This is a genomic window from Endozoicomonas numazuensis, from assembly GCF_000722635.1.
In the GTDB taxonomy this organism is placed as follows: Bacteria; Pseudomonadota; Gammaproteobacteria; order Pseudomonadales; family Endozoicomonadaceae; genus Endozoicomonas_A; species Endozoicomonas_A numazuensis.
In genome coordinates, this window is record NZ_JOKH01000002.1 from 1 (window position 1) to 57,671 (window position 57,671).

The window sequence follows — 57,671 nt, forward strand, 5'->3', positions numbered from 1 at the left end:
TACAATTAAACGTCACATTTATTTAACTCTCTGTGAGAGAGCTGAATTAACGAGTATGTTCACTTGCTTGATCAGCATTTTAAATCATTCAAAAGCGCTCTCTATTGAGAACAACTTTTGTTGACTGATGCCATTCGCACAAGCGCCCACACGAATTGTCTGATAATTTGTTAAAGAACTGGATTAGAACCGGAAGGTTTTAATCGGCTGAATCAGCACTCGCTCAATGTGAGTCGCCGTTCAGTGAGGCGCTCATCTTACCGTGGCGCCGGTCGTTGTCAAGTGCTTGTTTTTCCGGAGAAAGTTAAGCGACCGTTCAACTCGCTGCGACCGCATCCGTTCATTCAATGAAGCGTTACGTTTCTGTCTCAGCGGCGGTGCATTCTACCTTGTCAGCTGATGTTGTCAACCTGACATTTTGTCAGGCGATTCAGTTCGGCTGCTGTGGCGAGTTGCTCCGTTAGCGGAGGCGAACTATACAGGTTTTCAGGCTGTATTCAACACCCATAAAAACACTTTCGTACTACCACTTAATACTTAACAAGTTTAATTCATACTCTATATATAGTGAGTAGGCAGAACCAAAACGACTGTTTGCTCTTAATGCAGGAGACTGGATAGAATCTAAGCCCGTGAGCCGAACCATCAGTAACGACACCACTCTTCACTCTTCACTCTTCACTCTTCACTCTTCACTCTTCACTCTTCACTCTTCACTCTTCACTCTTCACTCTTTAGTCTTTAGTCTTTAGTCTTTAGAGTGTTGCTCTGATTTCCTCACTGACTGGCTGCCCTGTTTCATAGAAATAGCGGAGACTAAGAACCGTTTGATCCACAGTTTCCTCAATAGGACTTGCCAGGACATTTCGGAACAACCAGTCTCCCAGTAACCCCATAGGCGGCTCAAAACTCATAGTTCCAGTAAACTCTGTCTGCTGTTCACCCGCTTCAGCGATCTGGTAGCGGAACCGCCCTTCATTAAAGGGCAGAAAAAAGGTCTCATTGTGCAATTTAATGACAAAACCAGACCCTTCATTCCATTCCACCACGGTTTCGTCCACATACTGATCCTCACTTTTAAAAACCCTGCGACTTACCCTCAGCCCCTGCGTTTTTTCAGTCAAGATTTGGGTATCTACAACGTCCGGGACATAATAGTGAGATACGGCAAGGTCACTCATTTTTTCCCAGCTTTGCTCAACAGGCAGATCAATCACCACTGTCGAGCTGATAGCCATTCGTGAATTTTCTGCGGGCCAGAAGCTTAGCCCGCCTAATACAAAAAGAGTGACACCGACTGCAATAGATTTTTTCATCATTTTTATTCGTCTTTAGTACTTCAACTCTAACCCGCTTCACGAACACCTTCTGCTTCGAGCGAGTGATACGATTGAGCTCTTTCTTCAGGCCCTGTGGGTCGCCGGGCCCAGAACCACGTTAGAGCCATCCCGCTTATCAAGTGCCAGACTCCCCAGAGCCCAACAACTTGAATCATGGCCGTCATTTCAGGGTAGAAAGTAAACAGGATGGAAAAGCCAAGCGCTGAGTTCTGGATACCCACTTCCATCGTCACCGCCCTTCGATCTGCCTCAGGCAAGCCTGTTAACTTTCCTGCACCATAACCCAGCAATAACGCCAATGCATTCAACCCGATTACGGTGACAGCAATGATACCTATGTATTTCAACATGGATTCTATATTGTTTGCACAGGCAACAATCACAAAACCCAACATAATAACCATTGAGGTGACCCTGATGGGCTTCTCACACTTCTTTGCCAACCTGGGGTATTTGGCACCAATAAACATGCCTAACGCCAAAGGGACGCCCAATACCAGAAAAAACAATCCCAGCAAGTTAACAGGGTCGATCACTATATCTTGCAGAATGGCACGGGTAGAGGGGTTTAAAGCGGCATAAAAAGCAAAGTTGAAGGGCGTCATGACTATGGCCCCGACACTGGATACCGCAGTCATGCTGACAGAGACAGCCACATTCCCTCTGGACAGATAGGTCAGAATGTTGGAAATACTGCCACCCGGGCAAGATGACAACAGAATCATACCCAAACCCAGATCAGGCGGGATCGAGAATATCCAGATAATAAGCGTCGTACTGGCAGGGAACAAAAAGAACTGGGCAACCAGCCCTGTAATAGGCGCCCTTGGCTGTCTGATCACTCGCTTGAAATCATCCACTTTCAAGGTGAGTGCGACGCCCAATATGACACAGGCCATCATGGCATTCATGACATAAAGTGCAGAGCTGTCAAAATTAATATCAAGAGGCTCCATGGTTTACCTCCTGATTAATGAACAGTACAAATAGGACTGGCAGAGAGTGCGGTATCAGGCCCCTCAGGTTTTCCCCATGTCCTTCACCGAAAACAGCATACGGCATAGGGTTTCTCCTGTTTATTGTTATTTTTCTGGTTATGCTAACACTACCATGGGGATAAACCATTCGCCTTAAAAATTACAACAAGCTGAAACTTTTCACCACGGTTACCTTTTTATCAATGTTCCTCCTGATATAAAAAAGCCCAGCACAATGGCCGGGCTTCTTGACACTATCAACCGTAAAGGTCAGGCATTAGTTGCTACGAAGTATTTAGGGTCTTCGATCACATTCACTTCTACCATGTTATCTGCTTTTTTTAGCAGCTTACGACAATCGTTGCTTAGGTGTAACAGGTGTAAAGTCTTGCCTGTATTTGTGTATCGCTCCGCCAGCGTATCAATGGCTTCCAACCCAGAATGGTCGCACACTCGGGAATCAGCAAAATCAATGACTACATCATTGTTATCCGTCTTGGGTGAGAACTGCTCCAGAAAGTGAGTAGTAGAACCGAAGAACAAAGGCCCATGAATCTTGTAAACACTGGAACCTTCCCGATCTTCTTTCTTCTCAACCCGAATATGTTTGGCATGCTCCCAGGCAAATATCAGGGCAGACACAATCACGCCAATGATAACGGCTACAGCCAAGTCGGTCAGAACTGTCACTACCGATACCAGTACCAGTACAAAAGCATCGCCTTTGGGTACCTTGTTCATGATGCGGAAGCTACTCCATTCGAAAGTACCTATCACAACAATAAACATGACACCTATCAAAGCAGCAACCGGGATTCTTTCTATAAGAGAGGAAGCCACAAGAATAAATGCCAGCAAGAACAGTGCAGCCGAAATACCCGACAGACGACCACGACCTCCAGAGTTAACGTTGATCATGCTCTGACCGATCATGGCGCAACCCCCCATACCACCAAAGAAACCCGTCACTATGTTGGCCGCACCCTGTCCCATGCATTCACGGTTTGAGCTGCCATGAGTTTCTGTAATCTCGTCGACCATTCGCAAAGTCAGCAGAGACTCAATCAAGCCAATAGCGGCCAGAATCAGAGAGTAGGGCAGAATGATAAGAAATGTTTCCATATTCAATGGAACCATAGGAATACTGAATTCAGGCAATCCTCCGGCAATACCGGCTACATCACCCACTGTTTTGGTATCCAGATTCAGTCCAATCACCAGCAGGGAAACTACCAGAATAGCGGCCAGAGAAGAGGGGATAGCCGTCGTCAATTTGGGCAGGAAATGAATAATGGCCATAGTCAAAGCCACCAGCCCCAACATCATGCCAAGTTCGCCACCCGACATCCATGCCACATCAACCACACTGCCTTCCATGAAAGTACCAGACAACCAGCCTGTTCCACCTTCAACACCAAACTGGCCCAGCTGAGCCAGGAAGATCACTATGGCCAGACCATTCACAAAGCCCAGCATAACGGGGTGAGGTACCATCCGGATGAACTTGCCCAGTTTAAGCACGCCCGCTAAAACCTGAATAATCCCCATCAAAACGACTGTGGCAAAGAGATACTGCACACCATGATCAGCGACCAGGCTAACCATGACGACAGCCAGTGCTCCCGTAGCACCGGAAATCATACCCGGGCGGCCACCGATTACAGCCGTGATGAGACCAACCATAAATGCAGCGTATAAGCCTACCAGTGGCTCAACACCTGCAACAAATGCAAAGGCTACCGCTTCTGGTACCAATGCAAGCGCTACCGTCAGACCTGATAACAGATCATTTTTCATGGTAGCTACCTTGTTTGCTCTTAGTTCGAACAACATTGCCTCCGATTCAGACAGGCAGTCTTTCGACCAGGAGAACCTGTCACTCTTAATCTGTGTAAATCTGACGCTCTATCCAGAATACCCTTAAAAGAGTGTAGAGGACTGATAGGCAATACCTCGTGATAGCGGGCTACTGCTTTGGCCCTTTCATCACGTAGCGAATGCCAAGTGGCATGCTCAACTCATGACAATCCGGAAGGTGAGAGGCGACAGAGTGATTTTAGTTATAGGAGCCGGCCCGGGTTATCTGTTATGAAAAACCACCTGAATAGCTCTATGCCCAATAAAAAGACAGCATGCCTGTCTGCATAAACAGGAGGAAAGTATCTTTAAGGATGAAACATGGGCGCGGATTCTAAAGAAGAGACTGTCAGAAGACAACGACCATATAGTCGAGGATACCACTGTTCCTGACTCTGCTCACTCCCAGAGAAATACCACTACCAGGAACAGTCGTTCAACATATTGACAGGCAATGCATGAACATTAAAAGATCAGGTAGCTGTCAATTCACTGACATCCAGAAGACGACCCACAATAACATCGTTCATTCTTTTAACCAGTTCTGGAACATTAATTTCGTAGTACTGTATGAGAGCGTTTTCGATATAAGCCCAGGCTCGGACTGCTTCCTTAGCCTTCTTTCTTGCTTCAGGATTTTTATCCGCCAAAGTTTTCTGCAACGCCCTCAGCTGATCGCCAAATTTTTTTGCATCAACATCCAGCTCATCGTAAGGAAAACCAATCAGACTGACCGATCCCTCAGCGTACAACATGGCCAACCGCTGCATATCAGCAGCCAGCTTCAAGGCTTTGATATCAGAAGGCAGCGGCTCAGCATAACTTTCACTGCTAATGACTTTAATCAGATCATCTCTGGAGCTGTTCAGATCAACTGTTGCGTAGTGAGATGTATAACCATCATCTTTCATTTCATTCTTTTGGGAAAAATCTTTCATGACTTCCCATGTCGCCTTAATACCTTTCAGTTGCTCAACATTAGGCGTTTTAATAGCGTTAAGCTCGCTGTCCATATTCAACAGCTCTTTTTCCAACTCCTGATAAGCATCACTACTACCTTCATCAAAAGAAATATAATAGAACGAGCTGGCTACACGATAGGCCTGACGCTCCAGGTTAAACTGCTCCTTCAAAGTGATAGCCGATGACTGGGACAGGTAAAAAAGACTGACGACGATACAACACAGTCTGGCAAACATTAAGGACTCCCTATTCAATTAACTTGGTACTTCCTGACTGGACAGGTCAAACTCCTGCCAAGCTATGCAAGTCAACCGATAGGAACATCATCTATTCGAACTATCTTGAATGGAGTGGCCTACTTTCTTAGCCTTACTACGACAGTTCCCGCAATTTTGTCGTGCCAGCCTTGCTTTTTCTTATCCATGGCAATCCAGAAAAAACCCAGGAACAAAGGCACAATAGAAATGAAGTAAGACAGATAACGTATTACAGATTGTGACAGTGCCGGCGCCAGGCCCGTCTTTTCATCTACAACTTTCATAGTGATGATCATTTTTCCCGGCGTTGCACTTTTGTAATGCCAAAACAACACCACTGCCAGAGCAGGAAAAAGCCAGTTAATAATGATATCCCAGGGCCCCAGAAGCTGTCTCGAACCGGCAATAGTTATCTGATTGCCATAAATAATCATGGTAAGAGGTAAAGTAATAACCATCAGGATCAGAGTATCGATCATCGTTGCCCAAAATCGATCCAGAAATCCTGCATACTCAGGCACTTCTGACTTTTCAGGACTTGCATCTATTTCTGACATTGAGTGCCCTCGTCTATTGTCATTAATCCTTTACGGCAGAGTCGGCAAACCTCGTCAAATCGTTAGTCTACCGGAAGTACTGCTGAATCTTCCGCAGTGGTTTTTCAGCTCTGGGCCAGTAAATCTTTAATGGATGCTTCCAGTTCCTCAGGTTTGGTTGTAGGCGCATACCGCCCTACCACTTCACCTTGCCGATTCAGCAAAAACTTAGTGAAGTTCCATTTAATCTTTTTAGTGCCCATCAAACCCGGAGCAGCCTTTGTCAAATCCTTGTAGAGGGGGGCGGCGCCTTCGCCATTCACTTCTACCTTTTCAAAGACAGGAAAAGTAACGCCATAGTTTTTTTCACAAAATGCACCGATTTCTTCACTACCGCCGGGCTCCTGCTTGCCAAATTGATTACAGGGAAAGCCAAGAACCACCAGCCCCTGGTCTTCATACTTTTTATAAAGTTCTTCCAGTCCCTGGAATTGTGGAGTAAAACCACACTGGCTAGCGGTATTCACAATCAGTACAACTTTCCCTTTGAAAGCTTCCAGAGACTGAACACTGCCGGTTAACAGTGGCATTTCATATTTCAGAACATCCATTAAATCTATCCTCCAGTGGTTTGTAGAAGGTTATACCTCATTTTTCCTAAATTGGATGAAAAAAACTGCATATCAAAAATCACATTGAATACTCCCACCTATAGTAAAAACAGGAACACCCTCCAAACGAGACAGGAAAGTATGGAACCAGCAGTAACCAAACCAAAAGGCACAGATACTTATTCATCTCAAGCAAGGCCTCTCACCTCGTCAAGACTGGCATTAAAGGACTGGAATATCTGAGGTCATGCCATGATCCCCCAGCTGCAAAAAGAAGGCATTGGCTTTCTGTGCTACAACAAGCTTCCAGACAAATTCATCAAGGCATCATTGGATCACTGATTTTCAGAGACCTCGCCCAAAAGACAAGGCATGTTGATCACTGCAAGTTATCCACCTTATGAAATTCAATCAGTCGACAAGCCAACACAGGCAATTTACTGAAGATCAGTTAGCGATCATTCAACCTCTATCTGCCAGACTAGCGAGCCGGGATACTGATCAATACAATGAGAAAAGAATAAAAAAAAGCGGCTGGGACAAGCCGCCAAAACGATGAGGATATGCGAGTTGCTGGTAGCTGTTTACCAGCCAATCAGGTCAAAAAGTCTAGTCTCGATAGGCATCTCCTTTTTGTTATTAATGAGAATGATTATCATTCTATACCCAATAAAACGGTTTGCAAGATAATTTTGGCTTTTTTTTCGACAAGATGTGATTTGCCGTTTACCTAGCATCCTTCTACTTTTTGGAAGTCTATTTACTATTCTGAGAAGTCGACTTCCCTATGCTTAGACTCAGCGTTCTCCTTACTGGAATCACTTTACTTCTGTCGTTTAATATTCTAGCTTCGCCCACCCAGCCTCAAATACCCGTCTCTCCTGGTCCGGTGACCCAACTTCCGGGGTATGCAAACTCTATTCAGGGACAGGAATCGGGACACCTTAAAGTCAACACTGCCACTGATGGCGGTGAGGCTTATCTCTTTTACTGGTTTGCTGAAGCAGAGAGTGGTGATACCACAAGCCCGATTGTGATCTGGCTGAATGGAGGGCCCGGTTCTTCCAGTCTCGACGGTTTCTTTATGGAGAACGGACCGTTTTATATTGATCCGTTAGCTATGGAAAAAGGAAAAGATTATATAAAACCCCGCCAGTACTCCTGGCATAAGTTTGCAGCTTACATGGCCATTGATCAGCCCGCAGGCACAGGCTTATCTTTCAGTACCAGTAATGCCGCTGCAGCCCAAAATGAAGACCAGGCGACTGAACAGCTCTACCGTGGTATTCAACTATTTCTGGATAACCATAAAGAAAAGAATTATCGGGCTCGCCCACTGATTATCGCGGGCGAGTCATTTGGTGGGCATTACGTTCCCAGTATTGCTACCAAGATTCTGGAGATGAACAAAGACGCGTCAAACTCAAACATTAATCTGATCAAGATCTCTCTGGGAAATCCCTGGGTGGATCCGGCTATCCAAAATCCGCTGATGCCCGTGTTTGCTGCTGAGCACTCCACATTAACCCATAAACAGTTTAATGAAACCAGAACTCTGTCGTTGAACTGCACCACCCAGATTCTCAAATTCAAAGATAAGACAGTGCCTAAATGGGTCAACGATTACTGTATGAATGCGGTCAATATTGTCGTGAAGGATGCACAGAGGAATCTCTATGATTTCAGAAGAAGAGGTCCGGATTATGCCTTTAAAGCGCTGGGTCAATACATGAATCGCGATGACGTCAGAACAGCGATTAATGCCGTATCCGTTGCCACCAAAAAATGGGATGACACCAATAGCTGGGTAGCAGACCAGTTCGCAGCAGGTGAGCAGAATTCAAAAAGCAAACTGTTTCCACCGTTGTTTGAAAGCATGCCGGTTTTGATTTACTCAGGTGATCAGGATATGTGTTGCAACTACTTCGCAACCGTTTCATGGCTCCAGAACATTGACTGGTCTGGCAAGGAAGCTTTTCTGGCAACCACACAGAAGGACTTTTACGATGTCTATGATCAGGCCTATCAGACCGTACGCTCTTCAGACAACCTGACTATGTTTACTTTTCCTACTGCAGGACATCTGGTTCCTATGGACCAACCCAAACTGGCTTTTGATATGATGAAAAACTATGTGCAGAAGAACAGCATGAGCCAGTGGTTCAAGGCATTACCTGCCAGAGTTCAGGATAAGGATTAGTGACACGAGTCAGATAATGGGAGCCTGAACTACTGTTCAGGCTCCCATTGCATTCAGGAAGGCATTTTTCTCAAAGCACTATAAGCGACACCTGTCACTATACTACCCAGAGCAATAGCCATGGCATAACCACCCACATTACTGATGGCTTCCGGAATCATCATCACAAAAACACCACCATGAGGTGCTTTTAGCCCAATGCCCATCCACATGGAAAGCGCTCCGGTCAAGGCTGCTCCGACCATACTGCAGGGAATGACTCGCAGAGGATCTCTGGCCGCGAATGGAATAGCCCCTTCTGTTATAAAGCAAAGTCCCAGAATACCGGCCGCTTTCCCCCCCTCGAGTTCCTCTTTGCTGAACTTTCTCTTGGCCAACAGAGTGGCCAAAGCAAGACCCAAAGGTGGCACCATGCCTGCAGCCATAACAGCCGCCATCGGTCCATAAGTCTGACTGGTAATCAAGCCGACACCAAAAGTATAAGCAGCCTTATTAACCGGGCCTCCCATATCAAATGCCATCATCGCTCCCAGCAGCATCCCCAGTAGCAGAGCATTGGTACCGTTCATGCTCTGCAGGAAAGCCGTCATGGTGTCCATGATGCTTTTCACTGGAGCACCCACCACATACACCATTAACAAGCCGGTAATCAGTGAACTTAACAGTGGAATAACCAGCACCGGCATCAGACTTTCCATGGTTGCCGGAAGTCGTACAACTTTTTTCACACCATTGGCAGAGTAACCTGCAATAAAGCCCGCAATGATGCCACCCAGGAAACCTGCTCCCAGAGTGGAGGCCAGCATACCGCCAATCATGCCCGGCGCCAGACCCGGGCGTTCAGCAATAGAGAAAGCGATGTAGCCAGCCAAAACCGGCACCATCAGTGCAAAGGCACTCCCGCCACCAATGCTCATTAAAGCGGCAGCCAGCGTTCCTTCCTGCTCAAAGGCATTGATACCAAAAGCAAAAGACAACGCAATGATCAATCCACCCGCTACCACCAGAGGCAACATGTAAGAAACACCGGTCAACAGATGCTGGTATGCACCTGAAGCCTTTTTCTTCTTTGTCTGCGATGGGGAGGAGATTGTCTGAGCTTTGAGTTCCTGTCCCTCTGTCAAAGCTCTATTGAGCACAGATTCAGCTTTCTTCAGAGCTTCGCCAGTAGAGGTTCTGTACACCTTTTTGCCAACAAACCGGCCAGTGTCCACTTCAATATCAGTGGCCAGAATGACCACGTCGGCTTCAGAAATTTGCTCTGCTGTTAAAGGATCTTTGGCTCCGGCAGAACCCTGCTTTTCAACCAGAATTTCGTAACCCAGGGCTTTACCGGCCTCAGTCAATGCCTCCGCAGACATGAAGGTATGGGCTACTCCAGTAGGGCATGCCGTCACAGCCACTACTTTTTTGACTTGAGATGCACTCACTTCCAGCGGTTTTGATGCAATTTCGGCTTGCTCAATAACCGCTGCAGGGTTTTCCAGAATCGCCTGGGCAGTGGTCTTATAAACAGACCGGCCTTTGAGTCTTTCAACAAGATCACTGCTGACTGTTTCGCTGGCAATCAGGACGCAATCTGCACCCGCTAGCACAGCGTCATCGAGCGGTTCATTAGACAGAGGACTGTCGATTTCAACACTCAGTTGTAACTCTCTGGCAGAGACTTCACTGGCCAACTTGTCTGCTGCAAGAAAACAGCTGGCCACACCGGAAGGGCAGGCACTGATTAATACATAATGCTTCATTGTTTTCCCCATTTACCGGGCAGCTCCGGAAAACTTCACCTTGTTTCCAACTTCCCTGACTTCAACAGAAGCCAGATACTCCGTCAGTGCCTCTTCTGAGCACTCACCCACTCCCGATTGGGAAACTGCTTTCATACCACAGGCGGTGGCCAATTTAGCCCAATCCTTTCTCGGTAATGCCCGGGTAATGCCGTACAGGCAGGCTGCCATCATAGAATCTCCTGCCCCCACGGTGCTGATCACTTTTACCTTTCCTGGCAAAACTTTCAGAGCCTGACGGTGATGAATAAACCAGGCCCCCTCTGCACCACAGGACAAAACAACATCATTAATGCCTGTTTCTGATAACTCAGAGGCCAGTTCAGCCGCTTGCTCCTGACTCATGACCCTCTCTGCCCAGTCTGACAGTTCAGACAGGTTCGGTTTAATCAGGTCAGGCTTCACTCGAATGGCTGCACCCAGAGCTTTCCCACTCGTATCAACGGCCAGGCTGACCCCTAATGCTTGAATCGCCAGCAAGAACTGTTCGTATGCCTGCATCGAAATACCGGGAGGCAAGCTTCCACAAACAGCCACAAACGACACATCAGACTGTGCACGTATAATATTCAGGACTGAATCAAGATTTTCATCACAGGCCTGGAAGCCCGGAAAGTTAATATCCGTGACTTCCTCTGTTGAACGATCAACCAGCTTGATATTGGAGCGGACAGAACCTTCGAGAGTGACAAACCGGTTGCGAATTTGATGCTGTCCCAGATAGTCCTGAAACAGTGATTGATCCTTCTCGCCCATCAATCCAGTTGCCAGCACCTCGGCTCCCAGATCAGCCAGAACCCGAGCAACATTGATTCCTTTGCCACCCATGGTTTCAACCACATGACTGACTCCATTCACAGCATTAACGTTCAACGTTTCAAGCTGTACCGTCTGATCCTTGGCAGGATTCAGAGTGACTGTAACAATCATTCACCCAACCCTTCATTAATCGCCTGCTCAAGAGCCCCTATAGCCTCCTGAGCATCCGGGCCGCATGCTTTCACTTCAATGGTTGTGCCTTTGGTGATACCAAGGCTCAACAGTTTCATCAAACTTTTGCCATTAATAAAAGCATTGCTTTTATTCGGGTTTCTGACCTCTATCCGAGACTCAAAAGGTTTAAGGGTCGAGACAAAAACTTTACCAGGACGAGCATGCATACCATTTGAATTAAAAATCGTGAACTCACGGCTCAGTACTTCATCTGCAGGTACTGGCCAGCCATTCCCTTTCGCGGCATTCAGTAAATCAGTTGCTGAGATGTTCTCCAGCTTAGAGATCAGGTCCGCATCATCAGCCCAGGAACCCATTTGTTTGAGAACAGCCAAGTGATTGACGTTGCAGGCGGATACGGCCACCAGCAAGTTGACAGGCTTACCTGAAAACGAAACCGGCTTTGCAGGTGTGATCAACGCAATACCTGTACAGGAGGCCTTGGCAGTACTAATAAAAGCGATTGAGCCCGATACAATAGCGTGCGTTTTAGCCAGAGCTTCTTCGGCCCCAGCTTCAAGATATCCGCCGGCATCCAGCAGTGATGCAGCAACCGCTTTTAAGGCAAAAGGAGTATTTATATCAACACGAGTACGCACCAGATCTTCAGAAATCAACGGCCGCTGCCTGGACTGAGGATTAATGGCTTCAATGACATCTTGTGGATTGCCTGTCTTTGCCAAATGGCCGCAAAGATCGTCGTTATCAAGTACCCGCGTCAGGCCACTCAAAATCTGCAGATGTTCATTGGAGCGAGCTGCAATACCAACGGCCATAAAGACCTTGTCACCCTCACCCCAGTCAACGCCTTGTGGGAACTGGAGAATCACCACACCGGTTTTTTGAACAGCATCACGACTGTCCGGTGTACCATGAGGGATAGCAATACCATTTCCCAGAAACGTGGAAGAAATAGCTTCACGCGCTTTTAAGCCTACCGTGTAAGCTTCAGTGGTATATCCAACTTCAACCATTTTCTGGCCGATTAGCTCGATTACCTGTAACTTATCTTCAGCAGACTGATTTAGGAAAATACTGGATAAATTCAGTGTTAACATATGGGCTAAACCGTTTCAGCAATGCCCAGCATATTAGCTGAACCGATTTAGCTTATGAATAAATTGTTGTCTTCTGTGACAATTTTTTTGATATGGATCATTTCTTTCGCCCATGAAGTTAGAAGATTTGGCGAGACTGGCAGGCGTTTCCAAGTCCACAGCCAGCATTATTCTGAACGGACATGCAGAGCGCTACCGCATCAGCGAGAAGACCTGTGAAAGAGTTTTGGAGCTGGCCAAAAAGCACCACTATGTTGCCAACGCTCAGGCAGCAGGACTCCGTAGCAGTAACAGCAAACTGCTGGCCCTTATCCTGCCGGATTTACTCCATCATGGCTTTGCTGAACTCAGTAAACACTTGGAACGCTTGGCCAGAAAAGCGGGCTATCAGCTGATCATCAGTTGCTCAGACGATGAAACAGAGATGGAGGAAAAACTAGTCAGGACTCTCACTGGACGCAAGGTTGAAGCCATCATCTCGGTCAGTACCGTGACTGACTACAGCGTTTATTATCAAGCAGAAAAGCGCGGGATTCCGGTCATTTTGCTGGATCGTTTTCAGTCAGGTACAAAGCTGGATACTATCATCAGCGATGATCATCAGGCCGCCAAAGAGCTGACCCAAACCATGCTCACGGGGCGACCCGGAGCTATTGCCTATTTTGGTGGTAACCAGGCACTGGATAACTGTCGTCTGAGGTTTCAAGGTTTCAGTGAAGCTCTGGAAGAATCCGGTGAAGCTGAAAATATCGCTACAGTGCACCACCTGGATTACTCTGTTGAAGCGGGGTACAGCATGATGAAGGATTATTTCAGACAGCATCAGTCTCTGCCTGAAAAGCTGTTTACTGGCTCCTTTACCTTGATGGAAGGCGTTCTGCAGTTTACCCGAAAACATCTGGATAAAATGCCAGAGCAGATAGACTGGGCCACATTTGGTGACAGCTATATCCTTGATCTGTTGCCTTTCACCATTCATTCTGCCCGACAACAGTACGAAGAGATGGCCAAACAGGCAATGGAAAGTCTCGATGCAAAATTCGACAAGCGTGAGTATCAACGCCAGATTGTCTTGAGTAGAGAAATTATCTGTCGCCGAATATAGAGAACTTATGGCAGCCCAATCACCTTCAGAATAGGATTGAGCTGTCAGACTGAGCCCGTATTACTCAATATTACCAGCGGATCTTTCCCGGGATATACTGGGCTACCAGTTCCCTGTAGTGTTTCTCAAGCGGCTTTTTACCTTTATAAGTCTCGGACGACTTACTGTATAAATCGTACTGATTAAAGATTTCTACCCACTTCATATTCTGACGATCCTGGTCGTTCATCAACTGGAGATATCTTGGTTCTCTCGCAGTATGAAGTGGATAAAGTGAGTGATAACGAATAACAAAAAGAGCCTCTTCTGGCAGACGGGATTGATTTTTCAACACCTGATACAAGTATTCATCGTGCCCCCAGGTCATGGTCACGTTATCCAGACCCACACCAGGCTGGTACAGACCGTACTCGGTATTCATTGCTGGAATTTTAAGGTCTGGATTAGTCTTTAAATAATCAAAACAAACAATCTGTTCTGAATGTCTCAACCCTGTTGGAAAGGTATCTCCCACGACTGCCCACTGAGGTTCGCCCCAGAAAACCAGAGCTTTCCCCATATCATGAATAAATCCAACGACCTGGAGCCACTCGGGTAAGCCATCACGTCTTATCGCTTCAGCAGCCTGATAGGAGTGTTGCAACTGTGACAAATCAATATCGGGATCACTGTTGTCCACGACTTTATCCAGCTGTTCCAGCATTCCCCAGGCGGTTTCTTCCCCCTGCTGCAAAGGCTGATACAACGCCAACTGATCTCTTGCGAAAGCATAAGTTTGCTTTTCATGATGTTCTTTGTAGAACTTGCGAACATGCTCTGGAGCTTCTTTGTAATTGCGGAAAGAGCGTCCATCTTTATTGGACTGTTTATCATCGTCCGAGAGAGCGAAGGTGTAAGGAAACTGCGAAACAAATGTAGAGGATGTCAGCGCAGCAAGAAAACCACGTCGAGAAAGCTTCATAATATTCACTTCACAAATAAGGGAACACTGATTTCTATAGCACAGGAAGTCTCTACTGACAGTCAGGCAAGGTTTAACTCATACATTAGCGTATTTTTCAGCATGACCCAGCCACCTCAAAATTAAAGGTTCTGCACTTTCCGGAGCCTCTTTCAACACCACTTGGCCAGCATCCCGGACTTGATCCAGCAAAATGGCGTCCCGTTCAAGATCCGCTACTTTGAACTGGGCCAGCCCCGTCTGCCGGGTACCCAACACTTCTCCCGGCCCCCGTAATTCCAGATCTTTTTCTGCAATTACAAAACCATCACTGGAATCCCGCATGACCTGTAATCGTTCTCTGCTTTGCTGCGAAAGAGGGGCGTGATACATCAAAAGACAATGACTGGCTATACTGCCCCGACCCACACGCCCTCTTAACTGGTGTAATTGAGCCAGACCCAGACGTTCGGGATTCTCAATAATCATCAGACTGGCATTGGGCACATCCACGCCCACTTCTATCACTGTAGTCGCCACCAGCAGGTGCATATGTCCAGACTTGAAAGCATCCATCACTTCCAGTTTTTCGGCCGCTTTCATACGACCATGGACCAAGCCTATGGAAAGCTCGGGCAATGCCTCACGTAACTGTTCAGCCGTTACTTCAGCAGCCTGACATTGGAGGACTTCTGACTCTTCGATTAAGGTGCACACCCAATACGCCTGCCGACCTTCCAGACAGGCTGATCGCAGTCGCTTCATTACCTGCTCACGGCGATCATCGCCAATGACAACCGTGTTAACAGGGGTTCTACCGGGGGGTAATTCATCAATAACAGAACAATCCAAATCCGCGTAAGCACTCATAGCCAACGTTCGGGGAATAGGTGTTGCGGTCATAATCAGTTGATGAGGTTGCCCCCCATTCAATTCGCCTTTCTTTCTCAAGGCCATTCTTTGATGAACACCAAAACGATGTTGTTCATCGATAATAGCCAGACCTAACTTCTTGAACTGTACCTCTTCTTGAAAAAGGGCATGGGTTCCCACTACTACCGCAGCATCGCCCTGAACAATTTCTTCCAGAACCTGTTGTCGCTTTTTCCCTTTGGTTTTTCCTGAAAGATAACCCACAGAAATCCCCAAAGGTTTCAGCCAGCTCTTAAAGTTTTTCTCGTGCTGTTCGGCCAGTATTTCCGTAGGCGCCATAACAGCAGCCTGATAGCCATTCTCTACTGCCTGAAGCGCAGCCAGCGCGGCGACCACCGTTTTACCCGATCCGACATCCCCCTGAACCAGTCTTAACATGGGATCGGGCTGCATTATGTCCTGACTGATTTCAGCCAGTACTTTTTCCTGAGCCCCCGTCAGGGAGAAGGGTAACTGACTGCGAAAATCACGGGTCAGCGTCTGCTTAGGTGGCATTTCATAGCTTTTTACCGTACGGATCAGACTGCGCAGTTTTTGCATGCTCAGGTTGTGAGCCAGAAGTTCTTCAAAGGCCAATCGTATTTGTGCCGGATGGCGACCTTCCGAAAGCAGTTCAACAGACACGTCAGGTGGAGGGGAGTGCAGGAACTCCACAGCCTCCACCAGAGATCCTAACTGATATTTCCATCGGACACTTTCAGGCAGCCACTCTTGCAGGGCGTCAGGATGATTCAGCTGCTCCAGAGCCAGCTCACAAAGACTGCGGATTCTCTGCTGGGTCAGTCCTTCAGTAGCCGGATAGACAGGCGTCAGTGTTTCTTCAACATCCAGATCATCATCTGGTTTAATCACTCGATACTCAGGGTGATAAATTTCGAGACCACTGGCTCCCCGTCGGGGCTCACCAAAACACCGGACCTCAGTTCCCGGCTTGAGGCTATTTTTCTGGGCACTGGAAAAATGATAGAACCTGAGCCCAATAGAGCCTGTACCGTCGCTGATACGACAAAGCAGACTCCGTCGTTTACCCATCAAGACATCAGACGCCACAACGGAACCCTGAATGACATAATCCCCTTCCGAATGGATAGAAGCTATCGGCGTGATACGGGTACGATCCTGATACCTTAGTGGCAGATGAAACAGCAGGTCTTGCAGGTTATGAATATGAATTTTTGCTAACTTTTCGGCAAGTGCAGCCCCGACACCTTTCAGTGCCGTCACAGGAATTTCATGCAAGGGCTTCACCATATCACCTCAATATACGGCCATTGGCTTTTTATTCGTTTTGTCCACCCAGGAGCCTGTCGGACTTATGCTCATACCTGCTCCGTTCATCCTGAGCTTGTCGAAGGATGCTGTAAATGATCTTCGACTGGCTCTGTGCGAATGGTATAGGGGCATAACACTTGGCTGCACTAGGAGGCTGACCGAGAATAGACAGCCCGGCCTAAAATCCAGAAAGAACGGCCATCTTTTCCACTGAATTTGCTTAAATAGGTCAACTATTCGCACAAATTCAGTGAAAAAGCTGACTCGTTCTACTGAATTTTATGCTCGGACGCTATTCTCGGTCAGCCTCCTAGGAAGCTTCAGCTACAGAGCATAGCCTGAGAGCACTGGACAATGCATCTATTGCCTTGGGTCTTGGGAAACTGGCACGCCAGGCCAGGGCAACCGTTCGACTCGGTGCTGGCGACCGAAAAGGCTTGGATGACAAAACATTAGGCGCATAGTGACTGTCGACCAGGGCGGACTCAGGCAGAACGCTGATCCCCATTCCTGAAGCTACCATATGCCGGATGGTTTCCAGAGAAGAGGCTTCTATCCCTCCACCATCGTCACCACCCGCATCATCTTTCTGAGCCAGAAGAGGGCAGGCTTCCAGCACCTGATCCCTGAAACAGTGGCCTTCACCCAGAAGCAATAACTCTTCGTTCACCAGTTCAGCAGGATCTATATCCTTTTTTGACTCCCAGTTATGCCCACCCGGCAATAAAACTCTGAAAGGCTCATCGTATAAAGGCAGAGTTAACACATCAGGTTCGGTAAACGGCAGTGCGATAATAATGGCGTCCAGCTCGCCCATTCTCAGCTTTTTACGCAACACCGCTGTAAAGTTTTCTTCTATGTACAATGGCATGTTGGGTGCTACTTGCGCCAGCTGGGGCACAAGGTGTGGAAACAAATAAGGGCCAATTGTATAAATGGCTCCGACTCTCAGAGGCGTGGTCAACTGATCGCGCCCTGCCTTGGCAATCTGTTTGATGCCCGACACTTCTTCAAGAACTTTTTGAGCCTGGCTGATCACCTTTTCACCCATCGGTGTTACCCGCACCGAATTCCGCGATCGCTCAAACAAGGCCACCCCAAGCTCATCTTCCAGCTTTTTCACCCCCACACTGAGCGTGGGCTGACTGACAAAGCATTTGGCAGCAGCACGCCCAAAGTGCTGCTCCTGAGCAAGAGTCACGATATAGCGTAATTCTGTGAGAGTCATAATGGTAAGAGCCTGCCTGGAAACAACCAGATACTGTAAATTTAAACAGTTATTATTAATCAATTTCTGCTAAATGTCAGCTCAACACTGTTTTCTCATTGTATTACCCAAAATATAAGGAACTCATCATCTACCTTAATTGTCCAAGGAGGCATCATACGGATACACAACGCAAAAGGAATTCTGACAATGAATATGGAAAAACCTCATGATTATACAGCAACAACTCAGAGGCATTCACCAAACTCAATGCCTGCAGCATCAGCTTCGGAAAATAGCGGAAAGCTGAATCTCAAACGCGTAAACAGTACTGAAACTATTCCTCGTATCAGATTACAAAACTCTGAAAGCAGCGACCTTCTCACACCCACAGTAGACTCATCATTTAAATACCCTTCATCCGATTTTGAAGAAGATGTTTCTGATCAAGGAAAACATTCACCCCCTCCCAAACAGGACTATGGTTTTCCTGATCAAATGATTCTTGAGTGCCTATGTGAAGGAACAACAAAGCAGGCACTTGATGCCAGGGTTCATCTTTCTAAATCAATTGAAATCGTCGAAGATTCAGTAAAAAGCTCATTAACTGCGTCACCAATGCAGAGCGATACACTAAAACGCAGAGCAAAAAGCTGGAGCAACTTGCTGTCTGAAAACGCCGAGAGCTCACAATCAACATCTGGAACAACATCTGGAACAACATCTGGAACAACATCCGGAACAACATCCGGAACAACATCCGGAGCGAAGCTAGCCTCCCAAATGTTATCCAAGCACGAACCAAACATTATTCTGGAACTGCTTCGTCAATGGATTAAAAACCACTCTTCCTCTCCTTCCAGTTCTCCATGCCTGGCTGTTCGGCCAAACCCAGAGGCTAATGCTGGAGAATACTGTTACCCAGTTACTTTTGTATTTAAAAGAGACGGAGAGGAGATTCAACTCACCGATCAGCAAAGAGACGACCTGATTGGTATTGAATCCATTACTAGCAGCTTGTCAACACAGCTTAATACTGATAGGGAAGAGGCGGCTAATAACCTGCGAAAAATGGTTGGAGACCTTGAGCGTACAGATATGGTTATTTGTATTGATCTAGGTAAAGATTGCCAAATAGAACTTTACTCTACCGCTGTTCATAGAAGTTACCTCGATAAAGAAATATCTGAAGAGACAAACCTCACCAAACAAGGTGAAATGAATGAAAACAGAAAACAAGATATAGCTACAGCTGTAGATTACTGGGTACAAAAACTGGCTCCAGGCTTTCAAAATGCGTTACCAAAACTGGTTTGCCAGGATGCCCTGAATGAGCCGTTTATGGCAATGCCTACCCATTTTAAAGTATTCCCCACCAAAAAAGGTAAAGGAGACGAAGGGCATAAACTGGTTCTGAATATACTGGACGAAGACACTGTCGAAGTCACCGCAAGCGCCTTTTACGATCAGTATCAAAAGCAAGGTGCCACAACCAATAAAACTCACAAAGCTCATATCTTATTGAAGTTTTCTGTCCGAATGGAAAGAGATGGAGACCTTTGGAGTCCTGTAGGATGTCACTGTGACTTTGACTTAACAACAGATAAGAGAAAGCTGGAAAGCCGACGCAAGAGCGCTGCAGCTTCGCCAAAGGATGATAATACCCAAGCCCATAGAGAGTTTGCCAAAACCTCCGACGCTCTTAAACAACCTATGAAGAGGCTTTATTTCAGTAGCCATGACATCAGCAATCCAAGTTTTCAGCACGATTTGCAATCAAATTCGCCAGGCGCCTCCACACCTGCCCCCAAAGTACTCCGTAGTGTATCAAGTACTACTCCTTATCAACTGTCTCCTCCACCAGAATCGTTTCACGCCAGGCAACATTCTGATGGCGATCAACACTTGGGGTCGCTTGTTCCATTTTCTCTTCGCAGCAGTACTACTGCTTCAAGCAGTAGTGTTTGCAGCACATCAACCGGATCTCACTCACCAGAGAGCTCTTTGATAGCGCATTCAAAACAAGCATCCCAGTTATCAGAAGATTTAGACTCGGAGATCATGCAGGCCACAAGCTCTCCATACTCAGCTCCTGAAATGCACTGCGTCACTGTTGGTAAACAGCTGTATGTGACCAACATGGACCACGAAAAAGTGAGTACTCAGCTGCGAGATAATCTTGTACTGGATAGCTTTAAAAAGGAACTGGATAAAGGAGAAGAAATTTGGAGTAAAGGTCCACTACCCAGGCCAGGAAGAAATTCAAGCTCTGAGTCTGCTAAGTTAACCAACAAACTGTCCATGCTGGCCAATTGCTCACCATCTGTGAGTCATTTTTCCAGGTTAAAGGCCCAAGCACTTACAAAAGTTTCTGAGATGATCAATAATCCGGTTCAAATGGACCAGATCAGTCCTGAAACACAAGCGCAAATGGCTGAATACCAAACCCAATATGTCGCAAAATGGCGAGCAAAGCTGGATAAGACTTTAGAAGAAGTAAAAACGTATCAAGTCAGTGTAGAAGTTGACAGACTCCCCAGCATCTCCTTACGCCCAAGTAAAATAAAGGAATTTTTTGAACTGGAAACGGAGATAAAAGCATTACGTGAAGGCTACTTTCAGTGCATACAAAACTTGGAAGAGCACCTAAAAGCAACAACACCTGAAACTGAACAGGATCGAATGCTCACACTGAAGAAAATAACTGACCTGCAGCATAAATCGATTCAGATCACCAAAAAATACAGGGGTAGCCAATATATACCTGAACCTGCATTAGACTCCATGACCAAGGATATAGAATTAACCAGCCCTACCCGGACTCCTAATGGCCGTCATGTCCAAACTTATATGGAAATAATAAAGTCAGAGCTCTCTATGTTGAAAATGTTGATCAGCGATATGCTGGGCTGCCAACTCTATCGCATGAGACCAACAGACCAAAATCTACAGGCAAAGTATGACCTGAAAGATCATCTGGTCAGGGACATGTTCAACACTGGCCTGACACCAAAGAATTTTGACCTGATGATGAAGCTCGTTGATACCGGTGTGATTGAGGCCGGTGATGACAATCTTCTTATTGACGACAAAGGTGAGTTTGTTGGAATTCATAGCTTTTATCAGGCGAAGCTTAGCCGTATATTTGACGGGCGTTATATGACGTTTGACGACTTACAGATTTTGGAAAACGACACAGGTATCTCCTTTGCAGAACAACTTTCTGCATGTGAATCTTATGATTCACCAGTAAACATGAGCCTTGTAGAAAGACACTGTAAAGACTTTCTCAATCCAGACAGCGATCTTGCCAGCGAAGAAGATGCTGCCAAATTATTCCACTCTCTGGGTCAATTGTTAAAAAAGCATCCTCTTGACGCATGAGGCTAGCCAATATTCTTGACGCTTGCATTTTCTGAAGAATAAAGGACACTCTCGGGTGTCCTTTTTTTATCCCTGAAAAATGGCAGGTCCGCTATGAACAAGAAGAATGTATTGATCGCCGGCTGTGGTGATGTCGGCTGTGAGCTGGCACAACAGCTACTGGACACAGACAAATACTCGGTCTGGGGATTACGCAGAAATATCGAGCATTTACCAAAAGGCGTTCATCCCGTTCAGGGAGACCTGTCTAATCCAGAGCAACTTGGCCACTGGCCCAGTCAAATTGACTATGTCGTTTATGCTGCCGCCTCCGACGGACCCGGTGAAGACAATTACCATAAAGCTTACTTAAGAGGACTTTCCAATATTCTTTCCCGCCTGCAAGCCGAAGGGCGTAGACCAGAACGAGTACTCTTCACTTCCAGTACCAGCTGCTATCACCAAAATGATGGAGAGTGGGTCGATGAAACTTCGCCCACCCACCCAAGCCGTTACTCTGGGAAGATCATGCTGGAATCAGAAGCCGTTTTGATCAACAGTCCTTTCCCTGCGACTGTCGTGCGTTTTGGAGGGATTTACGGCCCCGGAAGAAACCGGATGATTACCCGAGTCAAAGCTGGTGAAGGTTGTGGTACAGAACCTGTCATCTATGGCAACCGCATACACCGGGATGACTGCTCCGGAATACTGGCTCATCTGATTCAACGTGATGAACAAAAGCTTCCCGTTGATTCCCTCTATCTGGGTGTTGACCACGAACCCGCTCCTATGTACGAAGTACTGCACTGGCTGGCAGACCAACTCAATGTAGAGCTGAATGACAGCCACCCCGCGCCTCAAAGAGGCAGTAAACGTTGCAGTAATCAACGAATCATTGATACAGGTTACACTTTCAGGTTCCCGAACTATAAAGCTGGCTACGCAGAACTGATAAGCTCAACCTCTTCTGAATAGTCATTGTTAAACGAACATGAAAATAGCGGTTATCGGTCTGGGCAGCATTGCCCAGAAAGCCTATCTGCCGGTTTTAACTCAGAGAGCAGACCTGGAACTGGTTTTCTGCACAAGAAATGCCGAAATCCTCAATCATCTGGCAAAGCAATACCGAATCTCTGAAACCTGCTCAAATTATCGATCACTCCCCAAGATGGGCATTGATGCGGTAATGATTCATAGCTCTACCCATTCTCACTTCGAGATTACCCGATTCTTTTTGAACACAGGCTTACCCGTGTTTGTCGATAAACCCCTATCGGATTGTTACAGCCAATGTGAAGCGCTTTATGAGCTCTCAGCCAAAAAGAGTCAACCTCTGTTTTTAGGGTTCAATCGTCGGTATCTCCCTTTGCTGAAGCAACACCTTGACCAAGATAAGCCACTGATGGCCTTGCGTTGGGAAAAACATCGACACAACCTGTCAGGAGAACCTAAAACGTTTATTTTTGATGATTTCATCCATGCTCTGGATAGTATCAACCTGCAGGGCAATACTTCTCCAGAAGACCTGTCTATCCATTTTCAGAGAACTGGCGATCATCTGTCACGACTGGATATTCAATGGCAGTCTGATGAAGTCCTCTACCAGGCTTCTATGAATCGTTCAGCCGGAAAGACTCGCGAAATGATTCATGCTGACTATCTGAACACCTCTTTTCGTTTCGACTCTTTTCTGTCAGGCATCCAATGGCAAAACAATGAAGAAAAGGCCTTACACCTGCCTGACTGGACCCCTATGCTCAAATCCAAGGGCTTTCATGACATGATTGATCATTGGATTAATGTCGTACAAAAAGGACAACAGTCTTTAGAACTAACAAAACGTAACCTGAATACTCACTTGCTCTGTGACACAATTTACGAACACGTACTCGATAAAACTCCTGATTGAGCAGAGAAAATTCATCTGATAGAGTCTGGGTATTAATATTTTTGATACCACTGGAGGGGACTTCATGATTGTAGTAAACGCCTTCCGGGCAGTCAGCGCCTGAGCCGCTGAATTCTATCCTTCTGCCCGGTTTTTAACCGGGGCCAATTGTCCGCAAGTTGCAGAGCCATAAGCTCGATACTTCATGCAACAACCGGGCACGCCCCATGAAGAAACATCTTCATGACGTCATTAGACGTCAGGGGTTCTTGTGTCTATTATTTTTTCCCTGTCTGAATTGGGATGGCGCCCATTCTTTCGACAACAGCTGACGTTTGAAGAATGGGAATCCAGTCAACCTGCACGGATAATAGCTGTTCACCGCAGCAATCTGGATGTTGCTATTGATGGTCAGACCATAGTTATTCCAGTCATTCCCAGTATGCCTTCCTTGGCAGTGGGCGACTGGATACTCATAGAAAATAACGGTTTCCAACGTCTTTTGGAAAGACAGTCGCTGTTTTCAAGAAAAGCCGCAGGCAGCAAAGTCTCTGAACAGTTGATTGCCGCAAATCTGGATACGGCGTTTATTGTCTGTTCCATGAATCAGGACTTTAACCTGAATCGAATAGAGCGTTACCTGGCTCTGGTAGCCGAGGCTGAAGTAGAGCCTGTCATCGTACTCACCAAGCAGGACCTTTGCCCTGACGCTGAACACTTCATTGATCAGGTCAGGAGTATCGACAGTACTTTACAGATTTTGGGCGTCAATTCGCTGGATTCAGAAAGCCTTTCAATCCTGCATCCATGGTGCAGCCCTGGACGAACAGTTGCTCTGATCGGGTCATCGGGTGTGGGTAAATCAACCCTGGTGAACGGTCTATTAGGTCAATCACAACAAGTCACTGGCAATATTCGGGAAGATGACAGCAAGGGACGACATACGACAACCGGCCGATCTCTGCATTTAACCAGCGCGGGTGCTCTGTTACTGGACACACCTGGAATGAGAGAAGTTCAGCTGGCACATTGCGAGTCAGGAGTGGAAGCCACTTTTGCAGAAATCACTGAGTTATCAGAGCAGTGTCAGTTTCATGATTGTCAGCATCAGTCAGAACCCGGTTGCGCGGTAAAGGCGGCCATTCTGACCGGAAAAATCGACCAGAGAAGGCTTGATAGTTATCGAAAGCTTCTGAGAGAGCAGGCTATGAACAGTGCCTCACTGGCAGAAAAACGATCTCAGAACAAGGCATATACACGGCATATCAAGTCCGTAGCCAAAAGCTCTAAACGCCTGAAACAGAATTGGGAATAAGTCTCTCCATGAAAAAGAAATTACTAAACAACTGCGCCCTGCCATTGCAGGAACACTATGTCGTCAGCTTGCTGTTATCCTCAGATATTGACGACATTATCTGTATGCTTGAGGACGAACAGGTGACTCGATATCTGCCATTTGCGCCAGCACCTGAAAGCGTCTACCGGGACTACTTTGCTCCTATTGCCAAACAGAATGAGGCGGCGCTCGCAAAAGGAACAGAACCCAGTATGACTCTGGTGATCAGGGACGCGGATTCAGGTTCATTTGCGGGAATGCTGGGCCTGGCTCCCGCATTCATGACAACCGGTGTCTATGAAGTGGGCTTCCAGTTGCCTCGCAACGTGTGGGGAAAGGGACTGGCTACTCAAGGGTGCCAACGACTCATCCAATATGCTTTTGAAGAACTGGGCGCTCATAAAGTCACTGCCGACTGCTACGCCAACAACAAGGGTTCGGAGCAAGTCATGATTAAATCAGGCATGGTCAAAGAAGGGCATCAGGACAGTTATTATTCACCAGAAGAAGACCGTGTACTCTACGGTCTGACTCTAAAACAATATCAGAATCGCTAATCTGTGAAGCCGGAAGCCATCGCTTCCGGCGCTTTTCCTTCCAAAGCGTCTATCCTGTTTCGAAGCGGATTTAAAGAGACAGGTTATGTCCTCTAGAAAAAAAATTGCCGTGATTGGTGCCGGGCCCGCAGGCCTGATAACAGCCCAGGTTCTAGTAGAATCGGGGGTTGATGTTATTATTTTCGAGCGCAGGGAGTGTCTGGGAGGCTCATGGGCACTGCAAAGTCTCACTGAAATTCCGGATGTGAGAGATGGCCTGTCGCACGTCTACAGTGCTGCATTCCCCTCCCTGAAAACCAACTTCCCTAAATCTGTCATGGAGATCTGGGGGTTCCCATACCCTGTAGATACCCCTGTTTACCCCAGTCGAGAGCAAGTCTGCAATTATCTGGAAAGCTTTGCCAAAAAATCGAACCTGATTGAAAGGATCCGCTTTCAACATCGGTTAACCGGCCTTAAACAAGATAAACCCTCTCAGAATCAACGACACTGGAAGGTTCTCACTGAGCCTGAAAACCATGAAGTCTTTTCGGGAGTGGTATTCTGCAATGGCCGCTATAGCACACCCTCTATTCCCGGCAGTCTGAACCTTGCTGATTTTTCAGGAAAACTGGAGCACAGTGTTTCTTACCGGAAGCCAGAATACTACCGGAACAAAAGAGTCGCGGTGATGGGTACGGGTCCATCAGGAGAAGATATCAGCCGTGAAATAAGCGCCGTGGCCAGCAGAGTCTATCTATGTGCCCATCAAGGCAGCCGGGAGCATCTCGTCGCAGAAGAGGGCTTTTATGGAGCAGGAAACAACATTACCCGACACCGCGATATTGTGAAATGCCAGAAAAATACCCTAATACTGGAAGACGGGGAAAAGCTCGATAACATTGAGGTATTAATACTCTGCACAGGTTACCGGGTAGAAGACAGTATTCTTACATCGTTACGGGACACGTTTCTGTCGGGTAACCAGCTTTCTGTTGCACCTCTTTATATGAATCTTTTCCATCCGGCATTCCCTGAGCTTTCGGTCACAGGTATGGAAATCTTTGGCATTCCCTTCATTCTTTACCAGTATCAGGCCAGAGTTATTGCTCGACAGCTGAAGGAAGAGCTGGCACTACCGTCCGTGAGACAGCGATGGTATGCCGCCAGAAAAATGGAAACCATGCAAACAGGCAGACTTTCATTGGAAGCAAGAAGAGAAATATCAGCCATTCAGCTAAGAAGGCTGGCGCGCATGGCTCAAATCAGCCCACCAGCGGCTGAGATATTTTTAACTGCGACCAAAAGCAGCCAGCACAGAAAAAAATACCCCAACACTTATCGAGATATTCCCTGGGAGTAAGCTCAGGAAATCCATTGAGACATTATTTCAGTTCCAGAATGGCATCAACCTCAACTGGCACCCCCTTTGGCAGTTCTTTCACGCCAATGGCAGCACGGGCTGGGTAGGGCTGGGTAAAATATTCGGCCATCACCTCATTAACCGCATTAAAGTTGCTGAGGTCGGTCAGAAAAATACCCACTTTCGCGGCATCCTGAAGTTCTCCGCCTGCTGCTTCAGCAATCGCTTTCAGGTTTTCAAAGCAGCGTCGGGTTTGCGCTTTGAAGTCTCCTTGCTCCAGCTCCATGGTTTCTGGAATCAGGGGAATCTGGCCAGAAACATAAACCGTCGTTCCCGCCTTAACCGCCTGAGAATAGGTCCCAATGGCCTGAGGCGCATTCTCAGTGTTTATGGCCTGTCTGTTACTCATTATGCGCTCACTTCTCAACAGAAAAGAGCCAAATAGTAAAGGACAACACGTATTTTTCAAGTCTCCTTGAAATTTTCGTTCATACTGAACCAACGAATCACAAGAAGCATTCAAAAATGGTTTGGCGCTCGATCCAACACTTCGGGGTCTTGCTCACTGTATTCTGTCTGCAATACAGCCATGCATTATCAACCCCCCTTGGTGAAATAAACAACGCCTCTACCGTTCGCCTACCTGTTGGTGCAAGAGCGGCCGAGGTGACATTTACTCTCAGTAACACTCACCAGCAAGCTGTGCAGATTAATGTTCAGCCCATTCAAGGTCAGCTACAAACAGCTCATATCCCCTTTCATCTGCTGAATCAGATTCAGAATGCCCACCTGCACGGGGTCGGCATGATCCTACCTCATATTCCTGCAGCCCTTTCCACCCTGGCTCTCGTTCATAGTCAGAACATCCCCCAGTTCAACCAGCACCTTTCTATTCATCAGGTTTTTGCTCATCAAGGCTCTGTTTACCTGACTCTGCAAGGTCTGAACCAGAATGGCCTATGGGTCAGTATTCAGATCACCCTGTCACTGAATGCACCAGGAGAAATACTGGTATCGCTTCCAATCGGTTTTCTACTTCCCACTAACTTCGTTATTGATATGCAGCCACAACAGCCAAACATAGCAGTACAGCCACCAAACCTGATGGCAGTACTAAGTATGCTGGGCGCTATACAGATGCCAGTGTTTCAGGGTATCAATCCTGAGACCGGCCAGATGGAACCATTCGCGAGCTTTTAGGCTTCTCTGCGACGGTTAATGGAGTGAACGCCCTTGATCACACGAAGGCGTTTGATAATACGAGCCAGATGGAGACGATCTTTAACTTTGATTACCAGCTGAACCATACAGAAACTGGCATCACGCTCTTCCATACTGATTTTTTCGATATTGCCTTCTACAGCCGTGACACTGGTCGCCAGCGAAGCAATCATGCCACGATGATGCTCCAGTTCTACTAGCAGTTCGACCGTGAATTCGCCGGAAACATCTTTATCCCAATCTACTTCCAGCACTTTTTCCGGACTGTGACGAATATCAGCAATGTTCTTGCAACTTTCCGTATGAATCACAATGCCACGACCTGAACTGACATGACCCACCACCGGATCACCCGGAATGGGGTAGCAGCATTTGGCAAAACTGATCACCATGCCTTCTGTACCACGAATCGACAAAGGCTTCTCAGAATCAGAGGTATCAATCTGGGTTTTCTCTGCTTCGGCACTGCCTGGCTCCATCAGCATACGTGCCACGACGTAAGCCATTCGGTTACCCAGACCAATATCTTCCAGCAGATCATCCAGTATATCGAATTTCAGCGCTTCAACCTGATCTTTCAGGACCTGGTCGTCCATATCATCAAGATGAGTCTCAAAGCTCACCAGAGCCTTGTTCAGCAGACGACGACCCAGCGCTATAGACTCATTGCGACGCTGATTTTTGAGGAAGTGACGTATATTAGAGCGGGCTTTACCGGTCACAACAAAATTCAGCCAGGCAACATTGGGCCTGGCACCCGGCGCGGTGACGACTTCTACCGTTTGCCCACTTTGCAGTGGCTGACTCAGGGAAGCCAGACGGCGATCAATACGACAGGCTACGCAAGTATTGCCCACATCCGTATGAACTGTGTAGGCAAAATCAACAGGAGTAGCTCCTTTTGGCAACTCGAGAATATGCCCTTTGGGTGTAAAGACATAGACTTCATCCGGGAACAGGTCGATTTTGACGTTCTCTATGAACTCCAGTGAATCGCCAGCATTTTTCTGCAGCTCCAGCACACCTTTCAGCCACTGTCGTGTACGAGCATGACTACCGGACAGCGCCTCATCGCCGGACTTATAGAGCCAGTGCGCGGCAATGCCGTTATTGGCCATATCTTCCATTTCCTGGGTACGGATCTGGATCTCAATGGGCACACCGTGCATACCAAAAAGACTGGTATGAAGCGACTGATAGCCGTTGGCCTTGGGGATAGCGATATAGTCTTTGAAGCGCCCGGGAATAGGCTTGTAGAGATTGTGAACCATGCCCAGGGCACGGTAGCAGGAGTCAGCGCTATCGACGATGATACGAAAAGCGAACATGTCCATGATTTCGGCAAAGGACTTGCTCTGGTTACGCATCTTTCGATAGATACTGTAGAGGTGCTTTTCTCGTCCAACGACCCGACCTATCAGGCCTACTTCTTCGAGACGGGCAGCAATGGCTCTCTGAACCTGACCCACCAGATCCTTGCGATTACCCCGTGCTTCTTTAACCGCCTGACGTATCATTCGGGATCGCATCGGATACATGGCCTGAAAGCCAAGATCCTCCAGCTCAATCCGTAGATTGTGCATACCCAGACGATTGGCAATCGGCACATAAATATCCAGGGTTTCTCTGGCGATCCGACGACGCTTGTCGGGTCTCAGCACACCCAGGGTACGCATGTTATGGAGTCGGTCAGACAGCTTGACCAGAATGACTCGAATATCCCGAGCCATGGCCAGGGCCATTTTCTGGAAGTTTTCTGCCTGGGCCAGAGTCTTGTTCTCAAACTGCATATGCGTCAGTTTGCTGACCCCGTCTACCAGGTCGGCTACCACTTCACCGAATTGCTCGTGAATGGCAGATTTTTCAATACCGGTATCTTCAATAACATCATGCAGCATGGCTGCCATCAGGCTGTGATGGTCCATGTGCATGTCTGCAAGAATCGCAGCCACCTCAAGCGGGTGGGTAATATAAGGCTCACCACTACGCCTGGTCTGACCATCGTGTGCCTGTTCAGCGTAATAGTAAGCCCTACGAACAAGATTCACTTGTTCGGGATTCAGGTAGGACTTCAAGCGGCCGGCAAACTCTTCAATAGTTAGCAAAGCCCGCTCCTTCTGTGCAGCAATCCGGCCATCCAGAACTTCTCCGGGAAACGTCTGGAGGTATTAACCCTCAACTCCAGCCAGGAACATGGCTGCTTCGTCTTCGTCTACTACTTTCTCTTCTACTGTCAGAGAGGTCACCAGACCTTCTGCAATCTCACGCAGAGCCAGAACGGTGGGTTTGTCATTTTCCCACTCCAGCTTGGAATCCTTACCGCCAATAGCCAGCTGGCGAGCGCGCTTGGAAGCCACCATCACCAGTTCAAAACGGTTATCAACATTGTCCAGACAGTCTTCTACGGTTACTCGAGCCACTGTTCACCTCTCAAATTTGTTCACTGTGGAAATGCTCTTTCCAATTAATAAAATAATGGAAAGAGCACTTCGATTCCCATGGCTAAAACAGCCAGTTTGCCGACACTACAGTGTACTTTACGACCAGAGTCCAAACAAGCCCGGTACAACCGCATCAAAGACCGCAGTGTAAAGCGTTTTACCCAAGCCGGACCATGGTCCAAAAAGACATTTTTTCATCATCGAAAAGATATGATACATCCTCACACCCTTATTGATTATTTTATCGACAATTCATTTGATTGCGTCAGATCAATAGGCTTGCTCAATACTCACTCTATAATGCACGGTCGCTCTTATTTCTGGACAGCCATGACCTCATCACACCCGATTTTTATCGTTGATGACGATGACGCCATACGCGATTTGCTGGCGAATTATCTGAAGAAAAATGGTTTTTGCGTTGAAACAGCCCCTGACGGAGAGCGTTTCCTGGAACTGTTTCGCTCAATGCCTGCTGACGTGACCCGTCACGCTATGGTCATTCTGGACATTATGATGCCAGGTATGGACGGCTTTGCTGTGTGCAGGGAATTGAGAACCTTTTCCAGAGTCCCCGTCATTATGCTGACCGCTGTCTCTGATGAAATGGATCGTATCGTCGGACTGGAGCTGGGCGCCGATGACTATCTGGCCAAGCCTTTTAACCCAAGAGAACTTCTGGCACGCATCAAAGCCATTTACCGTCGCAGCGAACCGCTGGCAGAACCCCTGGATTCAGGACGCTATTTCTATTTCAATCATTTCTGTCTGGATACGACCACCCGGGAACTGACGTCTCCGGAGGGTCATGCTCAGTCTCTGTCTGGAGCCGACTATAACCTTCTTATGTTATTTCTCAGTCATCCGGGACAGGTTCTGAGTCGAGATGCCATTGCTGAAAGCACCCGAAAGCGGGACTCAGCCCCTCTGGATCGATTTATTGATGTCCACATCAGCCGGCTGAGACATTGTCTGGGGGAAAATGCCCGCAACCCCGAGATCATCAAAACAGTCAGAGGCAGCGGCTACTTGATGGCCACCGAAGTCTCTCACTCCAACCAAACCCAAACTGTTCACCCGTGAGCGTTAACTCTTTCAGCAGATTTTTGCATCGTTTCACGCCCAGATCTCTGCCAGGTCGCTTTTTCCTGGTCATGGTAGCGCTCATTCTTGCAACCCAGGTGATCGTCAACAACTTATGGGAAACCCAGTCTCGAAACGATCAGGATCAGGCCATCAGGGATGTTGCCATGAATATGGCACTCAGAGTCTCTGCCACAGTGGAATATTTCAGCTCACTGCCCACCCGTTATCGTCACGTGATCTTGAACCAGCTCAGAGACATGGGAGGCACCCGCTACTTTGTAACGCTCAATCGTGAATTCATCCACATTGAACCTTTTCAGAATACAGCGTCGCATCAGATTGTACTTGATGTGTTTCGACAAACCCTGGAAGACAACGTCACAACTCATGGCAAAATTCAGATAGCGTTTTCCAGCCCTGAAACACTCAGAGTGTTCAATAACGATACGCTTCTGAAAGACTTGCCAGACAGTTGGGGACAGGAAAGCCTTATGGTCAAGCCATTAGCTTTACCTGTGCTGGTAATTCAGATAGCGGTAGGGGAGGGTGAATGGCTCTACCTTGCTACCTTAATGCCAGACTCTTCATTAATGAATAATGAACAACTCTCAGAACCACTAAAGGCCTCTTACATGGCCTGGATGCTGATTCTGATGTTTATTGCCAGCCTGCTCATTCAGAAGATGACCCGACCTTTTAAAAAACTATCCATGGCCGCCCAGACATTTGGTCGCAACCTGGAGCCCGTTCCGGTATCAGAAGCCGGATGTCGTGAATATGAAACAACGGCTCGGGCATTCAATCATATGCAGAAAAATATTCAGCATTATATGAACGACAGAAAACAGCTTTTTTCCGGAATATCCCATGATTTAAAAACCCCTATCACTCGCCTGAGACTTCGTACAGAACTGCTGGATAATGACGAAGAAAGGGACGCTTTCAACCAGGATCTGAACCATTTGGAGATGATGGTTAAAAGCGCTTTACAGATTCTCAGTGATACCGATATCCATGAAAACCCGGAAAAAATCAGCCTGAAAAACCTGCTTGATGATATCGCACAATCGGCTTGCTCAGTGGGTCAGCAAGTTCAGGTCTTTACCGACAACAGTCCGGCTGTCATTAACGGCAAGCCTCTGGCCATGCGTCGCTGTCTGGAAAACCTGATTGGCAATGCTGTGCAATATGGGCAGCAGGCTCATGTCTATCTCATCTCAGTAAAAGGCTGTATTGATATCCGCATTCGGGATAAAGGTCCCGGATTGCCAGAAGGCATGGAAGAAGAAGTCTTCAAACCTTACTTCAGGCTCGAGCATGGCAAGTCCTGCAACCCAGACGGAAATGGTCTTGGGCTGATCACTGCCCGCCATCTGGTTAATATTCATGGTGGTTATCTGAAGTTGAGAAACTATCCAGAAGGGGGGCTGGAAGTGGCTCTGGAACTCCCTGAAGACAAGCACTGAACTCACTACACATACGGTGCTTTCAATACAGACATGTTCCCATCACAAAACTCTGATGATGGATCAGAGCAGGAAGCCCTATAGAACCCCTCTCAGTAGTATTTATCATGCTATCCGTATTTTGAATAAGTGGACTTTTTTCGCTCAAGACAGGTTCGAGTGACTTTGCTCCGGAGCCAGAAGCTCTCCACCAGCAACCGCACAGCAAAGATCTCAAGAGCGACTGGCTGGCTTCAGGCGGTTTGTCCCGATCTTCATCATCATCCTTTCGAAACCATTTTTTATCTTTTGCAGACTCATACAGAATCGTAAGTTCAGGGCGAACAACCAACTTGAAACGCTGTGACGTCTTGGATCCATTTTTCCAGTATTCAATATTAATGAGCAGGTCATAGGTGATCGGGCTATGTTTGTCTGCCCTGAAATTACTAACCAGTTGAATTTCAACGGTAGGCCAGCCTATCCCTTCAGGTGAAGCCGGGGCATTAATGCCAAACCAGTTGGGATTAAACTGATTAAGCTGGGCAACACTGAGAAATCCGGAAAGACCGTCTTCCGAAACTTGCCCCTCATCCGGTAAGTCAGGGTCAAGAATGGTCAAAAGAGCCATAACAACCACCATCAAAGCCTGGGCACTTTCGGTGAAGTGGAATGCCGGATCACTGCCTTGAAGCCTTTCAATCGATGTCGTATCGACACTGCCATTGCCTTGCAGACGCTCCTCAAGACTCCATTGAAAAGGCACAATATTGGGAGCTGTAGCCAGAGGATTATGAAATATCAGGTTGTAGTGGGCAAAAGACAGGCTCTCTGATCTTCTGATAACCGTTCTTTCCCGGTTTATCCTTGAATCCCACTCCTGCGATCTTTCTGTCTCATACTGATAATCCACCATGAAACGAAACGACAGTGTTCTATCCAATGGAAAGTCAGGGGGAAGAATGAAAGCCTGAGAATGAGAGCAATGCAACCAAAAAGCCAGAAGCAAGAAAGCCCAGCCAGTGCGAAAAGAAGCATGAGCCCTCATGCCCACTCCATATTGATCTGGTATGTGGGGCTCAATATTAGCAACGATTAAAAACATTGCTGGAAATAAAAAAGCCCCCAGAAAAAAGGGGGCTCGAGATCAACCAGAGACGTCAGACTAACTTATGCAGTAGCTGCAACGCTCTCAACAGCCTGGCCTGAATTCACCAGCTCCTGCATCTCAGACTTTATATTTTCAGATTGAGGCCCGAAAATCGCCTGCATGTTCTGCCCAACCACCAGCACGGCTGTGGCTCCCAATGCCTTGATGACATCCTGATCAACACTCTCAGGCTTTTTAACAGCCACCCTCAGACGGGTAATACAGGCATCGATACTCTTGATGTTGCTGTTTCCTCCGAAAGCAACAATCAACTTACCTGCCAGTTCAGGGCCTATTTCCACTTTTACACCCATATCGGCATCGTCTTCACGGCCAGGTGTTTTCAGATTAAAGCGAGTGATCGCAAAGCGGAAAACACTGTAGTAAACCACGGAATAAATCAGTCCCAATGGAATAATCCAGAATGGTTTGGTGCCAATACCGAAGAACAGGGTGTAATCAATAAGGCCATGAGAGAAGGAAGCCCCCATTTTGATCCCCAAAAAGTTGGTGATCATGAATGCGAAACCAGCCAGTACCGCATGAATGAAGTACAAAACCGGAGCTACAAAAAGGAATGAAAATTCAATAGGCTCAGTAATACCCGTCAGCATGGACGTCAAAGCAGCGGAGATCATGATACCGCCAACACGCTTTTGCATCTTGGTTTTAGCACAGTGCCACATGGCAATTGCTGCGGCAGGCAGACCAAACATCTTGAACAGGAAGCCACCCGCCAGGAAACCAGCTGTTGGGTCACCTGCAAAGAAACGAGGGATATCACCTGTGACCACTTCACCAGTCTGCGTAACAAACGAGCCCATTTCCATCTGGAAAGGTACGTTCCATACATGGTGGATACCAAATGGAATTAGCAGACGCTCAACGAAGCCATAAACAAAGCCCATCAGAGTAGGATTGCCTTCAACGGCATAGTTACCAAAAGTATCAATGGCATTACCAATAGGCGGCCAGATAAAGCTGAGGATAATACCCAAAGCAATAGCAGCAAAGGCAGTGACTATGGGCACAAAACGCTTACCAGCAAAAAAGCCCAGATACTCTGGTAACTGAATTTTGTAGTAACGGTTAAACATCACTGAAGCCAGAATACCGGCCAGAATACCGCCAAAAACACCAGTATCGATGGAGTTAATACCCATTATTGTGGTCGTTTCAACGTCCAGGGCACCCGCCATAACCCCCATAGTACCCAGCAGTACTACATAACCGACAATGGCTGCCAGAGTTGATACACCATCGTTGTCTGTCAGACCCAAAACGGTTCCCACAGCAAACAACAATGGCAGGTTACCAAAAACGGCCCCCCCCGCTTGCGCCATGATCTGATTTAATAACGCAGGAAGAAATTCAAAATTGGCACTACCAATACCCAGAAGAATACCGGCCACAGGAAGAATGGCCACAGGCAGCATCAATGACCGCCCTATTTTCTGAAGCACCCCGAAAGCATTTTGCAGCATGGATGTGAACCTCTGTTTCATTCGGAGTTTAACTGGCACTAAAAGCCAACAAACTCTTCACTTATAAATTAATTCGAACAGAGGGTATCAAAGTGGAACGAACGCTTGGGTAAGACAGCTAAACGTAGTGTAACAAAGTCTTATTTCAACGTTTGGATAGCCAACGACAGCTGTTTAACAGCTTTAGTCGGATCAGCATGGGGATCATTTATGAACTGACTGACCACTTCACTAACAACATGCTGAACACGTTCTCCTGCTGCCATTCCATGGGTAGTACTGGGTACCAGCGTGCCTTGCTCCATGCTGCGATTAAAATCCCTGCGGCTTTTTTGGGCGCAACTATCTATCTCTTGGTCTGCCCTTAAATCCAGGGCCGGTATGCCACCTTTCTTCTGATTAAAAGCCCTTTGAAAGTCAGCATTCATTAATAGACTGGCGAGAGATTGCTGGGCTCTTTTCTGTTGTTCGTCAGGCATATTGAACATAACAAAGCTATCGATGTTATAAACAAATGTATCCTTTGTACCAGGAGCTGGAATACATAAAAAATCTATACCGGGCTGCTTTCCCTGCAACAGAAATTCACCTTTGGCCCAGTCTCCCATTAATTGCATCGCTGCTTTGCCGTCAATTACCAACTGCGTAGCTTGATCCCAGCTTCTTCTACTGCTGTTTTGATCAAATAGCCCACGCATTCGCGCCATAGCTTTAAAGGTCTTAATCATCGTTTTGCTGGTGAGGGCTGCAGGATCGTTGTCTACCATCGCCTGGCGATAAAATTCTGCACCTCCTTTAGCCAGCAAGACCGACTCAAAAATAGCGGACGCTTGCCAAGGCTCACCACCGTAAGCCAGAGGAATATATCCGGCCTCTTTCAGCTTGGGTGCAACCCGGAACATATCTTCCCAGGTTTCAGGTATTTTCTGGCCTGCCTTTCTGAAGGCTTCAGGATTAACCCAAAGCCAGTTATTTCGATGAATATTGACCGGAGCGGCTACGTAATGTCCCTGAAATTTCAGAGTGTCGCTGACCATCTCGGGTAACTTTGCGTCCCATTGCTCTTTTCTGGCTACATCATCTATCTCCCTCAGCAAGCCCAGACTGGCCCACTCCTGAATGCCTTTTCCCCTGATCTGTGCGGCAGCGGGAGGGTTTCCGGAGATTACTCTGGATTTCAACACCGTCATAGCATTGCTCCCTCCTCCTCCTTCTACACCAAAGTCTTTCCATTTAAGGCCTTTGTCGCTTAACTGACGCTCCAGAACATTAACCGCAGCATTTTCACCAGGAGAAGTCCACCAGTGTAATACTTCCACTTCATTGGCCAGGCTGACAGCAGGAAAGATAATAAACAGAATGGCTAGTAAGGTTCGATTCACTAGAGAGAATCTCATGAGGGTTGAGCAGAGGACAAAGAGTATCAGAATATTTCCTTGAGACTGAAACAAAGCCTGTGGATTACTCGTTTTTTCTCTCCCCTTCGGATTTCCCTTAAAGGCAGTTATAGTAACTCAACCACCTGATATTGTTACTTCGCTATAGGCATCTCAGAATAGAACTTATGACAACCACGATCAATGAGCTGAAGGCTCCAGAGAAGCTGGCAGCATTACAGTCAGCTATGAAAAGTCAGAATATTCACGCCTGGATTATTCCGAGTTCCGATCCACATGAAAGTGAATACGCGGCCGATCACTGGAATGGCCGTGCCTGGCTATCCGGGTTTGATGGATCAGCTGGCACCGTAGTTATACTTCAGGAACAGGCCGCCTTGTGGACTGATGGCCGCTACTTTCTTCAGGCTGAGGAACAGCTGGCGGGAACCGGGATTGAACTGATGAAGCAAGGCCAACCCAATGTGCCAGCCATCAACAAGTGGGTTACAGATAACCTTGATGACGGACAAGTCGTTGGCTTTGACGGCAAGGTTATGAGCCTTAACTTCGTCAGAAACCTCCAGAAATCGTTTGATAGCAAAAATCTGTCCCTGAAAACCGATCTTGACCTGCTGAATGACGTCTGGAAAGACCGTCCAGCCATGCCCACTGAGCCCGTCTTTCTCCACAGTGACAAGATGGCAGGAAAAACCCGTGAAGAAAAACTGGCTGAAGTACGCGCAGAAATGGCAGAAGCTGGTGCAGATCATGCTCTGGTGACAGCTTTGGACGACATTGCCTGGCTGTTCAATCTGCGAGGTTCTGACGTTGAATGCAATCCGGTTTTTCTTGCATATGCTCATATTACCCACGACTCAGCACAACTCTTCGTTGACGACAGTCGTATAGAAAAAGAGTCTCTGGCAGCTCTAGAAGCTTCTTCTGTAGAGTTGAGAGCTTATTCAGAGATTGCAAATAGCCTGTCATCGCTGAATAAAGAAGCCCTCTTAATTGATCCGGCAACAACCTGTCAGTGGCTGTTCGATGCTATTCCAGACAGTGTCAAAGTGATTGAAGCCACCAGCCCGGCCAGAAACCTCAAAGCGGTCAAAAATCCGGTTGAAATCAAACGCATGAATGACTGCCATCGTCGTGATGGTGTCGCTATTGTGCGCTTTATGCGTTGGCTTGAGGGTCAGATCCCTACCGGAACATTGACCGAAGTTGCTCTGGACGAAAGCCTTCAGGCATTCCGCGCACAAGCACCTGAATTCAAAGGTCCAAGTTTTCCGACCATTGCCGGATATGCGTCCAATGGTGCTGTGATTCATTACCGTGCCGAGGAAGAAACGTGCCTGACAATTCAGCCCAAAGGTTTGTTGCTGGTTGACTCAGGTGGTCAATACCCAGACGGCACCACAGACATTACCCGTACCTTTGCCTGCGGCGAAATGACTGAAGAAGAAAAGAAAGACTACACTCTGGTGCTCAAGTGTCATATCAACCTGGCCCGTGCCCGCTTCCTGCGAGGGACCCGGGGCGTCCAGCTGGATATGCTGGCAAGGCAACCCGCCTGGGCTGAAGGTCAAAACTATAATCACGGTACCGGTCACGGCGTGGGTTATTTCCTGAATGTGCACGAAGGCCCACACAGCGTCAGTCAGAATTTCCTTAATGTGCCTCTGAAGCCCGGCATGCTGATTACCAACGAACCCGGTATGTATCGTAATGGCAAGCACGGCATCCGGATCGAAAACATCATGCTGGTTGAGGAAGATATCAAGACAGAGTTCGGGGAGTTCTACAAGCTGCGAGATCTGACTCTGGCGCCTATTGATAAACGTCCATTATTACTCAACATGCTGAATAATGAAGAGATTGAATGGCTGAATACATACCACTCGAAGGTAAGAAGTGAATTGTCACCTCTACTGGACGGCGAAGATCTGGAGTGGCTGATCAAAGCTACAGAAGTGATCTGATCAGAAGGCAGACAATAGAACGGTTGCCAATGGCGACCGTTCTAGGAGGCTGACCGAGAATAGCGTCCGAGCATAAAATTCAGTAGAACGAGTCAGCTTTTTCACTGGATTTGTGCGAATAGTTGACCTATTTAAGCAAATCCAGTGGAAAAGATGGCCGTTCTTTCTGGATTTTAGGCCGGACTGTCTATTCTCGGTCAGCCTCCTAGCCTGAACTTGTATGCCTTGAGAACTTTCATTGGAATGATGTTAACTCAGTAAAAAAAAAGACACCCGCGTTATATCATAACTGTTGTGGCATCAGCCCTAACGGGCTGACGAAATACACCTTTCGCCTGGTTCAGCAGGAGTACTCTTTCGATCATGGGTAACAACTGAAATTTTTATAAGCCACTGAAAGGCTAGAAATACTATTGTCATAACGCGGCTGACCACAGGTACAAAACAGTTTTTCATCCATTTCCAGCGTTTCAAGGTCCAGACTCGTATAGTGTTTGGAGATGCGGCTTTTGTGAATTCGTATCACATTGCCTTTCCCTATTTTGAGATATTTCCAAAGTTTCTTCTTACAGCTGACACACTTAAAAATAAGTACAGAGATCTTTTCCTGACACGATATTGGAAGGTGGGAAGGGGAGGGGAGGGGAGGGAGGTTAACGCTTTTCTTTCATTGCACCTATCGAAAGTGTTTATAGTTCATATAAGAACGGCAAGAACATTGGGCTCTTGCCGTCTGAATAGCTTTCAGATCTGATGATCAGTTCAACAGTCCTTCAATCAAGTCGGACTTGTAATGCTGCATCCAGCTAATCGATAGACGACGGCTTCTGATGATAGTCTGAAGATCACGCAGAGCCAGATCGAACTCATCGTTAATTACCAGGTAATCAAACTCGCCGTAATGAGACATCTCATTGACTGCCTGATTCAAACGACGCTCAATCACTTCCATATCATCCGTCCCACGGCCAATAAGACGCTCACGCAGAGCTTCTTTGGAGGGAGGTAAAATAAAGATGCTGACTGCTTCAGGCATCAACTTGCGTACCTGCTGAGCCCCCTGCCAGTCAATTTCCAGAATAACATCTTCCCCGGAATCCAGCTGTGCCCGAACCCAGGCTTCAGAGGTGCCATAATAATTCCCAAACACTTCTGCATGTTCCAGGAATTGCCCTCTGTTCATCAGCTCCAGAAAGATTTCCTGGCTGGTGAAGTGATAGTTCATACCATCTGTTTCTCCAGGGCGAATCGGACGGGTAGTGTGGGAAACTGATACCTTCACATGAGGAGTCGACTGAACCATAGCCTTGACCAGGCTGGTTTTACCGGCTCCTGAGGGGGCTGCGATGACATAGAGTTTGCCTTTATTTGCCATGATATCTCCAAACGGCATAATTGAGGGATGCCGGGGATTTATTCAATATTCTGAATTTGTTCGCGCATCTGCTCAATCAGTACCTTAAGGTTAACGGCACTTTGTGTCAGACCTGCGTTGATGGATTTTGAGGACAGCGTATTGGCTTCACGGTTGAGTTCCTGCATCAGGAAATCAAGGCGGCGACCAATAGCTCCTTTCTTGCCCAGAGTGTGTTTAACTTCAGAAATGTGAGTGGATAAGCGATCTAACTCTTCATCAACATCCATTTTCTGAGCCAGAATCACTAACTCCTGTTCCAGTCTATCAGGATCCAGTTCAGCTTTTGCTTCTTCCAGGCGGTCCATGATTTTCTGTCGCTGAGATTCCAGCAAGTCAGGAAGAACTGAACGCACATTCTCTACTTCTTCAGAGATGCCTTCCAACCTCATATGGATAAACTTCTCCAGCTCGGCCCCTTCTCTGCGACGAGTATCCGACAGCTGGACCAAAGCCATTTCAAATGCCTTGAGAGCTGCTGCATGAACCGGAGCCATATTGGCTTCTTCATTGTTCATGACGCCGGGCCATTGCAATACTTCCAGAGGATTCACGCCGGATGCATTGATGAAATAGGTTTCAACTTTATTGACCACTGACTGCAATGCTTCCAGAGCCGATTCATCCACACTCAATTGCTGCTGACCTTCTGCCAGCTGCAGTTTTAATGAGCACTCGACCTTGCCTCTGTGCAAATGCTTTCTCAAAGCCTCTCGTAACCCGGGCTCAACTTCTCTGGCAGCTTCTGGCAGACGAAAATGAGGCTCCAGATAGCGATGGTTGACTGAACGAATTTCCCACACCAGGCTGCCCCAGTCCTCCTGGACCTGAATACGGGCAAATGCAGTCATGCTGGAAGTCATAAGTTTCCCTATTGAAACAATCTTGCTAAGAAGAACCGACAGTCATCAGCAGGCCATAGCAATGCATACCATGAATCCCCTGCCAAGACTGTATTTCATCAGGAGTCTATCAAAAACAGATGGCCAGCCCATGGCAAAATCTTTAAAAAATACAAAACTATCGTGCAGTTTATAGGTGTTTTAAAAACAGAATTAGGGCTGAACTCATGTGCTATCCGGAAACAGCTGTCCGAAAACAAGACAATAACTGAAGATGTCAGAAACCTGATTAACCAGACCAGAGAGTGGAACGAGTGTCACTCTGACTACTGTAAAACGGAAGCTTATGATCGGGTGCTGCAAGCATACATTAACAGCAATCAGTATCAAGTTTCGTTTAGACACTGACTGGACAGGCCGCCTTCCTGAACACCTTTGGCAACTGCTGCATCAGTATTTTCATGGTAAACATAGAGCCCGAAGCCTGCCTTGGTTATAATTCCGCTTTTAATATCCCCGGCGGTAGAAGGTAAGACCATGCGGCGTCCTAGCGGAAGAACTGCGGATCAGTTACGCGACATTAAAATCACTCGTGAGTACACCATGCACGCCGAAGGATCAGTGCTGGTTGAATTTGGCAACACCAAGGTGATCTGCACGGCATCTGTCGACAAGTCAGTCCCCCGTTTTCTGAAAGGCTCTGGCCAGGGCTGGGTCACAGCTGAATACGGTATGCTGCCTCGCTCAACGACAGGCCGTATGGGTCGGGAAGCCTCCAGAGGCAAGCAAGGTGGCCGTACTTTGGAGATCCAACGACTTATTGGCCGCTCACTGCGTGCTGCTGTTGACCTGAAGAAACTGGGTGAGAACACCATCACCATTGACTGCGATGTTATTCAAGCAGATGGCGGTACCCGTACAGCCTCTATCACTGGCGCTTGTGTAGCACTGGTAGATGCAATCCGTCATATGCAAAGAAAAAAGATCATCAAAACCGATCCACTCTTGCAAATGATTGCTTCCGTTTCTGTGGGCATTTTCCAGGGAAGCCCGGTTCTGGACCTGGATTACCCGGAAGACTCCAACGCTGATACTGACATGAACGTTGTTATGACAGAGGAAGGCGGCTTCATTGAAATTCAGGGAACAGCGGAAGCGGCTCCGTTCAGCCAGAATGAAATGACCGCCATGCTGGCACTGGCTAAATCAGGTATCGATGATCTGGTTAAGCTGCAGAAGCAGGCTCTGGCAGAGTAAGTCATTGCTTCAGGCCATCGCAAAGCTCGTTGGCCTGAAGCCTGCTAACGGTAAGAACTGTTCAAAGCCTCAAGCAGTGGAACCAGATAGCCCACATTTTTCCTTACTTCTTACAAGCGCTCAGCGTTGCCCTTGATCAAGCTCGCTCCCTTCGTGTCGCTTTCCTCAGGTGCCTGGCACATCATTTATGACATGGCTCTAATGCGACTTGCAGCCAGGCATATCACGATCATTAGCCAACAACTCTGATTCAACAAAATCATATTCTGCCGAAATCATTGAAAAAGGAGGGGAAAACACATGGATGGTATTGATAAAAACCAGCCGCCCTCAGGCGGAGAGAGTCATAAGAGCTCAGAGGTAAACAGCCCAAAAAAGGTGAAAACCTCCATTGGTGTATTATCTCCAGTCTCTACAGAAAAAATGCTTCCTATGCCGGTCAGGCAACAAGATCAAAAAAGTCTGGACGATTACAATGTCCACCTCCAATCTTCCCAGTCAGTCATTACTGAAAACAGTGACTCGGGTATTGGAACACTTACCAGTAACAGCTCTTCAGCACTTGATAATCCGTTTCCTCTGACGCCGGATGAGCAACTGGAAAAGCTGCTGGCTGTCTGTAGAAATCATTTGGGCGACGCATTTGATAGCCGTCTGTTCCTCAGTGGCAGGGGGGAGGCGCAATTTGATCAAGTGGAACATCTGGCCGAGTGGCTACTGGACAATATTGCCACACTGCCTTCTGATGCAGAATCTGGAGCACTGGGCAAACTGTTAACGACTTTAAAGATGAGTGAAGCCAATCCATCCCGGCAAAAAGAGCTCGCTCCATACAGCTTTGCCATGCGCTCAGCCATTCTGTTGGCCAGTGAAAAGTCGGGAGCTGGCATCGAATCCTGGGAAACCTATACCAAACAGCCTCCTAATGGAAAAAGCCTGAAACTCTCTGACCCTGAGTTCTGGCCCTGGGTCGAAAAACACACCAGCTGGGTGCCCGAAGCTCAGGCCGCTTTTTTGAAATACGTTGAAACTGCATATGTGACTGCCAGAAAGCTTTCGTCGACTCATCAAGACGATCAAGTCATCGCCTATAAAGGTGGTTTTGGTGCAGGAAAAACCTCACATGGCAAAGCCGCCTTTGGCAAAGATGAAGATGACCATCCTTTATTCGCTGGCAGTATCGCCCCAGACAGTGCAAAAAATGTCATGCGAAAAACCATGCCGCTTTCCCACGGCACAGTGCATTTGCAAGGCTCCAATATGGCGTTCAATCTCTTTGATGGATTAATTCAAAAATCCGGGATGGGTACCATCATCTATGACACGTCTCTATCCCGAGCCAAAGACATCGACACTATGATTGGTAAATCCGTCAAGGCAGGTAAACCTTTTAAAGTGGTCGATATTGCCCGGGACGACAAAGCCAGAATGCTGGCCGTTCTTGGTCGAAGAGTGGATGGAGATGACCCCCGTATTCCAGCAGGATTTTTATTAGCGGGAGCCAGCAGAGATCGATCCGGTCGGGCAGAATGCCTGAACACGGTTCTGAAAAGCGCAAAAACTCTCTTTACTGACAAGAAAACGAAACAGTCCAAAGAACTGGTTCACAGCTATGAACTCCACTGTGCCGATAAAACCGGTTCGGATCGGCAATGGCTTGTCACTTTAAAATCATCAGAGTCGCCCGAATGGAACCCCAACCTGTCGAAGGAAGAGATTACCAACCGTCTGGCCAGCCAGGGGATTTGTTTCAATCCTGCATCCGGGCTCTTTGAGTCTCTGAACTCTGCTGAAAACTGGAGTGAAGTAATGAGAAAGGAGCTGCATAAACCCGCTCGAACTCTGATCAAAAACCTTTCTAAAGCAGAAGCAGACAAGCGTCTTCAGCAATTTTCGGGAAGGACCATTCAATTCGACCGTCCCATGGCCGGAAAAACGACAGAGGATGCTTACTACTCTATGCCTCTGCATTTAACCCAATGCATTCCCAAGAGTGCATTTCTGGATGCATTCTCAGCAATGGAGCCGGACTCAGCTCAACAACTGATTAATGATATGTACGAAACTTCGATAGCCGATCATTCAATCAGCTATATGGACATGCCTGTGATTTTTACATTGGAGTTCAATCGATACCTAACGAGTACTCCAAGCATCTGGCCAGATGAAGAGGGCTGACATGGATAACCGATAGCTGATTTGACAGCTACCGGTCAGAAGGAAGGAGTGCAGATCAGCTCTCCAGCTCCCAATCAAAATCAATAATAACCGGGCCGTGGTTGGAAAAAGCCTGATTTTTGTAGATACCGCCGTTCAGAACGCGATGACGCATTCCTGCCGTGATGATCTGATAATCAATGCGCATACCCAGATTATCGTGACGCAGGAATTCGTCCTGCCACCAGCTGTATTTGCCAGACTCACGATCAACTTCACGATAGGCATCAAAGAAGCCCATGTCACCCAGCAAGCCTTCCATCCAGCCACGCTCTGCAGGCTGAAAGCCTGAAATTTCTTCAGAATCGCGCCAGTTTGCTACATCAATCTTACGATGAGCAATGTTCCAGGTACCCGCCATAATGAATTCACGGCGCTTTCGGCGCTGCTTGTTTAGATGATGAGAGTAATTATCCAGAAAACGGTATTTAAAATTCTGGCTGGTCGCATCATGACCTTCTGGAACATACATGCTGGCAATACTGATCTTGTCAAAGTCTGCCTGGATATAACGTCCCGTTTCATCGGCCTCAGGAAAACCAAGACCACTGATAATGGCTTTTGGCGCCTGACGTGTATAAATCGCTACTCCGCCATGATCTTTTCTGTCGTAGCCTCCATAGGCATAACAGAAATATCCATCAAGCTGGTACCGGTCTTCTTCCATTGCAAACTCATCCTCACGAATGTCCTGCAAACAGATGACATCGGCATCCTGGTCCATTAACCAGTCAAACAGGCCTTTTTCACGCGCGTTTTTTATGCCTTCGCAATTAAAGCTGATAACTCTCATTATTGACTACACCTTGCCTGGACCAGATCTGGCCCGGCATAAAGCAAAATACCTGATTGGACTGTCGACCAGAGTCAACAGCCAGCAAAACAGGCTTAATCCTGCATCTGCCTCACACCAATGACTTGGGAGACAACTTATAACCTGAATAGCCATAAGTTTCTCTCCATAACCAAAGCAACGCTTCCCGGGGTCCGGGTTCGCTTTACACTGCCCTGATTAAACTATGGAAATGACTTAATAGTTAATAGAACTGCATTTCCACGGTAAAAGTTCAATTACACAGAGTACAGGAAAAGAGGGAATTTTAACTGACGAATGATACAGGGTTGTCGCCGATATGTTTATCCGCATAAATGCGACCCCAACTTCTCAAAACATCACAGCAGGACACGGCCATCGGTGATCAAAACATTATTTTTGGTTTTTCTCATTTAAACAAATCATCACCGAGAATAGCTGCACCGATGGAGACTTGGCAAAAGTATTTTCCAAATTGATTATTCCTATACCGTTTATTGACTCTCGCATCAGAAGTTCGCCCTCGAACATAAAAGACAGACGTCGTCATCATACGAAAGGAGTTAACCCAAACTCTAAACAATTTAATGAAATTTTCGTACCAGATACCAATTCGCCTCAAACGGAGGGAGCTTATCTTTGTCAGTACTCCTTTATGATTAAACCCGCTTTCCACCCAAACCCAGTTCACCCAAATTCTGGCTTTGGGAATCATAAAAATAGCGTGAGAGCCTGAAAGAGCTGAATTTTCACGGTACAATAGAACTACATTTTCACGAACAGGCACTTGATACATCATGCTCGATTATCAGAGAGAGTTTCTGGACTTCGCCTTAAAAGAACAGGTGATTCGCTTCGGTGAGTTTACCCTCAAATCTGGCAGAAAATCGCCTTACTTCTTTAATGCAGGTCTTTTTAATACGGGCGAAGCCATCAGTAAAATGGGGCAGTTTTACGCTCATGCGCTGATCAATGCCGGGGTCGAGTACGATATTCTTTTTGGGCCAGCTTACAAGGGCATTCCTCTGGCAACCGCTACATCAATAGCCTTATCCGAGCATCACAATCTGAACACCCCCTGGTGCTTCAACCGCAAGGAAGCTAAAGATCACGGAGAGGGGGGTAATATTGTCGGAGCTCCGCTTGAGGGCCGCGCGATTATTGTAGATGACGTCATTACAGCTGGAACTGCCGTTCGTGAAGTCATGGAAATTATTGATCAAAGTCCTGCTACTCCAGCCGGAGTTATGATTGCTCTCGACCGTCAGGAAAAAGGCAAGGGAGATTTATCCGCAATTCAGGAAGTAGAGAAAGATTTTCGTATTCCTGTGATCAGCATTGTGACACTTAATGAACTTTTGTCGTATGCTGAGGAAAACAAAGACATAAAAATGTATGCCCCTGCTATCAGGGAGTATAGGGAACGCTACGGAGTCACATGAAACTCCTCATTACTTTTTTCCATGAACATGCAGCTGCTTCAGGTTTGCCAGAGACGTCCATCTCTCGGACAACAGGGCTCTTTGATAAGCTGTACCTTCGGTTCATAGCTGCTTGTTTAGCGGCTATGACTTTTTCTGCGCCCGTCATGGCGCAGAACCTTTACCGCTACCTCAATGACCAGGGTAACCTGGTCATTGCCACGCGGCTGCCCTCTGACCAGATTGACAAGGGCTATGAAATGATTGACAAGCATGGCCGTGTCATAAAGATCATTTCGCCCAAGCTGGATGCGGAACAGCAAGCAGCCCTCGTGCAGGAAGAAGCGCGTCTGGAATCTCTCCAGAGCCGAAGAGAACGAGATATAGAATTGATGCGGCTTTATTCATCACCTGAAGAAGCCCGCTCAGCTTTGCAGCGAAAAGTGTCAGAAATGCAGATTCAGATTGAACTGCTCGAGGGCACCAGCCTGAGACTGAAGAATACTCTTAACAACAAGAGACAGGTTGAGGAAGGCCTGAAAAATAATGGAAAGGCCATTCCTGTTACCCTCTCTGAAGAGATTACTGTCAAAACCGACCGGCTTAACCTGAATGAACAGCGAATCAGCCATCTTAAAGAAGATCTGGAGAAAGTCAGAACTGAGTTCCACGCTAATATACAGAGGCTCGAAGACCTACTGAGACAAAAACATCTTCAGGAGGGTGTCGTACAACAGCCTCATATCAATGAAAACCTGTTATCGGGAGACTGGCAGACTCGTAATAGCTTCTGGCTAGACTGGTCCCTGAGCCCGGACGGAACGTTTAAATCCAGACAACGAGTCGCATCAACAGGCAAGTTTGTTGAAAAAACAGGGACCTGGACACTCGACAGCACGCAATTAATATTCCTGGTTAAACAAAAGTTCACAACCGACAGTCTTGGAAAAATTAAAAAGCGCCGAGTATCTGAAGAAATCCAGAGCAGGATTCTGGAAGCAGACACCCGCTCGATAGTGGTAATGCTTGAAGGCTCCTCAGTCACACTGACTCGCCCTTAAACTTTGCTGTTTATCGAAAAACGACGGTCTCAAGCACTTCCCATTGGGCTGGCCACTGCTCGGTTGGCTTTCGCTTGAACTCACTGCGCACGTACTGACAGATACGCCCCTCAGCAACAGAAAGTAGCATGTTAGCTGTCGTATTCAGAGTGGCTTGAGGCCTCAAGCCCTCATTCAACTCAGCATCTCTCAACACTTGTTTGATCTGAGTTTCCAGTCGATCAAACAGCTTGGCTACTCTCTGTCTCAGACGATCTGGCTCTCCAGCCAAAGCATCGCCTGTAAGAATACGGGTTAAGCCAGGATTTTTCTCACAAAACCCCAGCAGCAAAAGCAAAATATTGCCACAGCGCTGCAAGGCTTTTTGCTCTTCTACCAGTATCAGGTTCACTCTTGAGAACAGAGTGTCTTCTATAAACTCTATGAGCCCTTCAAACATTTTGGCCTTACTGGGAAAGTGCCGGTATAGCGCTGCTTCAGACACGCCGACTTCCTTGGCCAGAGCTGACGTTGTAATCCGCTCTCCAGGCGCGTTTTCCAGCATATGAGCCAGTGCCTGCAGAATTTGATCCTTTCGGGAAACTTTCCTGGTTTTATCCATTACTTCTCGACACCGTCTTACTATTTCCATGAAAAATATTTCATTCTCCCATCAGCCCTGAGCCAAAAATACCGCTAACCTCTGCCCATGAAGATCACTACTGTGCTCGAAATAGCGGTATTTTCTTAATAAAAGAGACGAAAAATGTTTCAGTCGTTTATGGCTGTTCAATGGCAATACCACTCGCTCAAGCTCTCTGCCATTATCGATTTTTACCGTGACAACCTTCCATTACTGTTGTGATGGAAGGTTGTCACGGTAAGAAGCCCAAATTTAAGGCTCAAGACTGACCGTCTGTAATGAGCGTACCCACACCCTGATCAGTCAGAAGCTCCAGCAACAAAGCATGCGGTACTCTTCCGTCGATAATATGAGCACGATTAACCCCATTGCTTACTGCACTCAGTGCACACTGGATTTTTGGCAACATACCTCCATAAATAGTGCCATCTGCAATCAGTTTCTCTACCTGTTCAGAATCCAGTCCGGTCAACAACTCGCCTTCTTTACTCAACAGTCCGGGAGTATTGGTCAGCAGCAGCAGTTTTTCCGCATTGAGCGCTTCGGCAAGATGACCCGCTACGAGATCTGCATTGATGTTGTAAGACAGCCCCACATTATCAACACCAATAGGAGCAACCACCGGAATGAAATCTGAGTTCTGAAGCATTTCAACAATACTGGTATCAATGGATTCCACTTCACCCACATGACCGATATCAATAATTTCCGGTACCGACATTTCAGGCGTTTTGTGAGTCACTTTCAGACGACGTGCCATGATGAAACGGCCGTCTTTACCTGTAACTCCCACTGCACGACCACCGTTGTTATTAATCAGCGTGACAATTTCCTTGTTGACCAGCCCACCCAGTACCATCTGAACTACGTCCATAGTACTTGAATCGGTCACTCTCATACCTTGCACAAAGCGGGTTTCCAGGTTCAGACGCTCCAGCATAGATCCGATTTGAGGGCCACCACCATGTACAACAACAGGGTTAATGCCTACCGCCTTCAGCATAACCACGCCCTGAGCAAAAGCATTTTTCAGCTCTTCACTCTCCATAGCGTTGCCACCGTACTTGATCACTATGGTTTTGCCTGAAAAGCGCTGCAAGTAAGGCAAAGCTTCGGTGAGCACTTGAGCCCGATCATGTAATGGCAGCTCGGTCGTTTTATCCATTTATCCTCCTCACTTCGGTCAAAACACAATCAGCCGACTTTGTTGATGGTTATGATGGCTCATTGTGTTGTGAGACGGTGCAGATTAGCAGATCAACATCGCCTAGTGAATGTTCCAGAGCAAGCATTTATAGATGATCAACTTTAGCGCCTGGACTGCAGTCACCATCACGACCGTCATAACGTTCACGGTTTCCGTTGTTATCTACCCGGACAATGGCAATGGCTGAATATGACCTCAGCGCTACCTGATGATGTAGAGAGGATGCCTGACAGCAGAGTCCTTTGTCTGACTTTTGAATCTGACCATCATTTTTGGATTCCCGGTATCGTCAATGAGCCTGAGACAACAGGAGAAGCAAGAAAGTATTGTGAGCCCAATCAGGATTACACAGATTTTCTAACCGCTTTTTATTTTGAACAATCGATTAGCCCGGTTTTATTTATACTCTCAGCAGAAGCTGCTGCAATACTGCTGACTATCTCAAAGATGTTTTATTTCTATAAAACCAGCAAGCGGGATTAGGCAGCGGCTTGCCGCTGCCTGCAGGACTTATCGTGTACCTGAATGACCAAAGCCACCCGCACCACGATCGGTTTCATCAAAGCTGTCAACAATATCCAGCTTGGCCTGAACCACTGGCACCAGTACCAACTGGGCAATACGCTCACCCGGATCAACTGTGAAAGAGGTATGTCCACGATTCCAACAGGAAACCATTAGCTGCCCTTGATAATCAGAGTCAATAAGCCCTACCAGATTACCCAGAACAATTCCGTGTTTATGTCCCAGGCCGGAACGCGGCAGTATCATGGCAGCCAGAGAAGAGTCTTCAATATGAATCGCCATACCCGTAGGCAGCAACTCAGTTTGGCCTGGCTCCAGTGTCAGGGGAGCTTCCAGCATGGCCCTGAGGTCAATACCCGCAGAACCATCTGTTGCATAGGCGGGCAAAGGAAATTCAGAGCCCAGGCGTGAATCCAGAATTTGGGTTTTCAGTGCTTTCATGCTTTACCTTCAGTATTGTTCTGCTCTCTTTTCCATTTACGGAAACGACGCGCAACAATTTTCAGAATCTTTCTCGACAAAACCTTCTTGGAAGCTCTTGGCATGGGCTCTTCAAAGTCTTCACCCAGCACCGTCACCTCATTATTGTCGCTGCTGAAACCAATATCGCCATCCGATACGTCGTTGGCAACAATGAGGTTCAGTTTCTTGCGACGCAGCTTGTCTGCTGCATAACCCAGTACATTCTGGGTTTCCGCTGCAAAACCAATAACATAAGGTCTACTTTCCAGATCCGCTACTGCTGAAACAATATCTGGATTTTTGACCAGTTTGATTTCCAGGGTTTCAGAAGGGTCATCTGGATTCTTTTTGATTTTGTCTTTCTGGATTTCAATAGGACGATAATCACAGACGGCAGCACAACCAATAAAGATATCGACCCCTTCAATGTTTTCCAGGACAGCCTGATGCATATCTCTGGCACTGATAACATCTATGCGCTCAACCCGGTCTGGTGTTTCCAAAGCAACGGGACCACTGACCAGCTTCACGGACGCACCCGCTTCCATGGCAGCTGTCGCCAGTGAATAAGCCATTTTTCCAGAACTGTGGTTCGAAATAAATCTCACCGGATCCAGGGCTTCCTGGGTTGGACCTGCTGTAATCAGAACATTCAGACCACTCAGGAGGTCGTGAACAAACATTTCAGCAGTATGCTGGGCAATCAGTTCCGGATCCAACATTCGACCCGGCCCAACATCACCACAGGCCTGACTGCCATCAGCAGGTCCGAAAATACGAACGCTACGCTCTTTCAACAGTTCAACATTCTGTTGTGTCGTCTGGTCACGCCACATCCCCTGATTCATGGCCGGAGCCAGGCAAATCGGAGCACTGGTTGCCAGACAGAGAGTCGTTAACAAGTCATCCGCCTGACCGCTGGTCAGTCGGGCTATGAAATCAGCAGTAGCTGGAGCCACCAGCACCACATCAGCCCAGCGTGCCAGCTCGATATGCCCCATACCAGCCTCAGCCTTGGCATCCAGCAGATCCAGATGAACCGGGTTATGAGAGAGAGCCTGAAGTGTCAGAGGCGTGATGAATTCACAGGCAGCCTTGGTCATGACTACCCGGACATCCGCATCCAATCTGCACAATATGCGGATCAACTCGGCACTCTTGTAGGCAGCAATGCCACCTGTCACTCCGAGCAAAATCCGTTTATTTCTTAAACGTTGCATGGATTGCCTTGAAGATAATAAATTAGGGAATTTTCTGGGTTTTATTGTGTCTGAAATGACGCCAACTTAACAGTCAGATCCTTCAAACCCTATGAATAAGCATCCCCGGGACATAACCATCAAAGAACTTCCTGAAGAGGAGCGTCCCAGAGAAAAGCTAATATCCCTGGGGGCTTCAGCACTCAGTGATACAGAGCTGCTCGCCATTCTCCTTCGAACCGGCTACAAGGGTACCCACGTACTGACTCTGGCAGCCCAACTGATTCAGCGCTTTAAATCTTTAGATGGTTTGCTCTCTGCAACTCCAACGCAATTAAAAGCGCTCAGAGGGCTTGGGAATGCCAAGGCAACAGAGCTCAGCGCCATTCTCGAAATCTGTCAGAGGGTACTCTCAGAAAAGCTGTCTGAGCAAAGCGCTATCAACAGTCCTGATGCTACCTGCCGATACCTTCAGCTGCATTTTCGAGGACGTCACAGAGAAGAATTTGCCTGCCTGTTTCTGGATACCCGAAACCGGGTTCTGGCTCTGGAAACGCTGTTTCAGGGCACGCTGGATGCTGCGCCGGTTTACCCAAGGGAAGTAGTCAAAAGAGCTTTGGAGCTTAATGCAGCGGCAGTAATAGTCAGCCACAATCATCCATCGGGTGACCCACAGCCTAGCCAGGCCGACATAAGAATCACCGAGACTCTCAAAAAGGCTTTGGCATTACTGGATATCAGACTGCTGGATCACATTATCATTGGTAAAGGCGAAACACTCTCTTTGGTAGAGCAGGGCCTAATGTAAATCTACCGTGCAACCAACCATCAAAAGCTTTGTACAACACGGATACGTGATAAACGGATACCCTGCCCCCAGAAATATCGATTTTTACCACTACAGATTCTGTTCAAATCAGTAGATAATTCAGCACGCGACTCTTGCAGGGCTTTCCCTTTCAGTTTTGCTGGAGCCTGACCGAAAATAGCGCCGAGCATAAAATTCAGTTGAACGAGGCATCAGCCTTGAACGTTCTGGACAATTTCGATGGGTTTGTGTGAATAGTTAATCTATTTAAGTAAATTCAACGAGAAAATAGACCGTTCTTTCTGGATTTCTGGTCGAGCTGTCTATTCTTAGTCAGGCGCCAAGAGCCAGTCAGGACAAGGCTTTCGAGCCACCAGACGGAAAACGCCTATAGCGCCCAACTTGCACCAAGGCCTTGACTTTGATATAAAGCGCGGTCTTTGTATATGGGTAGCTGCTGAGAGTTCTGACTCTAAACCTTGGGCAGACCTGCCCGAAAACGAACAACGGAATCCTCCGGCCTCATGGCTGGGTTTTTTTGGTTTGAGAGGCCACCATTATGTCCAAAGTTTGTCAGGTTACCGGCAAGCGCCCGGTTTCCGGGAACAACGTTTCCCACGCGCACAACAAGACCAAGCGTCGTTTCGTGCCTAATCTGCACCACAAGCGTTTCTGGGTAGAGAGCGAGAAGCGTTTCGTTCGCCTGCGTGTATCCGCTAAAGGCATGCGCATCATCGACAAGAAAGGTATCGACACCGTTCTGACCGAACTGCGTGCTAACGGTCAAAAAATCTAAGATAGCGGGAGCAACAAGCCATGGCTAAAGGTATTCGTGAAAAGATCAAGCTGGTTTCATCTGCTGGCACTGGTCACTACTACACCACGACCAAAAACAAGCGTAACACCCCAGACAAGCTGGTGTTCAAAAAGTACGACCCAGTTGTACGCAAGCATGTTGAGTACAAAGAGTACAAGATCAAGTAAGATCTTGGGCTTTTTCTGGCCCGATGTTCTGTCGGGCCCGCTCTTCCCTCACTAGTTTTTTTCTTCCTAAAAACATTTTCTGAACGACTATATAAAAACCTATCTGATGGGATCAAAAGCTTGAATTCAGCCCCTACGAATGACAGCCCCCCCTGAAAAATATTGAGTGAACTCAGTAGAATATCTACGCTCTGATTTTATATACTCTGCAACAGCACTTACTGAGATTGTCTATTTTTGGTCAAGTTGATCGACCCCAAACCCACTGTTCACACCAAACGTTCCAATACTTACTATCGGGAGAAGCGCTGAACAACAAAGATAAGACAACTTTCTTCCTCGCAGATTAAGTAAACGGTAACCCTATGATAAAAGAAATCCGAGCAGTAGACTGGAAAAGCTTCGAAGACTCGACCCTTTATATAGACCCTCTCACAGTTCTAATCGGCACTAATGCTAGCGGTAAGTCTAATGTGCTGGACGCCTTACTATTTCTGAACCTCAGCGCATCAGGCATGCTTTTGAATGTTATTCTGCAGGGTGACAGTAATTTCCCTGGATTACGTGGTAGCACAGATTGGGTATGTCGTTCAGGAACAAAACTATTTGCTCTAGAAGTAAAGGTCACAGGCAGCAATGAACTTATTGATTATATTTATAGGCTTGAAGTCAATGTTGAGGGCTTACCACAAATTGCATCAGAAAGTTTGAGACGAGTGAAGTACAGACCACGAGCTCAAACCGTCTCTTCAGATATATCGTTATTCAGAACCGATCATTGTTCACTTGACTCACCAGCTATTACAGCCCGTCTCTACAATCGAAAACAAGGTAAACCAAGACCCTCCGCACGACAATCTACAATTTTGAGCCAGCTACACCCGGAGGCTTTCTCACAAAATCTGAGTAAAGATATTACCGAAGGTGTTGAAACCGTTATCACAGCATTAAAGGGCATTTTTATTCTTGACCCAATCCCATCACACATGAGGGATTATGTCCCCTTGTCAAAAGATCTAGATAGCGATGCGGCCAACATGGCTGGGATTATTGCTGCTCTTGATATGCAACAAAGACTGCAAATTGAAGAGACGCTCACGCAACATGTCAGTTTATTACCAGAGAAGGATATTGGTCGGATATACTCGGAGACTGTTGGTCGATTCAACTCCGATGCCATGCTATATTGCGATGAGGTGTGGGGTGACAAGAAAATTTCTGTTGATGCCAGAGGTATGTCAGATGGTACATTAAGGTTTTTGGCCATACTTGTTGCCTTACTCACCCGCCCAGAGTACAGCCTCCTGGTAGTAGAAGAAATTGATAATGGTCTTCATCCTTCAAGGTCCAATGTCCTTTTGAGTGTTTTGAGGTCTATTGGAGAACAACGTCATATCGATATCTTGGTAACCACACACAACCCAGCATTATTAGATAGCCTAGGTCCGGAGATGACACCTTTTATTACGATAAGTCATCGTGATAACAAAACAGGACACAGTCGTCTAACTCTTCTGGAAGATTTATCAAAACTCCCTAAGCTACTTGCTACAGGCCCTGTTGGCACTCTTTCAAGCCAAGGAAAACTTGAACAAGCACTTCATCAGGAACAACAGTCTGCAGGGATAGGTCAGTAATGAGTAGTAAAGTCATTATCTTTGATACTTCTGTACTATGTTGTTGGTTGCAAGTGCCAGGAAAAGATACCTGTGGCCCAGAAAATGATCGTTGGAACTTTGTACGCATAGAACAGAAAGTTTCAGAAGAGTTAAAAGCAGGTAGTACATTTGTATTACCTTTAGCCACTATTATAGAAACTGGCAATCATATTGCTTTTACATCCGGTGATAGATATTCATTAGCAAAAAGTTTGTCAGAATATATCCACAAAACTGCTACTGACACAGACCCTTGGGCAGCATTTGGCCATCAAGCGGAGCTATGGGGAGCAGACAAGCTAATACAGCTGGCCGAATGTTGGCCAGATTTCGCAGTTCAAGGGTTAGGTATTGGTGATACAACGATAAAAGATGTCGCCGATTATTATGCCAGCACTAGCGCCATAGAAGTGGAAATCTTAACTGGAGACAAAGGGCTAAAAAGCCACCAACCTAGCAGCCCAGCTCTAAAACCAAGAAGAAGACGCTGATAAAAGCAAGGTCGAGGAAAATTACTTTTTCGACCACATCGATTGCACTTATCGATTGCACTTATTGTATTAATCCAGCCCAACCTGTCGGAGATACTGTTAACTGCAACCTCCCAACTCCTCATTTCCCAGACATTCACAAACTGCTTATTTTCTATCGTTTTCACCCTGATATAATGCGCGCCCTTGCATTGATAACAGGGCATTTGCAGTCATATGAAACCGGAACTCCTTTCCCCTGCCGGCACCATAAAGAACATGCGCTACGCGTTCGCGTATGGCGCCGATGCAGTGTACGCAGGGCAACCCCGATACAGCCTCAGAGTCCGCAACAACGACTTCAAAAATGAAAACCTGCAAAAGGGCATTGATGAAGCACACGCTCTGGGCAAAAAGTTTTATCTGGCCAGCAATATCGCGCCTCATAACACCAAGGTAAAAACCTACCTGCGGGATATGGAGCCAGTCATTGCCATGAAGCCTGATGCCCTGATTATGTCTGATCCCGGCCTGATCATGATGGTACGGGAAGCCTTTCCTGAAATGCCTGTGCATTTATCCGTGCAGGCTAACGTGGTGAACTTTGCTACGGCTAAGTTCTGGGCAAAGCAGGGTGTAGAGAGAATTATTCTTTCTCGTGAGCTGTCTTTGGAAGAGATTCAGGAAATTCGTGAAGAGTGCCCCGAAATGGAGCTGGAAGTTTTTGTTCACGGTTCTCTCTGCATCGCTTATTCCGGACGCTGTCTGCTATCCGGATACATCAATAAGCGAGACCCTAACCAGGGTACCTGCACCAATGCCTGCCGCTGGAACTATCAGGCTCACGAAGCCAAGGAAACCGACAGCGGTGATGTAATACCAGCCAGTTCAGATCCACAAGTGGTTCAGCCAACGCTGGGAGATGGTCAGCCATCAGACCAAATTGTTCTGCTGCAGGAAGAAGGTCGACCCGATCAGTACATGCCGGCTTTTGAAGACGAGCATGGCACTTATATCATGAACTCAAAAGATCTCAGAGCTGTTCAACATGTTCACCGTCTCACGGGCATGGGTATCCATTCTCTGAAAATTGAGGGGCGCACCAAGTCCTTTTATTACGTTGCCAGAACGGCACAGGTTTACCGTAAGACGATTGATGATGCAGCAGCAGGTATTCCTTTTGACATGAGTGCCATGGACACCTTAGAGAACCTGGCGAACCGTGGTTATACAGAAGGCTTCTATCGACGTCATGTTCATGATGAATACCAGAACTACGAATACGGAAACTCCAAAGGTTCCAAGCAACAATTTGTTGGTGAGATTCTCAATAGCAACGGCCACCAGATCACGATTGAAGTGAAAAACCGTTTTGAAACGGGAGACACCATGGAGCTGATGACTCCCAAGGGCAATGTCGCCTTCACCCTCGATAACATCGAGAACAAAAAAGGCGAATCGGTTGCTGTAGCTCCAGGCTCGGGACACGTCGTTAAAATTCCTATTCCGGAAGGCGTTGAGCCTGACGAAATGTCGTTGCTGGTTCGTAACCTGCCCTGATTTCAATAAGCACTACCCATGGGTAGTGCTTTAGCCATTGGATCGGGGCTTGAAGTTCACCACCTTCTCTCAAAAGCTGCCGGCACAGAGTCTTTCATTTGCAGGGTATTGGGAGAGGAGGGCAATGACAGTATTTGAGCGATCGGATCATTCGATGATGATTGCACGATTCATTCCCTGAAAAGCATTTCAGTTAAATTTAATTCAAAGTATAAGGCTCTCCAAAAACAGGGCTTGTCTACCTCTCATTTCAACTCAACGCACTATGGCAATTGCCTGTCTGGCCGATAATAGCCTTATGGATCTCGAAACCTTTGCCAGCCTGTTTTCAGGCTCACCGTTCAAGCCTTTGCTACGACACCGTAATGCCGTACTGGACGCGCTTTTGCATCTCAACCGGCAAATTCAAAGCCTTAGCTCTGAAAAAATGCAGGTTCCGT

At 47.1% G+C, this 57,671-nt stretch carries 50 protein-coding genes (1 of these 50 running past the window's edge); 24 read left to right on the top strand and 26 right to left on the bottom strand.

The window, feature by feature from the left end:
* Nucleotides 1–755: 755 nt before the first annotated feature.
* The 6 genes from GZ78_RS07425 to GZ78_RS07450 all read right to left on the bottom strand — a co-directional run bounded on the left by GZ78_RS07425 (nt 756) and on the right by GZ78_RS07450 (nt 6,541).
* Entirely contained in the window at nt 756–1,319 is a 564-nt protein-coding gene (locus GZ78_RS07425) for an SRPBCC family protein (RefSeq protein WP_034834473.1), read from the bottom strand.
* 26 nt (nt 1,320–1,345) lie between these two features.
* A complete protein-coding gene (locus GZ78_RS07430; protein ID WP_034834475.1) occupies nt 1,346–2,296 on the bottom strand; it encodes a bile acid:sodium symporter family protein in 951 nt (316 codons plus the stop codon).
* Between the two features lie 291 nt (nt 2,297–2,587).
* Nucleotides 2,588–4,114 carry a SulP family inorganic anion transporter gene (locus GZ78_RS07435; protein WP_236631504.1) on the bottom strand — a complete coding sequence of 509 codons (1,527 nt, stop codon included), beginning with the start codon at nt 4,112–4,114 and terminating at the stop codon, nt 2,588–2,590.
* 533 nt (nt 4,115–4,647) lie between these two features.
* Nucleotides 4,648–5,373: a hypothetical protein gene (locus GZ78_RS07440; RefSeq protein ID WP_034834477.1), complete on the bottom strand. Its 726-nt coding sequence runs from the start codon at nt 5,371–5,373 to the stop codon at nt 4,648–4,650.
* 119 nt (nt 5,374–5,492) lie between these two features.
* The gene (locus GZ78_RS07445; protein ID WP_034834478.1) at nt 5,493–5,951 is read right to left on the bottom strand and encodes an RDD family protein; all 459 of its coding nucleotides are present in this window, start codon (nt 5,949–5,951) and stop codon (nt 5,493–5,495) included.
* 104 nt (nt 5,952–6,055) lie between these two features.
* Nucleotides 6,056–6,541: a glutathione peroxidase gene (locus tag GZ78_RS07450; RefSeq protein ID WP_034834480.1), complete on the bottom strand. Its 486-nt coding sequence runs from the start codon at nt 6,539–6,541 to the stop codon at nt 6,056–6,058.
* A 787-nt stretch (nt 6,542–7,328) separates the two neighbouring features.
* Here GZ78_RS07450 and GZ78_RS07455 point away from each other — a divergent pair.
* The gene (locus GZ78_RS07455) at nt 7,329–8,741 is read left to right on the top strand and encodes a S10 family serine carboxypeptidase-like protein (RefSeq protein WP_034834482.1); all 1,413 of its coding nucleotides are present in this window, start codon (nt 7,329–7,331) and stop codon (nt 8,739–8,741) included.
* A 53-nt stretch (nt 8,742–8,794) separates the two neighbouring features.
* Here the strand turns inward: GZ78_RS07455 and GZ78_RS07460 are convergent, their stop codons facing one another.
* From GZ78_RS07460 to fruB, 3 genes are read right to left on the bottom strand one after another with little or no spacing between them, the layout of a single operon-like run.
* Nucleotides 8,795–10,489: a PTS fructose-like transporter subunit IIB gene (locus GZ78_RS07460; protein WP_034836048.1), complete on the bottom strand. Its 1,695-nt coding sequence runs from the start codon at nt 10,487–10,489 to the stop codon at nt 8,795–8,797.
* A 12-nt stretch (nt 10,490–10,501) separates the two neighbouring features.
* On the bottom strand, nt 10,502–11,458 hold the full coding sequence (gene pfkB, locus GZ78_RS07465) for a 1-phosphofructokinase (protein ID WP_051785931.1): 957 nt from the start codon (nt 11,456–11,458) through the stop codon (nt 10,502–10,504).
* Complete coding sequence (fruB, locus tag GZ78_RS07470) at nt 11,455–12,579, bottom strand: fused PTS fructose transporter subunit IIA/HPr protein (RefSeq protein ID WP_034834483.1); 1,125 nt, start codon at nt 12,577–12,579, stop codon at nt 11,455–11,457. The genes pfkB and fruB overlap by 4 nt, the downstream gene beginning before the upstream one ends.
* 112 nt (nt 12,580–12,691) lie before the next feature.
* Between fruB and GZ78_RS07475 the strand changes: the two genes are divergently transcribed.
* A complete protein-coding gene (locus GZ78_RS07475) occupies nt 12,692–13,684 on the top strand; it encodes a LacI family DNA-binding transcriptional regulator (protein ID WP_034834484.1) in 993 nt (330 codons plus the stop codon).
* 70 nt (nt 13,685–13,754) lie between these two features.
* Here GZ78_RS07475 and GZ78_RS07480 read toward each other — a convergent pair whose 3' ends face one another.
* The 4 genes from GZ78_RS07480 to GZ78_RS29370 form a co-directional block, all read right to left on the bottom strand.
* The gene (locus tag GZ78_RS07480; RefSeq protein WP_051785932.1) at nt 13,755–14,645 is read right to left on the bottom strand and encodes an inositol oxygenase family protein; all 891 of its coding nucleotides are present in this window, start codon (nt 14,643–14,645) and stop codon (nt 13,755–13,757) included.
* Between the two features lie 78 nt (nt 14,646–14,723).
* Entirely contained in the window at nt 14,724–16,808 is a 2,085-nt protein-coding gene (recG, locus tag GZ78_RS07485; RefSeq protein WP_034834485.1) for an ATP-dependent DNA helicase RecG, read from the bottom strand.
* 331 nt (nt 16,809–17,139) lie between these two features.
* Nucleotides 17,140–18,057, bottom strand: coding sequence for a hydrogen peroxide-inducible genes activator (locus GZ78_RS07490; RefSeq protein WP_034834486.1), 918 nt, complete (start codon nt 18,055–18,057; stop codon nt 17,140–17,142).
* A gap of 533 nt (nt 18,058–18,590) precedes the next feature.
* Nucleotides 18,591–18,830, bottom strand: coding sequence for a hypothetical protein (locus tag GZ78_RS29370; protein ID WP_161787334.1), 240 nt, complete (start codon nt 18,828–18,830; stop codon nt 18,591–18,593).
* Between GZ78_RS29370 and GZ78_RS07495 the strand changes: the two genes are divergently transcribed.
* From GZ78_RS07495 to GZ78_RS07520, 6 genes are all read left to right on the top strand, one after another.
* Entirely contained in the window at nt 18,820–21,420 is a 2,601-nt protein-coding gene (locus tag GZ78_RS07495) for a hypothetical protein (protein ID WP_161787335.1), read from the top strand. The two genes, GZ78_RS29370 and GZ78_RS07495, sit on opposite strands and share 11 nt — an antisense overlap.
* A 93-nt stretch (nt 21,421–21,513) precedes the next feature.
* On the top strand, nt 21,514–22,374 hold the full coding sequence (locus GZ78_RS07500) for an SDR family oxidoreductase (protein WP_034834490.1): 861 nt from the start codon (nt 21,514–21,516) through the stop codon (nt 22,372–22,374).
* Nucleotides 22,375–22,390: 16 nt separating this feature from the next.
* Nucleotides 22,391–23,308, top strand: coding sequence for a Gfo/Idh/MocA family protein (locus tag GZ78_RS07505; RefSeq protein ID WP_034834492.1), 918 nt, complete (start codon nt 22,391–22,393; stop codon nt 23,306–23,308).
* A gap of 250 nt (nt 23,309–23,558) precedes the next feature.
* Nucleotides 23,559–24,602, top strand: coding sequence for a ribosome small subunit-dependent GTPase A (gene rsgA / locus GZ78_RS07510; protein ID WP_034834493.1), 1,044 nt, complete (start codon nt 23,559–23,561; stop codon nt 24,600–24,602).
* An 8-nt stretch (nt 24,603–24,610) separates the two neighbouring features.
* Nucleotides 24,611–25,180, top strand: coding sequence for a GNAT family N-acetyltransferase (locus tag GZ78_RS07515; protein WP_034834494.1), 570 nt, complete (start codon nt 24,611–24,613; stop codon nt 25,178–25,180).
* 85 nt (nt 25,181–25,265) lie between these two features.
* Nucleotides 25,266–26,522 (top strand): flavin-containing monooxygenase, encoded by a 1,257-nt coding sequence (locus GZ78_RS07520; RefSeq protein WP_034834495.1) that lies wholly within the window; start codon nt 25,266–25,268, stop codon nt 26,520–26,522.
* Between the two features lie 22 nt (nt 26,523–26,544).
* Here the strand turns inward: GZ78_RS07520 and GZ78_RS07525 are convergent, their stop codons facing one another.
* A complete protein-coding gene (locus tag GZ78_RS07525; RefSeq protein WP_034834497.1) occupies nt 26,545–26,931 on the bottom strand; it encodes a RidA family protein in 387 nt (128 codons plus the stop codon).
* Nucleotides 26,932–27,047: 116 nt separating this feature from the next.
* Here GZ78_RS07525 and GZ78_RS07530 point away from each other — a divergent pair, with 116 nt between their 5' ends.
* On the top strand, nt 27,048–27,722 hold the full coding sequence (locus GZ78_RS07530; protein WP_034834499.1) for a hypothetical protein: 675 nt from the start codon (nt 27,048–27,050) through the stop codon (nt 27,720–27,722).
* Here the strand turns inward: GZ78_RS07530 and spoT are convergent.
* Entirely contained in the window at nt 27,719–29,848 is a 2,130-nt protein-coding gene (gene spoT, locus GZ78_RS07535) for a bifunctional GTP diphosphokinase/guanosine-3',5'-bis pyrophosphate 3'-pyrophosphohydrolase (RefSeq protein ID WP_034834500.1), read from the bottom strand. The two genes, GZ78_RS07530 and spoT, sit on opposite strands and share 4 nt — an antisense overlap.
* Nucleotides 29,849–29,911: 63 nt before the next feature.
* Nucleotides 29,912–30,163: a DNA-directed RNA polymerase subunit omega gene (gene rpoZ / locus GZ78_RS07540; protein ID WP_034834502.1), complete on the bottom strand. Its 252-nt coding sequence runs from the start codon at nt 30,161–30,163 to the stop codon at nt 29,912–29,914.
* A 351-nt stretch (nt 30,164–30,514) separates the two neighbouring features.
* On the opposite strand from rpoZ, the gene GZ78_RS07545 reads away from it, so the two are divergent.
* Nucleotides 30,515–31,267 carry a response regulator gene (locus tag GZ78_RS07545; protein ID WP_034836056.1) on the top strand — a complete coding sequence of 251 codons (753 nt, stop codon included), beginning with the start codon at nt 30,515–30,517 and terminating at the stop codon, nt 31,265–31,267.
* A 23-nt stretch (nt 31,268–31,290) separates the two neighbouring features.
* Entirely contained in the window at nt 31,291–32,736 is a 1,446-nt protein-coding gene (locus GZ78_RS07550) for an ATP-binding protein (RefSeq protein ID WP_034836059.1), read from the top strand.
* Between the two features lie 22 nt (nt 32,737–32,758).
* On the opposite strand, the gene GZ78_RS07555 is transcribed toward GZ78_RS07550, so the two are convergent.
* The 3 genes from GZ78_RS07555 to GZ78_RS07565 all read right to left on the bottom strand — a co-directional run bounded on the left by GZ78_RS07555 (nt 32,759) and on the right by GZ78_RS07565 (nt 36,746).
* Nucleotides 32,759–33,763, bottom strand: coding sequence for a hypothetical protein (locus GZ78_RS07555; RefSeq protein WP_152558610.1), 1,005 nt, complete (start codon nt 33,761–33,763; stop codon nt 32,759–32,761).
* Between the two features lie 122 nt (nt 33,764–33,885).
* Complete coding sequence (gene ptsG, locus GZ78_RS07560; RefSeq protein ID WP_236631505.1) at nt 33,886–35,370, bottom strand: PTS glucose transporter subunit IIBC; 1,485 nt, start codon at nt 35,368–35,370, stop codon at nt 33,886–33,888.
* 119 nt (nt 35,371–35,489) lie between these two features.
* On the bottom strand, nt 35,490–36,746 hold the full coding sequence (locus GZ78_RS07565; protein WP_034834505.1) for an ABC transporter substrate-binding protein: 1,257 nt from the start codon (nt 36,744–36,746) through the stop codon (nt 35,490–35,492).
* Nucleotides 36,747–36,913: 167 nt separating this feature from the next.
* On the opposite strand from GZ78_RS07565, the gene GZ78_RS07570 reads away from it, so the two are divergent.
* A complete protein-coding gene (locus GZ78_RS07570) occupies nt 36,914–38,710 on the top strand; it encodes an aminopeptidase P family protein (RefSeq protein WP_034834507.1) in 1,797 nt (598 codons plus the stop codon).
* Nucleotides 38,711–39,467: 757 nt separating this feature from the next.
* Here GZ78_RS07570 and gmk read toward each other — a convergent pair.
* Both gmk and GZ78_RS07585 read right to left on the bottom strand, forming a co-directional pair.
* Nucleotides 39,468–40,085, bottom strand: coding sequence for a guanylate kinase (gene gmk, locus GZ78_RS07580; RefSeq protein ID WP_034836064.1), 618 nt, complete (start codon nt 40,083–40,085; stop codon nt 39,468–39,470).
* A 38-nt stretch (nt 40,086–40,123) separates the two neighbouring features.
* Nucleotides 40,124–40,987 (bottom strand): YicC/YloC family endoribonuclease, encoded by an 864-nt coding sequence (locus GZ78_RS07585; protein WP_034834512.1) that lies wholly within the window; start codon nt 40,985–40,987, stop codon nt 40,124–40,126.
* Nucleotides 40,988–41,503: 516 nt separating this feature from the next.
* Here GZ78_RS07585 and rph point away from each other — a divergent pair.
* Together rph and GZ78_RS07600 are read left to right on the top strand one after the other, a co-directional pair.
* A complete protein-coding gene (gene rph, locus GZ78_RS07595; protein ID WP_034834516.1) occupies nt 41,504–42,223 on the top strand; it encodes a ribonuclease PH in 720 nt (239 codons plus the stop codon).
* A 300-nt stretch (nt 42,224–42,523) separates the two neighbouring features.
* Entirely contained in the window at nt 42,524–44,401 is a 1,878-nt protein-coding gene (locus GZ78_RS07600) for a hypothetical protein (RefSeq protein WP_034834518.1), read from the top strand.
* Between the two features lie 55 nt (nt 44,402–44,456).
* Here the strand turns inward: GZ78_RS07600 and GZ78_RS07605 are convergent, their stop codons facing one another.
* Complete coding sequence (locus GZ78_RS07605) at nt 44,457–45,233, bottom strand: exodeoxyribonuclease III (protein WP_034834520.1); 777 nt, start codon at nt 45,231–45,233, stop codon at nt 44,457–44,459.
* An 818-nt stretch (nt 45,234–46,051) separates the two neighbouring features.
* On the opposite strand from GZ78_RS07605, the gene pyrE reads away from it, so the two are divergent.
* Together pyrE and GZ78_RS07620 are read left to right on the top strand one after the other, a co-directional pair.
* Nucleotides 46,052–46,696 (top strand): orotate phosphoribosyltransferase, encoded by a 645-nt coding sequence (gene pyrE, locus GZ78_RS07615; protein ID WP_034834523.1) that lies wholly within the window; start codon nt 46,052–46,054, stop codon nt 46,694–46,696.
* Complete coding sequence (locus GZ78_RS07620; protein ID WP_034834524.1) at nt 46,693–47,736, top strand: hypothetical protein; 1,044 nt, start codon at nt 46,693–46,695, stop codon at nt 47,734–47,736. Before pyrE ends, GZ78_RS07620 begins: the two co-directional genes overlap by 4 nt.
* A gap of 10 nt (nt 47,737–47,746) precedes the next feature.
* Here GZ78_RS07620 and slmA read toward each other — a convergent pair whose 3' ends face one another.
* Nucleotides 47,747–48,337, bottom strand: a complete 591-nt coding sequence (slmA, locus tag GZ78_RS07625; protein ID WP_034834526.1) for a nucleoid occlusion factor SlmA — start codon at nt 48,335–48,337, stop codon at nt 47,747–47,749.
* A 280-nt stretch (nt 48,338–48,617) separates the two neighbouring features.
* Nucleotides 48,618–49,523, bottom strand: a complete 906-nt coding sequence (argB, locus tag GZ78_RS07630; RefSeq protein ID WP_034834527.1) for an acetylglutamate kinase — start codon at nt 49,521–49,523, stop codon at nt 48,618–48,620.
* Between the two features lie 231 nt (nt 49,524–49,754).
* On the opposite strand from argB, the gene GZ78_RS07635 reads away from it, so the two are divergent.
* Complete coding sequence (locus tag GZ78_RS07635; protein ID WP_152558611.1) at nt 49,755–50,048, top strand: hypothetical protein; 294 nt, start codon at nt 49,755–49,757, stop codon at nt 50,046–50,048.
* Between the two features lie 27 nt (nt 50,049–50,075).
* Here the strand turns inward: GZ78_RS07635 and dut are convergent, their stop codons facing one another.
* Nucleotides 50,076–50,531 carry a dUTP diphosphatase gene (dut, locus tag GZ78_RS07640; RefSeq protein WP_034834531.1) on the bottom strand — a complete coding sequence of 152 codons (456 nt, stop codon included), beginning with the start codon at nt 50,529–50,531 and terminating at the stop codon, nt 50,076–50,078.
* Nucleotides 50,528–51,772, bottom strand: coding sequence for a bifunctional phosphopantothenoylcysteine decarboxylase/phosphopantothenate--cysteine ligase CoaBC (gene coaBC / locus GZ78_RS07645; RefSeq protein ID WP_034834532.1), 1,245 nt, complete (start codon nt 51,770–51,772; stop codon nt 50,528–50,530). The genes dut and coaBC overlap by 4 nt, the downstream gene beginning before the upstream one ends.
* A 112-nt stretch (nt 51,773–51,884) precedes the next feature.
* Between coaBC and radC the strand changes: the two genes are divergently transcribed.
* The 7 genes from radC to GZ78_RS07680 all read left to right on the top strand — a co-directional run.
* Entirely contained in the window at nt 51,885–52,559 is a 675-nt protein-coding gene (radC, locus tag GZ78_RS07650; protein WP_034836067.1) for a RadC family protein, read from the top strand.
* Nucleotides 52,560–53,118: 559 nt separating this feature from the next.
* The gene (rpmB, locus tag GZ78_RS28190) at nt 53,119–53,355 is read left to right on the top strand and encodes a 50S ribosomal protein L28 (RefSeq protein WP_081869730.1); all 237 of its coding nucleotides are present in this window, start codon (nt 53,119–53,121) and stop codon (nt 53,353–53,355) included.
* 20 nt (nt 53,356–53,375) lie between these two features.
* A complete protein-coding gene (rpmG, locus tag GZ78_RS07660) occupies nt 53,376–53,543 on the top strand; it encodes a 50S ribosomal protein L33 (RefSeq protein ID WP_034834535.1) in 168 nt (55 codons plus the stop codon).
* 365 nt (nt 53,544–53,908) lie between these two features.
* On the top strand, nt 53,909–55,180 hold the full coding sequence (locus GZ78_RS07665) for an AAA family ATPase (protein WP_034834537.1): 1,272 nt from the start codon (nt 53,909–53,911) through the stop codon (nt 55,178–55,180).
* Nucleotides 55,180–55,692, top strand: a complete 513-nt coding sequence (locus GZ78_RS07670; RefSeq protein WP_034834538.1) for a hypothetical protein — start codon at nt 55,180–55,182, stop codon at nt 55,690–55,692. The genes GZ78_RS07665 and GZ78_RS07670 overlap by 1 nt, the downstream gene beginning before the upstream one ends.
* A gap of 216 nt (nt 55,693–55,908) precedes the next feature.
* Nucleotides 55,909–57,231 (top strand): prephenate-dependent tRNA uridine(34) hydroxylase TrhP, encoded by a 1,323-nt coding sequence (gene trhP / locus GZ78_RS07675; RefSeq protein ID WP_034834539.1) that lies wholly within the window; start codon nt 55,909–55,911, stop codon nt 57,229–57,231.
* Between the two features lie 298 nt (nt 57,232–57,529).
* Nucleotides 57,530–57,671, top strand: partial view of a DUF47 family protein gene (locus GZ78_RS07680; protein ID WP_236631506.1) — the 5' end (the start) only. The gene runs 521 nt beyond the window's last position; 142 of the gene's 663 nt are visible here — the first part of the coding sequence; it begins with the start codon at nt 57,530–57,532; its stop codon lies beyond the right edge, outside the window.

Bases quoted from the DNA above. Each gene is read 5' to 3' on its own strand.
- GZ78_RS07425 (WP_034834473.1), bottom strand. From the start codon at position 1,319: ATGATGAAAAAATCTATTGCAGTCGGTGTCACTCTTTTTGTATTAGGC.
- GZ78_RS07430 (WP_034834475.1), bottom strand. From the start codon at position 2,296: ATGGAGCCTCTTGATATTAATTTTGACAGCTCTGCACTTTATGTCATG.
- GZ78_RS07435 (WP_236631504.1), bottom strand. From the start codon at position 4,114: ATGAAAAATGATCTGTTATCAGGTCTGACGGTAGCGCTTGCATTGGTA.
- GZ78_RS07440 (WP_034834477.1), bottom strand. From the start codon at position 5,373: ATGTTTGCCAGACTGTGTTGTATCGTCGTCAGTCTTTTTTACCTGTCC.
- GZ78_RS07445 (WP_034834478.1), bottom strand. From the start codon at position 5,951: ATGTCAGAAATAGATGCAAGTCCTGAAAAGTCAGAAGTGCCTGAGTAT.
- GZ78_RS07450 (WP_034834480.1), bottom strand. From the start codon at position 6,541: ATGGATGTTCTGAAATATGAAATGCCACTGTTAACCGGCAGTGTTCAG.
- GZ78_RS07455 (WP_034834482.1), top strand. From the start codon at position 7,329: ATGCTTAGACTCAGCGTTCTCCTTACTGGAATCACTTTACTTCTGTCG.
- GZ78_RS07460 (WP_034836048.1), bottom strand. From the start codon at position 10,489: ATGAAGCATTATGTATTAATCAGTGCCTGCCCTTCCGGTGTGGCCAGC.
- pfkB (WP_051785931.1), bottom strand. From the start codon at position 11,458: ATGATTGTTACAGTCACTCTGAATCCTGCCAAGGATCAGACGGTACAG.
- fruB (WP_034834483.1), bottom strand. From the start codon at position 12,579: ATGTTAACACTGAATTTATCCAGTATTTTCCTAAATCAGTCTGCTGAA.
- GZ78_RS07475 (WP_034834484.1), top strand. From the start codon at position 12,692: ATGAAGTTAGAAGATTTGGCGAGACTGGCAGGCGTTTCCAAGTCCACA.
- GZ78_RS07480 (WP_051785932.1), bottom strand. From the start codon at position 14,645: ATGAAGCTTTCTCGACGTGGTTTTCTTGCTGCGCTGACATCCTCTACA.
- recG (WP_034834485.1), bottom strand. From the start codon at position 16,808: ATGGTGAAGCCCTTGCATGAAATTCCTGTGACGGCACTGAAAGGTGTC.
- GZ78_RS07490 (WP_034834486.1), bottom strand. From the start codon at position 18,057: ATGACTCTCACAGAATTACGCTATATCGTGACTCTTGCTCAGGAGCAG.
- GZ78_RS07495 (WP_161787335.1), top strand. From the start codon at position 18,820: ATGTTATCCAAGCACGAACCAAACATTATTCTGGAACTGCTTCGTCAA.
- GZ78_RS07500 (WP_034834490.1), top strand. From the start codon at position 21,514: ATGAACAAGAAGAATGTATTGATCGCCGGCTGTGGTGATGTCGGCTGT.
- GZ78_RS07505 (WP_034834492.1), top strand. From the start codon at position 22,391: ATGAAAATAGCGGTTATCGGTCTGGGCAGCATTGCCCAGAAAGCCTAT.
- GZ78_RS07515 (WP_034834494.1), top strand. From the start codon at position 24,611: ATGAAAAAGAAATTACTAAACAACTGCGCCCTGCCATTGCAGGAACAC.
- GZ78_RS07520 (WP_034834495.1), top strand. From the start codon at position 25,266: ATGTCCTCTAGAAAAAAAATTGCCGTGATTGGTGCCGGGCCCGCAGGC.
- GZ78_RS07525 (WP_034834497.1), bottom strand. From the start codon at position 26,931: ATGAGTAACAGACAGGCCATAAACACTGAGAATGCGCCTCAGGCCATT.
- GZ78_RS07530 (WP_034834499.1), top strand. From the start codon at position 27,048: ATGGTTTGGCGCTCGATCCAACACTTCGGGGTCTTGCTCACTGTATTC.
- GZ78_RS07545 (WP_034836056.1), top strand. From the start codon at position 30,515: ATGACCTCATCACACCCGATTTTTATCGTTGATGACGATGACGCCATA.
- GZ78_RS07555 (WP_152558610.1), bottom strand. From the start codon at position 33,763: ATGAGGGCTCATGCTTCTTTTCGCACTGGCTGGGCTTTCTTGCTTCTG.
- ptsG (WP_236631505.1), bottom strand. From the start codon at position 35,370: ATGAAACAGAGGTTCACATCCATGCTGCAAAATGCTTTCGGGGTGCTT.
- GZ78_RS07565 (WP_034834505.1), bottom strand. From the start codon at position 36,746: ATGAGATTCTCTCTAGTGAATCGAACCTTACTAGCCATTCTGTTTATT.
- GZ78_RS07570 (WP_034834507.1), top strand. From the start codon at position 36,914: ATGACAACCACGATCAATGAGCTGAAGGCTCCAGAGAAGCTGGCAGCA.
- gmk (WP_034836064.1), bottom strand. From the start codon at position 40,085: ATGGCAAATAAAGGCAAACTCTATGTCATCGCAGCCCCCTCAGGAGCC.
- GZ78_RS07585 (WP_034834512.1), bottom strand. From the start codon at position 40,987: ATGACTTCCAGCATGACTGCATTTGCCCGTATTCAGGTCCAGGAGGAC.
- rph (WP_034834516.1), top strand. From the start codon at position 41,504: ATGCGGCGTCCTAGCGGAAGAACTGCGGATCAGTTACGCGACATTAAA.
- GZ78_RS07600 (WP_034834518.1), top strand. From the start codon at position 42,524: ATGGATGGTATTGATAAAAACCAGCCGCCCTCAGGCGGAGAGAGTCAT.
- GZ78_RS07605 (WP_034834520.1), bottom strand. From the start codon at position 45,233: ATGAGAGTTATCAGCTTTAATTGCGAAGGCATAAAAAACGCGCGTGAA.
- pyrE (WP_034834523.1), top strand. From the start codon at position 46,052: ATGCTCGATTATCAGAGAGAGTTTCTGGACTTCGCCTTAAAAGAACAG.
- GZ78_RS07620 (WP_034834524.1), top strand. From the start codon at position 46,693: ATGAAACTCCTCATTACTTTTTTCCATGAACATGCAGCTGCTTCAGGT.
- slmA (WP_034834526.1), bottom strand. From the start codon at position 48,337: ATGGATAAAACCAGGAAAGTTTCCCGAAAGGATCAAATTCTGCAGGCA.
- argB (WP_034834527.1), bottom strand. From the start codon at position 49,523: ATGGATAAAACGACCGAGCTGCCATTACATGATCGGGCTCAAGTGCTC.
- GZ78_RS07635 (WP_152558611.1), top strand. From the start codon at position 49,755: ATGACCTCAGCGCTACCTGATGATGTAGAGAGGATGCCTGACAGCAGA.
- dut (WP_034834531.1), bottom strand. From the start codon at position 50,531: ATGAAAGCACTGAAAACCCAAATTCTGGATTCACGCCTGGGCTCTGAA.
- coaBC (WP_034834532.1), bottom strand. From the start codon at position 51,772: ATGCAACGTTTAAGAAATAAACGGATTTTGCTCGGAGTGACAGGTGGC.
- rpmB (WP_081869730.1), top strand. From the start codon at position 53,119: ATGTCCAAAGTTTGTCAGGTTACCGGCAAGCGCCCGGTTTCCGGGAAC.
- rpmG (WP_034834535.1), top strand. From the start codon at position 53,376: ATGGCTAAAGGTATTCGTGAAAAGATCAAGCTGGTTTCATCTGCTGGC.
- GZ78_RS07665 (WP_034834537.1), top strand. From the start codon at position 53,909: ATGATAAAAGAAATCCGAGCAGTAGACTGGAAAAGCTTCGAAGACTCG.
- GZ78_RS07670 (WP_034834538.1), top strand. From the start codon at position 55,180: ATGAGTAGTAAAGTCATTATCTTTGATACTTCTGTACTATGTTGTTGG.
- trhP (WP_034834539.1), top strand. From the start codon at position 55,909: ATGAAACCGGAACTCCTTTCCCCTGCCGGCACCATAAAGAACATGCGC.